This window comes from Micromonospora sp. CNZ296, from assembly GCF_007827635.1.
The window spans coordinates 227,386-284,015 of record NZ_VISW01000007.1 but is presented as its reverse complement, the minus strand read 5'-3'; the positions used below and the strand labels follow the sequence as shown (position 1 = coordinate 284,015).

Here is a 56,630-nt window from a genome sequence, read left to right as displayed (position 1 = left end):
CACCTGCTGTGGAGCGGCATCGTCGACGAGGCCCGCGCCCCCGCCGTCGCCGCCCATCTGCTCGGCCCACGCCTGTTCTCCGGGTGGGGTGTGCGGACGCTCGCCGACGACCAGGGCCGGTACAACCCGGTCGGCTACCACGTGGGCACGGTGTGGCCGTTCGACAACTCGATCATCGCCTGGGGCCTGTGGCGGTACGGCTTCCGCCAGCAGGCCGGCCGGATCTGCGACGCTCTGCTCAGCGCGTCGCACTACTTCGACGGGCGGCTGCCCGAGGTGTTCGCCGGCTACGAGCGCGGCCTCACCGACTACCCGGTGGAGTACCCCACGGCGTGCAGCCCGCAGGCGTGGTCCGCCGGCACGCCGCTGCTGCTGCTACGGGTGATCCTGGGACTGGAACCGCAGGGCGATCACCTGATCATCGACCCGGCCGTGCCGCCCGGGATGGGCCGGGTGGAACTGCTCGACATCCCGGGCCGCTGGGGCCGGGTGGACGCGCTGGGCCGCAGCCGGGAGCCGCACGAGGAACAGCCGTCGCCACCGGCGCTGACCCTGCCCGGCGGCTGACGTCAGGCCCGGCAGGGCGTGGTGACCGCCACCCGGACCCGCTCACCGGCCCGCAGCGCCAGCACCGCCGGGTCGCCCGGGCGTGCGTACGCGTCGGCCGAGTCCACCACCGGCGCGGCGCCGACGCCGAACGCGGCGGCCAGCGACTGGTCGGCCGGCACTGCGGCCTCGGACCGGGCCGTGCGGGCGGTCCCGCCACCCGGGCAGGGCGCGGTCAGCACCTGGACCGGCCCGGTCGCGCCGCCCCACCGGCCCAGCGCCGACGCCAGCACGGCCGACTCGGCGGCGGCGTCGGCGGACGGAACCCGGTAGCCGGAGCCCGCCGGGCGGCAACCGGTGTCGGCGGTGAGCAGCACCCGGCCCGGGCCACCGGCCCGGCCCTCGACCGCGACGAACTCGCCCGCGTCGGCGCGCAGCAGCGGTTCGCCGTCGAGCGTCGACACGCCGGCCCGCCAGCCCGACGGCAGCCGGTCGGCGATGCCGCGCAGCACCTCGCGTACGTCGTCGCCGCCGATCGCCACCTCGACGCCGCGCTCCAGCGTCGCGCCGTCGTCCATCGGCGTGATCCGGCAGCCGCGCTCCAGCCGGTCCGGCAGGAGCGCCGGTACGCCCGCGGCGCCGACCGCGGCGGTCAGCTCGCCGATCGCCCGGTCCACCACCGGGCCGGCCTGGTCCAGCGACCGCTGCTCCTTCACCGTCGGCGCGTCCGTGCGCACCGACCACCAGGTCAGACTCGCGAGCAGCACGGCCCACACCACGGTGGCGACCGTCAGCCAGCGCAGCCGGCGTCGGCCGCCGGGGCCGGGCCGGCCGGGCGGGGTGGGCGGGGCGTAGCCCGTCTCGACGGCAGTCACCCGGCCATGGTGTCACGGACGGGCGAGACGCCCGGCCGCGCCTCGGCACCTCGCTCAGACCGGCTCCGACCGGCGGGACAGCAGCCACAGCAGGTAGAAGGGGCGCTGTCGCAGCTCGCCGCGACGGTCGGCGTACTGGTCGGCGGCGAGCACGGCGGAGAAGAACCCGCCCGCGCCCAGCATGCCGAGCACCGGCGCCAGATGGGTGCCCTCGACCGCCACCAGCGTCGCCGCGACAGTCGCCACCGCCGCCCCTGCGGCCTGCACGGCCGAGCGCCGGGCCACCCGGGCCACCTCGGCCCGGGCCGCCCGCACCCCCTCCTGGATCTCCGCGTCGAGCTTCACGAGTTGTACCAGCGCGCGGTCCGGGTCGGTGTCGACCTCCAGCATCCGGCCTCGCAGGTACGCCTGGGTCGCGGCGAGCGCGTCGCCCTCCTGGGTCAGGATGGCGCAGTAGTCCCGCAGCGACGTGCCCTCCAGCATCGGCAGTTCGAGCTGGAGCAGCGGGGTGACCAGCCGCGCCTTCACCGGATCCCCGCTCGGCACGTCGACGACCCGATGCCCCTTGACGATCAGGTCGAGCGTGCGGTCCGGGTTGTCGCCCAGCTCGATCCGGCCTGATGTGTCGAACAGCGACGAGGTGGACTGTGCGTCCGGCGCGCGCGACTCCAGGTGGCTGCGGCGGAAGGTCTGCGGGAAGTAGACGAGCTGGCCCAGCTCGAGCAGCGGCGCGCAGTCCCGCAGGTACGCGCCGAGGCGGCCCAGGTCGTCGCACTCGGCGAAGAGCTGGTCGATCCGGATGTCCTCGTACCGGCAGCGCGGCCCGCAGTGGTCCGGGTCCTCGCCGCACCTCTTGCAGATCTCCCGGTTGACCAGATAGCGGTGCTCGCCGCCCGGCTGGGACAGGACCAGCTTGGCCGTGACGAGCGTGGCCCGCTTGGTGAGGAACGACAGATCGGTGTCGAGGCTGGCCACCGAGACGTCGAACGGGCGCCGCCGGCCGGACGCGTCGGTGCGCTGGAGTTCGCGGACGACCTCCTCGCCCCGGTTGCCGTCGATGAAGTCGATCAGATAGCGGCGGGCGTGGGCAGCGGCGTCGTCGAGCACCTGATCCCCCTCCGGCGCGTCCGGGGCGCACCGCCGTCCAGCCTGCCAGCCACGGGCGAGCCGCACAGTCGCCGGAACGGCTCGTGGCCCGCCACCCGGGTGGGCGGCGGGCCACGATCAGAGCGTGGGTCAGGCGGCGACCGAGACGGTCACCTCGTTGATCCCGCGGGCCGCGGACACGGCGGTGTCGCCGTTGCCGTGGCGGGACAGCGCGCGCAGCGTCCAGGAGCCCGGCGCGGCGAAGAACCGGAACTGCCCGGCCGCCGACGTCACCACCTCGGCGGTGAACTCGCCCGTCGAGTCGAGCAGGCGCACGTACGCGCCCGGCACGACCTCACCGGACTCGGCCAGCACGCGGCCGGTGATGACGGTCTCCTTCTCCAGGTCCAGGCTCGCCGGGAGGGGGGCGGACTGGTCCGGCGCGGCGCAGCCGGCGGCAGCCGTCGAGGCGGCGGAGGCGGCGGTCATCAGGCCTCCCCGGGCTCGTCGCCGAGCGCCACCGGCACGCCGACGAGCGAGCCGTACTCGGTCCAGGAACCGTCGTAGTTCTTCACGTTGCGGTGCCCGAGCAGCTCCTGGAGCACGAACCAGCTGTGCGAGGAGCGCTCGCCGATCCGGCAGTACGCGATCGTCTCCTTGCCGTCGTCCAGCCCGGCGTCGGCGTAGATCTTGCGCAGCTCGTCGTCGGACTTGAACGTGCCGTCCTCGTTGGCCGCCTTGGACCACGGGACGCTGATCGCGGTCGGGATGTGGCCGGCCCGCTGCGCCTGCTCCTGCGGCAGGTGGGCGGGGGCGAGCAGCCGGCCGGCGAACTCGTCGGGGCTGCGCACGTCGACCAGGTTCTTGGTGCCGATCGCGGCGACCACCTCGTCGCGGAACGCGCGGATCGAGGTGTCCGGCTCCTGCGCGACGTACTGCGTCTTCGGCCGCTCCACCACGTCGGTGACGAGCGGACGGGCGTCCAGCTCCCACTTCTTGCGGCCGCCGTCGAGCAGCTTCACGTCGCCGTGGCCGTAGAGCTTGAAGTACCAGTACGCGTACGCGGCGAACCAGTTGTTGTTGCCGCCGTACAGGATCACGGTGTCGTCGTTGGCGATGCCCCGGTCGGACAGCAGCGCCTCGAACTGACTCTTGTTGACGAAGTCCCGGCGGACCTGGTCCTGCAGGTCGGTGCGCCAGTCGAGCTTGACGGCGCCGGCGATGTGCCCGGTGTCGTAGGCCGAGGTGTCCTCGTCGACCTCGACGAAGACGACGCCCGGGGCGCCGAGGTTCTTCTCGGCCCACTCGGCCGAGACGAGTGCGGTGTCGCGACTCATCAGATCACTCCCTGGTGAGGATGGTTTGGTGAGCCTGCGCGTGGAGATCGATGTCGATGGTTGTCGCACCACACGCGGACCCTGAGCTAGGAACGGATCACGGGTACGTGCGACGGCGCCGCTGCCGGGCGTTGAGGAGGGGGAACCGGGAAAGGTTCGTGGACCCTGGGTGGCCGCCGTTCAGGCGGCCGGAGACAGCCCCGCCGTCAGATGACGGGGCGACACAGGCAGGTGGCCACGCGGCACAGGTCGACCGCGCGCCGTTTGGTGAGGAGGGTCCCCATGGGCAGGGAGATTACCAGCCGAGGCGACAGCTGCCACCAGGCCGACCAGCATCCGGGACGGCAGGCCCGTTCCCCGGACCGGCCGTGTGCGGCTTTCAGCCGGCTGAATTGATGGGCACGTTCGCCGCGTCCGCCGTGACCACCAGGCCCTCCGGCTTCGGCTCCACCTTGCGCAGGTTGAGCTGGAACGGCAGCTCCGGCAGCGGCACGTCGATCGAGATGCCCTGCGCGTACCGGGTCAGCGCGGCCCGCGCCAGCGGCACGTTCGGCAGGCCCTCGGCGGTGAGGTCGTTGAAGCGCAGCGCCACCTTGTTGCCGGCCACCGTGACGTCGGCGGTGCCGTTGACGGTGAGCTTGATGCCGAGGACGTCCACCGGGGCGGTGACGGCGAGCTTGCCGTTGCGCTCGCCCAGCGTCAGCCCGGGCCGGTCCAGCAGCTTGGCCAGGCTCTCGTAGGTGACGGTGCCCCGCCCGTCGACGCTCTCGGCCACCACGTCGCCCCGGCCGGAGCGCAGCGTGTCCAGCGAGGCGGTCACGTTGCGCGCGTCCACGTCGAGCTTCGGCACCTCGACCGCGTCGCCCTGCACGTCGCCGCGCACGTCGGTGAGCTGGATCGAGATGCGCTCGTACCGGCCGTCGAGCACCTGGGTGAGGAACGGGAAGCCACCCACCTCGACCTGCGGCGCGGCGGACTGCGCGTCCTGCTTGGCGATCTCCTGCCGGACCTGGTCGGCGATGGCGCGCTCGGCCACGCCGGCGGCCACCCGGTCGGCGACCACGAGCAGCCCGGCCAGCACAAGCAGCAGGACGAGGAAGCCGATCAGCACCTTCCGGCCCCGTCGCCGGGGTCGGCCCTCCGCCGGATACGCCTCTGCCACGCCGCCTCCAGTCCTCGCCGCCGTCACCGCGCCTCGCGGCGCAACCGTACTTACCCGAGGCGAATCCTCCCCAACCGCGTCAGAGGAACAGCACGCACATGGCGTACGCGGCGGGCGCGGCCAGCGCGAACCCGCCCAGCGGTCCCTGCATGTGCCGGGCCACCCACATCGTCGGCGGTTCACCGGCCATCAGGCGGCCCGCCTCGGCGTACCCCACCGCTAGGTCGGCCAGGACGGCGGTGGCCGCGCTGACCACCCCGACCAGGGCGGCGCTGGTCGGGGTGAAACCGACCAGGTAGCTGCCGAGCACGGCACTGGTGAGGGTGCCGATCATGGCGCCGGCGACCACGCCCGTCGCGCCACGCGGCACCTGCGGGGCGAGCCGTGGCCACGGCGCGACCGCGTCGGTGAGCCGGGCGACGAGCAGCGCCACCCCGGCGGCGGTGAGGCAGACAGTGATCGCCTGGGTGCCCTTGGGGATCCGGCTGAGCACGATGAGCGTGGCGAAGGCGACCACGCCCACGACGATCAGCAGAGTGCCGCCGAGCGAGTCGGTCACCCGGACCCGGTCCACCCGCCGCACGAGCTGCCCCAGCACGGCCAGCAGGAGCCCGGCTGCGGCGGCGTAGCCGAGCGGGGCCAGGCCGGCGATGTCCGACTGCACGGCGGCGACGTCGGCGATCACCGCCGTCGCGGCGCTGACGAGCGCGACGACGAGCAGTGCGGGCGGTCGCATGGCCATCGTCCAGGCCAGCACGAACAGGAGCTGGACGCCGAAGATGATCGCCGCGAACGGAAGCCGGTGCCCGGGGCCCGAGGTCTGCGCGCCGAGCACCAGGCCGACGCCGAGCAGCGCGGCGAAGCCGGCGACGGTGAGCGCCAGGGGGCGGCGGACCGGGACCGGAGGCACCTCCTCCTCGGGCTCCTCGTCGGATTCGTCGTCGGGACGCCGGCCGGGACCGCCCTTGCGCAACCGGCGCGGGCCCTTGCGCTCCGGCCGCTCGCCCTCCTCGTCGGCGGGGCCGGTACGCGGGGCGGGCGGGTAGCCACGGGCGGGGCCGGACGGCCCGGCGGACGGGTCGTCGGCCCACGGTTCACGACCGGTGTCGCGCGAGGTGGAGGGAAACACGCCCCGATCGTGCCAGACCCGGGCGGCTCGGCGGAGGTCCCGGTTTCGACGACGTTAAAACCTGCGCCGCGATCGAGGGCAGAAAGGGCAAACGGTAAATCGCGCGAAGGTGACGGCCGGTCCATCGGTTACGCTCAGGCCGTTACCCGCCCGTCGACGACGCCGGGACCCACGCAAGTTCACAGTGCCGCCCGCACCCGGGCGTGTCGCTGGTCGCGCGCGGCCGGAAGGCCGCCGGGACGGAGGTGATCGTGGAGCTCCTGCTGCTCGTGACCGCGCGGGCCGGTGAGCCGTCGGCGGTGTTGCCGGCACTCGACCTGCTGCCGCACTCGGTTCGCACCGCACCCCGCGACGTCCGCACGCTGGTCTCCGGCCCGACCCCGGACGCCGTCCTGGTGGACGCCCGCTCCGAGCTGAGCGAGGCGCGTGCCACCTGCCGGATGCTGCACGCCACCGGGCTCGGCGTACCGCTCGTCGCGGTCGTCACCGACGCCGGACTGATCGCGCTCAACGCGGACTGGGGCGTCGACGACGTGATCCTGGCCGGCGCCGGGCCGGCCGAGGTGGAGGCCCGGCTGCGGCTCGCGGTCGGCCGGCTCAGCAACGCCACCGCCGGCGCCGGCGGCTCGATCCGGGCCGGCGAGCTGAACATCGACCCGGACACGTACGCCGCCAAGCTGAAGGGCCGGCCGCTCGACCTCACGTACAAGGAGTTCGAGCTGTTGAAGTTCCTGGCCCAGCACCCGGGGCGGGTGTTCACCCGGGACCAGTTGCTGCGCGAGGTCTGGGGCTACGACTACTTCGGCGGCACCCGGACGGTGGACGTGCACGTGCGGCGGCTACGCGCCAAGCTCGGCTCGGAGTACGAGTCGATGATCGGAACCGTCCGCCAGGTGGGCTACAAGTTCGTCGTCCCGCCGTCGCGCTCGCTGCCGGAGCCGGAGCCCGCCCCGCTGCCGGTCTGACCGCCCACGCCCCACCCCGCTAGAGGGCACTTTTCTTATATGCCCTTTTTGCCCGATCAGTCAGCCATATCCTGGCTGCCGGAATTGTCGGGCTAAGGGGGCGACGGTGCGTGCGGTGACCACGGGGGCGACGAACGGCCGGTGCCGCTGATGCGGGGCTCTACGCTGCGCGCCGCCGGGCTCGTGACAGTCGTACTGGCCGGCCTGCTCGGATCCGCGTTCGCGCTGGGCCGCAGCCTGGTGCCCGACCCGCATCCGTCGGCCGCCGGAGTCGCCACCACGCTCAACGGGCCGCGCTACGGCGAGCAGCCACCCAGCACCGACTTCCCGGGCGGCACGGCCAGCCCCCGGCCGAGCCCCGACGCCGCGCCGGACGCCGCACCGGTCGAGCCCGGCGGCGACGGCCCGTACGGCGCCCTGGTCGCCACCGGCTCCTCCCAGGTCGCGCTCACCTTCGACGACGGCCCCGACCCCCGCTGGACACCGCAGGTACTCGCACTGCTGGCCCAGTACGGCGTACGGGCGACCTTCTGCGTCGTCGGCGAGAACGTCGAGGCCCACCCGGACCTGGTCCGGTCGATCGTGGCCGAGGGCCACACGCTGTGCAACCACTCCTGGAACCACGACGTCAACCTGGGCAAGCGAGCCCCGGCGACGATCCGGGCCGACCTGCTGCGCACGAACGACGCGATCCTGGCCGCCGCGCCCGACGCGCGGATCGCGTACTACCGCCAGCCCGGCGGGGCCTGGACGCCGTCCGTCATGTCGGCCTGCGCCGACCTGAGTCTCACCCCGCTGCACTGGAGTGTGGACCCGTCGGACTGGAAGGCGCCGGGCGCCACCACCATCGAGGCGATGGTCCGCTCGCAGATGGGGCCCGGCGCGATCGTGCTCATGCACGACGCGGGCGGGGACCGGTCCGGCACCGTCAGCGCGTTGCAGCAACTCCTGCCCGAACTGCTGGCCCGGTTCGAGCTGGAGGCGCTGCCCGTCGGCAGCCCGTGACGAGCGCCACCGATCGCCGTCGTCGTCCGACGGGAACCGCGGCCCGCCTGCCGCTACCGTGACTTAGATGAGCAGCACCGAGCCGACGAGTGGTGCCGGGGCCGACGGGATCGACCGGGCGGACCGGCTGACGCCGGACGAGGTCGCCGAGGTGCTGGCGCTGGCCCGCGCCGCCGGTGACGCCGACGGCGCCGACCCGCTCGACGAGCACGTGCTGCTGCGGCTGCGCGACCCCGAGGCACCCGCCGTGCACCTCACCGCCCGGACCACCGAGGGCACCCTCACCGGGTACGCGCACCTCGACACCACCGCCCCGGCCGAGGGAGTCGGCGTGGAGATGGTCGTGCACCCGGCGTACCGGCGGCGTGGCTCCGGCCGGGCGCTGGCCCGTGGCGTGGTGGCCGCCGCGTCCGGACCGCTGCGCGCCTGGGCGCACGGCGACCACCCGTCGGCCGCCGCACTGGCCGTCGACCTGGGCTTCTCCCGGGCGCGGGTGCTCTGGCAGATGCGCCGTCCGCTCACCGCCGAGCTGCCGGCACCGGTCGTACCGGAGGGCGTGACGCTGCGCGCGTTCCGCCCCGGCGAGGACGACGAGGCCTGGCTGGCGGTGAACAACGCCGCCTTCGCCCAGCACCCGGAGCAGGGCAAGTGGACGCTCGACGACCTGCGCGTCCGCATCGCCGAGCCGTGGTTCGACAGGGCCGGATTCCTGCTCGCCGTCGACTCCGCCACCGGGCGGCTGCTCGGCTTCCACTGGACCAAGGTGCACGAGCAGCAGGGCTCGGCCCGCATCGGCGAGGTCTACGTGCTCGGCGTCGACCCGTCCGCGCACCGGGGCGGGCTGGGCCGGGTGCTCACCGCCGCGGGCCTGACCCACCTGCGCGACGAGCGCGGGCTGGACCGGGTGATGCTCTACGTGGACGAGAGCAACACCGCCGCTGTGGCGCTCTACGAGCGGCTGGGCTTCGCGCACTGGTCCGCGCACGTCAACTACCAGCTCGGCTGAGCGCTCGCCGGCCCCGGAAATTCGCCACAAAGGCGATAGCGGGCTGCTAGTTCACGAAATGGACAACCCCTCCTCAGCGTACGGCCACCTCGTCGGCTGAACGTGTTCACCGCGCGTTCACTTACGTCCGGCGAACCGTCCACCTGGCCCTCCTACCTTTCGTGTCAGCCGGTCAGCGCCGGCCCCCGGCACTCCGGGCGACCTGACCAAAGACGTGAAGGGAAACCCCTCAAGTGAAGCTCCAGCGGCACGGCGCCATCGCCTGTCTCGCTCTTACCGCGGTTCTCGGTCTCAGCGCCTGCGGCTCGGACAACAACGAGCCGGCCGGTGCCTCCGCCTCCGGTTCCGCCGCCGCGGTGGACTGCGCGACGGGCACGCTGAACGCGCAGGGCTCCTCCGCCCAGAAGAACGCCATGGCCGAGTGGATCAAGGCTTACCAGCAGAAGTGCGCCGGCACCACGATCAACTACGAGCCGAGCGGCTCGGGCGCCGGCATCCAGGCCTTCATCGCCGGCACCGCCGACTTCGCCGGCTCGGACTCCGCCCTCAAGCCGGAAGAGCAGCCGCAGGCCGACGCCAAGTGCACCGGCGGCCAGGCGCTCAACCTGCCGATGGTCATCGGCCCGGTCGCCGTCGTCTACAACGTCAGTGGCGCGGACAACCTCCAGTTCAGCCCGGCCACCCTGGCGAAGATCTTCGCCGGCAAGGTGACCAAGTGGGACGACGCGGCGATCAAGGCCGACAACCCGGACGCCAAGCTGCCGTCGACCGCGATCCAGGCGGTGCACCGCTCGGACGAGTCGGGCACCACCGACAACTTCACCAAGTACCTCTCCAAGACCGCCGAGGCGGACTGGACGCTCGGCAACTCCAAGGCGTGGAAGGCCCCGGGCGGCGTCGGCGCGGCCAAGTCCGACGGTGTGGCCAGCAAGGTCAAGAGCACCGACGGCACCATCAGCTACGTCGAGTGGTCGTACGCCGAGAACTCCGACCTGAAGATGGCGAAGATCAAGAACGGCAACGGCGAGTTCGTCGAGCTGACCGGCGACTCGGCCGGCAAGACCATCGCGGGCGCCAAGTTCGAGGGTCAGGGCAACGACCTGAAGATGTCGATCGACTACAACACCAAGGAGGCCGGGGCGTACCCGATCGTCCTGGCGACCTACGAGATCGTCTGCAGCAAGGGCCTCGCCGCCGACAAGCTGCCGCTGGTCAAGGGCCTGCTCGGCCACGCCGCCAGCGCCGAGGGGCAGAAGGAGCTCGTCGAGCTGGGCTACGCGCCGCTGCCCGAGACCGTCCGCACCAAGGTCGAGGCCGCGGTCAAGAGCCTCTCCTGACGCTCTGACCGACACCTCCTCAACACGAAGCGAGCGAGCAGATGGGTGACACCCCTCACCGCTCGGCCCACGCCGGCACCGGCGGGAACCCCGTGACCACGAGTCACGAGCGACCCGCCGGTGCCTCGGCGCGTGTGGCCGAGCGCCCCGGTAACCCGGGCCGCCCCGACGGTGGCCTCGGCGGCGGCGGCGCCCTCCCTCGGGCCCGCGCCTTCGGCGCGGAACGGGCGTTCCGCGGCCTGACCCTGGCCGCCGGCACCACGGTCCTGGTGGTCATCGCGGCCATCGCGATCTTCCTGATCGCCAAGGCCGTCCCGGCGCTGCGGGCCAACACCGAGTCGTTCTGGACGTTCGAGGGCTGGTTCCCGAACGACGACCCGCCGCAGTTCGGCATCGGCGCGCTCGCCTTCGGCACGGTCCTGAGCTCGCTGCTGGCGCTGCTCATGGCGGTGCCGGTCGCGCTGGGCATCGCCCTGTACCTGTCGCACTACGCGCCCCGGCGGCTCGGCAACGCCCTGGGCTTCCTGATCGACCTGCTGGCCGCCGTGCCGAGCGTCGTGTTCGGCCTCTGGGGCCGGGACTACTTCGCCCAGCCGGTCGCCGACCTGTCCGCGTGGCTGAACAGGTACTTCGGCTGGATCCCGATCTTCGGCGACGGCCCGTACGGCAACTCGATCCTGCTCGGCTCGGTGGTGCTCGCCATCATGGTGCTGCCGATCGTCACCTCGCTGTCCCGCGAGGTGTTCCGGCAGACCCCGACCGCCAACGAGGAGGCCGCGCTCGCGCTCGGCGCCACCCGCTGGGAGATGATCCGCACCGCGGTCCTCCCGTACGGGCGGCCCGGCGTCATCGCCGCGGTGATGCTCGGCCTGGGCCGGGCGCTCGGCGAGACCATCGCGCTGGCGCTCACGCTCGGCTCCACGTACGCCATCTCGTTCAACATCCTGCAGAGCGGCGGCAACTCGATCGCCGCGAACATCGCCAACCGGTTCGCCGAGGCGAACGACACCGGCCGGGGCGCACTCATCGCCTCCGGCCTGGTGCTGTTCGCGATCACGCTGATCGTCAACATCACCGCGCGGGCGATCATCCACCGGCGGCGCGAGTTCACGGAGTCGGCCGCATGACCACTACCCTCACCCCCCGCCGCCCGCGCCCGCCGGCCCAGCCGGCCACGCTGCGGGCGAGGCGGCTTCCCGCGTACGCCGCTCCGGCCATCGCCGTCGCGGCACTGCTGCTCGCGGCGGCCCTGGTGTACGGCGCCGGCATCGGCGGCCCGGTCCTGGTCGTGGTGGTCGGCGCGCTGTTCTACCTGGCCGGTCTGTTCGCCGCGGCCAACGCGGTGGAGGGCCGCCGGTCGGCCCGCAACCGCACCTGGAGCGCGCTGATCCACTCCGCGTTCGTGCTGGCGGTGCTGCCGCTGGCCTCGGTGGTCTGGACGCTTGTCAGCAAGGGCTCCGAGCGGCTGGACGCCAACTTCTTCGGCACCTCGATGAACAACATCGGCTCGCGGGACGCCAACGGCGGCGCGTACCACGCGATCGTCGGCACGTTGCAGCAGGTAGGCATCGCCACCCTGATCACGGTGCCGCTCGGCGTGCTCTGCGCGATCTACATCGTCGAGTACGGCCGGGGCCGGTTCGCGTTCACCATCCGCTTCTTCGTGGACGTGATGACCGGCATCCCGTCGATCGTCACCGGCCTGTTCGTGCTGGCCTTCTGGGTGCTGGTCGTCTCGCCGTGGTTCAACGACGGCCGGCCGGGCTTCTCCGGCTTCGCCGCCGCGCTGGCGCTGAGCGTGCTGATGCTGCCCACAGTGGTCCGCTCCACCGAGGAGATGCTCCGGCTGGTGCCGGCGCCGTTGCGCGAGGGCGCGTACGCCCTGGGCGTACCGAAGTGGAAGACCATCCTGCGGGTCGTGCTGCCGACCGCGCTGCCCGGCATCGTCACCGGCATCATGCTCGCCATCGCGCGGGCCGCCGGTGAGACCGCCCCGGTGCTGCTCGTCGCCGGCGGCGGCGCGGCGATCAACTTCAACCCGTTCGAGAACAACCAGTCGTCGCTGGCCCTCTTCGTCTACCAGCAGGCAGGCGAGGCGTCGAAGTACTCGCCGGCACGGGCGTGGACCGCGGCGCTGACCCTGGTCGCCCTCGTCCTCGTCCTCACCGTCGCGGCGAAGTTGCTGGCCCGTCGTAACCGGCTCGGCCGATGAACCCTGGAGGTACCGCCACCATGGCCAAGCGCATCGAAGCCACGAACGTGACCGCCTACTACGGCGGGTTCAAGGCGATCGAGAACATCAACCTGACCGTCGAGCCGAAGACCGTCACCGCCCTGATCGGGCCGTCCGGCTGCGGCAAGTCCACGTTCCTGCGGTCGATCAACCGGATGCACGAGGTGCTGCCCGGCGCCCGGGTCGAGGGCAGCCTCACCATCGACGACCAGGACATCTACGACCGCGACGTGGACGTCACGGCGGTCCGCCGGATGATCGGCATGGTCTTCCAGCGGCCGAACCCGTTCCCCACCATGAGCATCTTCGAGAACGTGGTGGCGGGCCTGCGGCTCAACGGCGTGCGGCGTAAGTCGATCCTGGAGGAGGCGGCCGAGCGGGCGCTCCGCTCGGCGAACCTGTGGGACGAGGTGAAGGACCGCCTCGCCAAGCCCGGCGCGGGCCTGTCCGGCGGTCAGCAGCAGCGGCTCTGCATCGCCCGCACCATCGCTGTCGAGCCGCAGGTGGTGCTGATGGACGAGCCCTGCTCGGCGCTGGACCCGATCTCCACGCTGGCCATCGAGGACCTGATGTTCCAGCTCAAGGACAAGTTCACCATCATCATCGTCACGCACAACATGCAGCAGGCCGCGCGGGTGTCGGACCGAACCGCCTTCTTCTCGATCGAGAAGACCGGCGACCCGGGGCGCCTGATCGAGTACGACAACACCCAGAAGATCTTCAGCAACCCGAGCCAGAAGAAGACCGAGGACTACATCACCGGCCGCTTCGGCTGAGGTGTAAGGAGGGGCCCCTGTTAACGCCTCCGGTAGAGGAAGGGGCCCCTCTTAACACCGCCGGCCGAGGTCAGCTCAGGCGGAAGCGGGGCTCGGCACCGTCCAGGCCGTCGATGTGGGGCAGGATCGGCGTACCCGGCTCTCGCTCTGCCGCAGCGCGGGCCACGCCGGCGAGGTCGCCCGCGGCGGCGACCTCGGCGAGCGTGACCATTGTGGGCGGCAGCATGGTCAGCTCGCCGGCCTCGGTCCGGGCCAGGGCGTCCGCCGGGCGCAGCCACAGCGTGTGGTCGGCCTCGCCGGAGACGTCCCGGGTCCGCTGCCCCTCGGGCAGCAGGGCCACGAAGAAGTACGTGTCGAAGCGGCGCGGCTCGAACTCCGGGGTGATCCACCGGCTCCACGGCAGCAGCAGGTCGGACCGGAGCGTCAGGCCCCGACCGGCCAGCAGGTCCGCGAAGCCGACCCGCCGTCCCTCCAGATCCTGCCGGGCCGTCTCCCAGTCGTCTCCGCTCACGTCGCCGACCACGGTGTCCGGGTCCGGCCCGGCGAGCAGCACGCCCGCCTCCTCGAAGACCTCGCGGGCGGCGGCGCACACCACTGCCTGCGCGGCGGCCGGGTCGAGCCGGAGGCGCTCACCCCACGCCGCCGGGTCCGGGCCGGCCCAGCCGAGGTGCGCCTCCGAGTCGGAGCGGTCCACCCCGCCGCCGGGGAAGGCGTACATGCCGCCGAACGTCATCGCCGCCACCCGGCGGATCATGTAGACCTCGAAGCCGTCGCCGGCCGGGCGGAGCAGCAGCACGGTGGCGGCGACCCGGGGTACGGCTGGTACGGCGCCCTCGGCCTGGAACCGGCGGGCGTGCTCCACCAGGGCGGGGGGTGCGGCGAAGCCGTCGATCGTCATGCGCCGAGCCTAGTTCGCGACGGGCGGCCCGGCCCGGCGGCGGCCGGGCGGAGACGCACGCCGCCTCACCCACACTCCCCGACCGCGCCGTCTGGTCACGATGCGTAGTTTTCGGCCCCGGAGCAACAGACACCCCTCTGCCGCCTTTGCTCTGCAGCCAGATCCGCATCGGCAACCGTCCGTGATCGGTGCGCATGAGGCTGCAGAGCAAAGTCGGCGAGAGGTAGTCAGTCCAGCTCGCGCCAGCGCCGACTTATGTCCGGTTGATCGCTTTTCGGTGCCTAGCTTCGACGAGGAGGAGGGCGGCAGCCGTCACTCTGCGCAGTCTTCACGCTACGTGTTCACCGCGAAGCGGCACGACGTCAAGCTGTTCAACGTCATGGTCCACGTGCTGACCGAGACCAGCCGACGCTGACGGTGCGTCGGGCGATGATCGAACGGGCCGCCCGGGCCGCCGCCGACACCCACGGCACCGCCTGACGTCCCGACGGGTGGATCACCCTGCCGGCCCCGGAGCGGGAAGGGATAGCGTGCCCGGCATGACGCGTTGGGGAATCCTGGCCACCGGAAACATCGCCGCCCGCTTCGCCGAGGATCTGCGGCTGGTGCCGGACGCCGAGCTGGTCGCGGTCGGCTCGCGTACCCGGGAGAGCGCCGAACTGTTCGCGCGCCGGCACGACGTGCCGCGGGCGTACGCCTCGTGGGCGGAACTGGCCGCGGACCCGGACCTGGACGCGATCTACGTGGCAACGCCGCACGCCGCGCACCACGAGGCGGCGCTCGCCTGCCTGGCCGGCGGCAAGGCCGTGCTGGTGGAGAAGCCGTGCACGCTGGACCTGCCGACCACCACCGAGCTGGTGGAGACGGCCCGCGCCCGAGGGCTGTTCCTCATGGAGGCCATGTGGATGCGGACGAACCCGCTGATCCTGCGGGTGCTGGAGCTGATCCGGGACGGCGCGATCGGTGAGGTGACGCACGTACGGGCGGACTTCGGCGTGGCCGGCCCGTTCCCGCCGGAGCACCGGATGCGGGCCCGCACGCTCGGCGGCGGCGCGCTGCTGGACCTCGGCGTCTACCCGCTGAGCCTGGCCCACCTGGTGCTCGGCGTGCCGCAGCACGTGCAGGCGTGGGCCAAGCTGACCCCGGAGGCGGTGGACGAGAACACCGGCATGGTGCTCGGCTGGGACTCCGGCGCGGTGGCGACGCTCAGCTGCGGCATGGTCGGCGCGACCGAGATCTCCGCGTCGATCACCGGTACGACCGGCCGGATCGACCTGCCCGAGCTGTTCTTCCGGCCCGCGCACGTGGTGCTGCACCGGGCCGGCGCCGAGCCGGAGACGATCCCGGCGGACCTGACCGGCGGCGGTTACCAGTACGAGGCGATCGAGGTGCAGCGCTGCCTGGCGGCCGGGCTGACCGAGAGCCCGCTGGTCCCGCACTCCGCCACGCTCGAGGTGATGGGCCTGATCGACGACATCAAGGCCCGGATCGGCGTCTCCTACGCGTGAGGGGTCCCCCGCCACGGCGGGGAACCCCTCGGCGTCAGGTCACTCAGAACAAGGGCCGGACCAGCAGGTACGCGAGGCAGGCGATCGCGGCGGCGGCCGGGAACGTGATAATCCAGGCGATCACGATGTTGCCGGCCACGTTCCAGCGCACCGCGGAGAGCCGTTTCGTCGCGCCCACACCCATGATCGCCGAGGTGATCGTGTGCGTGGTGGAGATCGGGGCCTTCAGCACCAGCGCGTTGAAGTAGAGCACCGCGCTGGCCACGGTCTCGGCTGCGAAGCCCTCGGCCGGGCCGAGGTCGATGATCTTCCGGCCGAGCGTCCGGATGATCCGCCAGCCGCCCGCGTACGTGCCGGCGGCCAGCATCGCGGCGGAGGTCCAGAAGACCCAGCCCGGGATGTGCGTCTTGCTCTCCTGGAAACCGCCGGTGTAGAGCGCGAGCACGATGATGCCCATGGTCTTGGCGGCGTCCTGCATGCCGTGGCCGACCGACATGGCGGCGGCGGACGCGGTCTGCGCCCACCGGAAGCCACGGCTGAGCTTGCCGGGCTGGCCCTTCCGGAACAGCCACATGATCGCCAGCATCATCAGGAAGCCGAGGATCAGGCCGACCACCGGCGAGAGCACCATCGGGATGAGGACCTTCTCGATGATGGTGCCCCACTGGACGATGCCGTCGGCGGCGAACAGGGTGGCGCCGACCAGGCCGCCGAAGAGGGCGTGCGAGGACGAGGACGGCAGGCCGAAGTACCAGGTGATCAGGTTCCAGATGATCGCGCCGAGTACGCCGGCGAAGACCACGCCGAGGCTCTCCACCCCGGTCGGCAACGTCACCAGCCCGTCGCCGACCGTCTTGGCCACCCCGGCGCCGAAGTGCGCGCCGACGAAGTTGCCGACGGCGGCCAGCGCGAGCGCGATCCGGGGGGTCAGCGCCCGGGTCGAGATACTGGTGGCGATCGCGTTGGCCGCGTCATGGAAGCCGTTCGTGTAGTCGAACGCCATGGCGACCGCGATCACCGCCAGCACGGCGATGAGTTCGGGTGTCACTGGATCAGGACTCCTTGACCGCGATGGTCTCGACGGTGTTGGCGACGTGCTCGAAGGCGTCGCAGGCGGCCTCCAGCTCGTCGGCCACCTCCTTCATCTTCAGCACCGTGAGCGCGTCGTACTCACCGGAGAAGAGGCGGACCAGCAGCATCCGGTACGCCTGGTCGCCGTCGTTCTCGAGCCGGTTGCACTCGATCCAGTAGTCCTCGAGATCCTTCATCGACTTCAGCCGGGGCATCGCCTCGGCGGTGAGCTTGGCCTGCAGGTCGAGCACGTTGACCAGCTCGTGCAGCTCGCGCGGGAGCGACGGGAGCTTGGTCAGGCCGTACAGGTAGAGCAGGTTGCCGACCGCCTCCAGGTGGTCCATCACGTCGTCGAGCAGCGAGCCCAGCCGGTAGATGTCCTCCCGGTCGAACGGCGTGATGAACGTGGAGTTGATCTTCTTGTACAGCTCGTGCGTGATCTGGTCGCTGTCGTGCTCGATGTCGGTCAGCCGCTCGCTGATCGACTGCACGTCGGCACCGGGCAGACCCAGCTCGTTGAGCAGTTCGGTCCCCTTCACCAGGTTCTGCGCGGCCCTGGTGAAGAGCTCGTAGAAGGCGCCCTCGGTGGGACGGAAGGAAAACTTCACAGCACGGACCTCGTCGTGTCGGTGGAAGGGTGGCCGTCGCCCCCCCGGGCGTCTGCTCTGCGCATGCTAGGGACCGCGCCGAACCCACTTTCGATCGGCCCACCCCTGGTCAGGCCCGATTCACCGCTCGTTCACCTTCCGTTCACCTGATCACGGACGGCGCTGGCTCCGTAACCGGTCACGCTCCCGTTCGACGTCGAAATCGGCAGGCGGATACCCCAGATCCAACCCGCCGAACGTCTCCCGCAGCAGGTGGGCGACCGCCCAGTCCCGATACCACTTGCGGTCCGCCGGCACCACGAACCAGGGCGCGGCGTCCGTGCCGCAACGCTCCAGAGCCTCGGCGTACGCGTCCTGGTAGTCGCCCCAGCGTGCCCGGGTGTCCAGGTCGCTGGGGTTGAACTTCCAGAACTTCGTCGGGTCGGTGAGCCGCTCCATCAGTCGCTCGCCCTGCTCGGCGTACGAGATGTGCAGCATGACCTTCACCACTGTGACCGCCTGCTCGGTCAGTTCCCGCTCGAAATCGTTGATGATCGCGTACCGGGACCGCCAGGTCGCCTCGTCGACCAGCCCTTCGACCCGGGCGATGAGCACGTCCTCGTAGTGGGAGCGGTTGAACACGCCCACGTACCCGGGTGGCGGCAGCGCCCGGCGTACCCGCCACAGGAAGTCGTGCCGCAACTCCTCCTCGGTCGGCGGCCCGAACGAGCGGATGTGCAACCCGAGCGGGTTCATCGCGCCCGCCACCCGCTTGACCGTGCCGTCCTTGCCACCGCAGTCCATCGCCTGGAGCACCAGCAGCACCCGGCGCGGCCGGTCGCCGTCCAGCCCGGCGTCCGCCTGCGCCGGCGCGCTGGTGGCGCTGCCCGGCCCGGCGGCGCCCTGCGCGGAGGCGTACAGCATCTCCTGCTGCCGCCCCAGTTCCGCGCCGATCAGCTCGACCTGGGCCCGCGCCCACTCCTTGCGCGCCGGCCCGTGCCCGGCCGCCACCGGAAGCCCCGGCGTCGACCGGGGATCGACAGCCGCCAGATCGACAGTGCCCGGCCCCACCCGAAGCAGTTCCCGCATAGGCCCGCCGTCGGGCCCCACCACCTCACTCATCCCCCGATCCTCACCCCCGGAGCCGTTCCCCGCCCGCCCCGCCCCGTCGATCTTGCAGTTGCGGCCCCTGGTACGCCCGGAAAGCACCGTTTGCCGGGGCGGCAAGTGCAAGATCGGCGAGGGTGGGCGGGGTGCCGGCGAGGGTGGGCGGGTGCCGTGACGGGCGGTGGGGCGGGAGAATGAGGGGGTGGACGAGCTTGCGGGGGAGTTCGAGGCGGAACGAGGGCGTCTCCTGGCGGTCGCGCAACGGATGCTGGGCAGCCGCAGCGAGGCCGAGGACGCGGTGCAGGAGACCTGGCTTCGCTTCTCCGGCGCGCTGAGCGACCCGGGGGAGCGCGCCCGCGTACGCGATCTGCGGGGCTGGCTCATCACCACCTGTTCCCGGATCTGCCTGGACGTGCTCCGCTCCGCCCGGGTGCGCCGGGAGGCGTACCCCGGTCAGTGGCTCCCCGAGCCGGTGGTGACAGCGGCGCCGGCGGCGGACGGGTTCGCGCCCGACCCGGCCGAGCGGGCGGTACGGGCCGACCAGCTCGGCACCGCGCTGCTGGTGGTGCTGGAACGGCTGACGCCGGAGCAGCGGGTGGCGTTCGTGCTGCACGACGTGTTCGCGGTGCCGTTCTCCGACGTGGCGGACGTGCTCGCGGTGACGCCGGAGGCGGCCCGTCAGCTGGCGTCGCGCGCCCGCCGGGCGGTGCACGGGCCGGACGCGCCCCGGCACAGCGCCGACCTCGCCGAGCAGCGGCGGGTGCTCGCCGCGTTCGCCGCCGCGGTGGAGTCCGGTGAGCTGGAGCAGCTGGTCCGCGTGCTCGCCCCGGACGTGGTGTCGATCGGCGACGCCGGCGGCCACTTCCCGGCCGGTCGCCGGCCGGTGGTCGGTGTGGAGTCGGTCGGCCGCCTGCTGCTCGGCCTCTACGGCCAGGCCCGGCAGCGGGGTGGCCTGCGCGGACGCCCGGTGCTGGTGGACGGCACGCTGGGATGGCAGACGGAGTTCTTCCACCGGGACGGGCGAACCATTCGGATGGTCACCTCGTTCGCGATCCACGAGGGGCGGGTCACCGGTGTGTTCAACCAGCTCAACCCGGCCAAGGTCGGCGAGCTGCCGCCGCTGGGCCCGGACGCCGCCTGGCCGCCGCGCTGGTGAGCCGGCTCAGACCACCAGTGCGAGCCATTTCCGGTACGACGTGGCGAACGGCTCGGTGCCGTCGCCGAGCGCGCCGAGCAGCCAGCGGGACGCGGCCTCGGCCTCGGTGACCACGTCCTCCGGGTAGCCCCAGCGGGCCCGGTGCACGGCGAACTCGTCCTCGTCGCGCAGCTCGACCAGGCCGGTCTCACGGCGGCGCACCACGTCCAGGTCGAGGTCGATCAGGTGGACCGTCTCCTCACCCTCCCAGCGGGCCGGGGTGGCGATGTCGCAGTAGACCTCGCTGGTGCGCGGCGGCGGGTTGAACATGCCGGTCCACCACCCGTGGTGCGGCACCAGCAGGACGAACGGGATCTGCTCGACCGACGGGCGGCCGTGGTAGACGGACTCGGTGCCGGCGGGCACGCCGAGCCAGACGCCGAGATCGTCCTCGGCGAGCCGGCGGGCCGGGTAGTCGCGGTGTGCGCTGCCGTCGTACTTGCGGTAGATCACGCGGACCACATCGCTCGGCATGCCTGGCACCCTAACCGATTCCGGCCACGCCACGCGATCGGGAGGTAACCGGACGCGACCCGCCGTCCCGCCACGCCGTCGGAGCGGCCGGACCGCCGTCGGTGCCGGCGGGTACGGTCGCACGGTGACCCCGTCCCGCACCGCCACCGGCCCGGCCGTCCCGAAGAAGCGCCGCAAGGGCCGCGCCGGTGCCGGGGAGTTGCTGACCGCCGCGGTGGGCGCGGTTCCGGGTGGCGCGGCCCGGCCGGGTCAGCAGCAGATGGCCGAGGCGATCGAGCGCAGCATCGCCTCCGGCGAGCATCTGCTGGTGCAGGCCGGGACCGGCACCGGCAAGTCCCTGGCGTACCTCGCTCCGGCGCTCACAGTGGACGGGCCGGTGGTGGTCTCCACCGCCACACTGGCGTTGCAGTCCCAGCTCGTCGAGCACGACCTGCCGAGGCTGGCCGACGCGGTCGAGCCGGTGCTGGGCCGCCGCCCGACCTTCGCCGTGCTGAAGGGGCGTCACCACTACCTGTGCCTGGCCCGGCTGGACAGCTCGGTCGAGGACGAGCCGGACGACGCGCTGTTCGACGCGCCGCACTCCGGCAACGGCGGCACCAAGTGGCTCGGTGAGGCGGGCCGGCTGGGCAAGCAGGTGCAGCGGCTGCGCGACTGGGCCGAGGAGACCGCCACCGGCGACCGCGACGAGCTGGATCCGGGCGTGGACGACCAGGTGTGGCGCAGCGTCTCCATGCCGGCCCGGGAGTGCGTGGGCGCCAGCCGCTGCCCGTTCGGGCAGGAGTGCTTCGCGGAGGCGTCCCGGGCGCGCGCCCGCGAGGCCGACATCGTGGTCACCAACCACAGCCTGCTCGCCGTCGACATGCTCGCCGGGCGGCACATCGTGCCGCCGCACAGGCTGCTCGTGGTGGACGAGGCGCACGAACTGGCCGACCGGGTCTCGTCGGCCGCCCAGGCGGAGCTGGTGCCGGAGCTGATCGACAGGTCCACCCGGCGGGCGCGGCCGCTGCTGCGCCCCGACGTGGCCGAACGGCTCACCGAGGCCGGTGACGCGCTCGCGGTGGGGCTGGCCGAGGCGCCGGCCGGGCGGCTCACCGCCGGTCTGCCGCCCGCGCTGCGCGAGGCGTGCACCTTGCTGGACTCGGCGACCCGGGCCGCGCTGGAGGGGATCGGCGACGTGAAGGCCGACGACCCCGATCCGGTACGCAAGCAGCAGGCCAAGGCCGTGCTGGACGAGCTGTCCACCACCGCCCAGCGGCTGCTGGAGGAGGCCGACCACGACGTCGCCTGGGTCGAGAAGCCGGACAACGGCAGCCGCCGGGCGCTCGTCGTGGCGCCGCTGTCGGTGGCGGGCACGCTCGCCACCCACCTGTACGACGAGCGCACTGTGGTCGCCACCTCGGCGACACTGGCGCTGGGCGGCCGCTTCGACACCGTGGCCCGGGCGCTGGGGCTGGACGCGCCTCCGCCCGCCCCGCCGTCACCGGCCGCCGCCGCGATCGCCACCGCCGCCGCCGCGGGCCGTTCCCCGGTCACGCCGGTGGCCGCCGCCGAGGGCAGCCGCGCGTCGGTCGGCACCGTCCCCGCGACCGAAGGGCCGGGCTGGAGTTCGCTCGACGTCGGCTCGCCGTTCGACTACGCCCGGCAGGGCATCCTGTACGTCGCCGCGCATCTGCCCCGCCCCAGCGTCTCCGGGTTGCCCGGACCGGCAGGTGAGGAGCTGCTGGCGCTGGTCGAGGCGCTCGGTGGTCGTACCCTCGGGCTCTTCTCGTCGCGACGGGCCGCGCAGCAGGCCGCGGAGCTGGTCCGCGCGCGGACCGACCTGCCGGTGCTGCTCCAGGGCGAGGAGGCGCTGCCGCTGCTGGTGCGCCGGTTCCGCGAGGTGCGGGAGAGCTGCCTGTTCGGGGTGATGTCGCTCTGGCAGGGGGTGGACGTGCCGGGCGACGCCTGCCAGCTCGTGGTGATCGACAGGTTGCCGTTCCCCCGTCCGGACGAGCCGCTCGCGGCGGCGCGGGCGGCGGCTGTGGACGCCGGTGGCGGGTCCGGTTTCGCGGCGGTGAGCGTGCCGATCGCGGCGGTCCGGCTGGCCCAGGGTGTCGGCCGGCTGATCCGGGCCACCGGCGACCGGGGCGTGGTGGCGGTGCTCGACTCGCGGCTGGAGACGGCACGCGGGTACGGCCCGTTCCTGCGCCGCTCGCTGCCGCCGTTCTGGTACACCACCCGGCCGGAGGTGGCCCGGGGCGCGTTGGAACGGCTCGCCAAGAGCTGACGCCCGCGCCTCCCCGGGCGGGGTGACGCGGGCGTCGGCGGGTCTTGCCGGGTCAGGGCGCCTGGGAGGCGACCACCACCGCGTCCGGCGGGGTGTCCGGCACGGTACGCGCGGCGAGCCGGCGCACCGCGGTGTTGAGGACGGCGATCAGCGGCACCGCGACCAGCGCACCGGCGATGCCGGCGAGCACCACACCGGCGGCGATGCCGATGATCACGGCGAGCGGGTGGATGGCCACCGCGCGGCCCATGATCAGCGGCTGGAGCACGTGGCCCTCGACCTGCTGCACGCCGATCACCGCGCCCAGGATGATCAGGGCGGTCACCGGGCCGCTGTCGACGAGCGCCACCAGCACGGCCACCACGCCGGACAGGAACGCGCCGACGATCGGGATGAACGCGCCCAGGAAGACCAGCGCGGCCAGCGGGAACGCGAACGGGATGTCGAACAGCACCAGGAAGATGCCGATGCCGACCGCGTCGATGAACGCCACGAGGACGGTGGCCCGCACGTACGCGCCGAGCGTCGCCCAGGACGCGCGACCGGCGTCGTCGACCTTCCAGCGGGCGGCCACCGGCAGCAGCCGGACCAGGAACCGCCAGATGTTGTTGCCGTCGCGCAGGAAGAAGAACGTGGCGAACAGGACCAGGACGGTGCCGGTGAGCACCTCGGCGAGCGTGGCGGCGGTGCTTATCGCACCGCTGGTGAACCGCTCGGTGTTGCCGTTGATCCAGTTCTGCGCCTCGTCGATGTAGCGGTTGAGCTGGCTGTCGGACAGGTGCAGCGGGCCGGTCTTGAACCAGTCCTGGATCTGGCGTACGCCCTCGGAGGACTTCTGGCTCAGCTCCGGTACGCCCTTGATGAACTCGTTGACCACGAGCGTGAGCGTGCCGACGACAGCGGCCAGGCCGCCGACCAGCACCACTGCTGTCGCCAGCGAGCGGGGCAGCCGGGCCCGGAGCAGCCAGCCGACCGCCGGGGCGAGCAGCGCGGAGAGCAGCAGCGCGACGGTCAACGGGATGATCACGATGCTGATGGTGCCGACGATCCTGAGCAGGGCCCAGGTCACGATGCCGATCACGATCAGGCGCCAGCACCACGCGGCGGCGATGCGCAGCGCGTGCGGCACCTCCGTGTCGTCCCGGCTCACAGTCGAGGAGTGCAACGCCGCCGGCGACGCCGCGCCCACGACCACCGCCTCCGGCGCGGCGGGTGGCCCCGGCGCGGCGGGCGAGGCCACTCCGGCGTCCCCGGTGTCCGCGGCGGCCCGCCGGGTCCGGGCCGCCTCCCGGCCCGACTCGTACGCGCGGCGGAGCCGTCCGCGCATCCGCTCGAAGCGGCTCAAGCGCACCTCCGGCAAAATCAGCCCCACCAGGTCGCAGGGGGCACAGGATACGTCCGTACGCCCCACCCTAGGGCGACTCGGCCACACATTGCCCGCCCGGCGCTCTCGCCAACCACGCCGGGATCGACCGACGGGCACGCGGTAGCGTCTTCGCGTGACCGCCGACCAGAGTCTCGACGCCGGGCTGCCGATCCGCCTGCTGCACGACCGCGTGCTGGTGCGTACCGAGGGTGCGGAGGGGGAACGCCGCTCCACCGCCGGCATCGTGATCCCCGCGACGGCAGCCGTGGGCAAGCGGCTGGCCTGGGCCACGGCGGTCGGCGTGGGGCCGAACGTCCGCGCGATAGTGGCCGGTGACCGGGTGCTGTTCGACCCGGACGACCGCTCCGAGGTCGAGTTGCACGGGCGGGCGTACGTGCTGCTGCGCGAGCGGGACGTGCACGCCGTGGCGGCCGAGCGGGTGGAGAGCACCGCCGCCGGCTCCACCGGTCTCTACCTGTAGGTCCTTACCTGTTGCGGCGCTCCGGTGCCGGTCGCTCTGCGGCGGTGCTGTTTGCGGCGCTGCCCGGCGGGAAGCCCAGGCACCTCAGCGCGCCCTGGGGAGGGACACCATGCCGGTAGTGATCAAAAAGATCCTCGCCTGGGGATTCCTCGCGTTCCTGATCTACTTCATGGCGTTCCGGCCGGACGGCGCGGCGCAGGTGTTCAAGGGCATCGGCGGCGCGCTGATGGCCATCGCCCAGGGGCTCGGCGACTTCCTGACCGGCCTGATGAGCTGACCGGCGCCCCCGACGAGCCGCCCGGCCTCAGCGCCCGGGATACCAGGGCGCGCCCGGGTCGTGCCAGCCGCCCGGTCCGTAGCCGCCCTGCGGGAAGGCGGGCGGCTGGGCCAGCACCACCGGGATCGGCACCACCGGGTCGTCCGGCGCCTCGACCGGGCGCTGCGAACCGTCCGGGAACCGCAGGTGGTAGCGCTGACCGTCCCAGACCCCGACCGGCGCCTGCGGGTCGCGACCGACGAAGAACGACCGGTACGCGGTGATCGCGTCCAGCAGCTCCCGTTCCTCCCGCGCCGTCCGCTCCCGCTCCTCCGGCTTGCGGTCCAGTCCCCGGCGCATCCCGTCGCGCAGCAGCGCCAGGCGGGTCGCGGCGAACTGGTAGCCGCGCATCGCGCGTACCCCGCCGTCACCGGCGACCCGCCGTGCCCAGGTGCGCGCCGCGTGCCGCCGGCCCAGGCTGCCCAGCGCCGCCACCTCGGGCGGGGTGAGCCAGCCTGCGCGGACGTAGTCGGGCAGCGTGCGCTCGGTCAGCCGGCCCTCCCAGGCGCGCAGCCAGACCGCCAGCCCGACCATCGCGAAGAAGATCGGCACCATCACGCCGATGTAGCCGTAGAGCACGATCACCACCTCCCCGGTGGCCTGGGCCAGCGAGGGCAGCAGGTTCCAGGTGCCGTGCAGGATCATCGCCAGCAGCAGCCCGGCGAGCGGCGCGAGCACCCGCACGCGCCGGTCGGCGGTACGCGCGGCGACGCCCAGCCCGACGCCGGTCATCGACGTGAACAGCGGGTGGGCGAAGCCGAACAGCAGGATCCGGACGATGAAGATCGCGATCACCTGCTGCGCGCCGGTGGCCGGGCCGTACTCGTCGGCGCCGGCGCGGTAGCCGTGCCCGCCCAGGTAGAGGATGTTCTCCACCATGGCGAAGCCGACCGCGGAGAGCCCGCAGTAGACCAGGCCGTCGGTGATCCCGGAGAACTCCCGCCGCCGGAAGATCAGCACCAGGAGCGGACCGGCCGCCTTGGTCAGCTCCTCGATGAACGGCGCGACCAGCACCGCGGTCAGCGCGACCGGCAGCCCTCGGTCCTCGAACAGCCCCGCGCTGGCCGTGTTCACCAGCAGCGAGATCGCGGTGGAGACGAAGGCGCCCCAGGCGAAGCAGAAGATCAGGTACTTCAGCGGCTCCGGCTCGTAACGGTCGAGCCAGAGGAAGCAGAAGACCAGCACCGGCACCGGCAGGATCGCCGCGATCACGCCGATCAGCAGCGCCTCGGCGCCCAGGCTCTCGCCGAGCGTGAACACCATGAACAGCGCACCGGCCGCGATCAGCAGCACCACGCCGGCCAGCACCAGGAAGCGCCGCCAGCCGAGCCGGCGCAGCGGCATCCGGGGCGTCGGCGCCCCCGGCGGGGCGGCGGGCGCATGCGGTGGCGGCGGGGCTGCGCCGGGCGGGGTGTCGGCCATGCGGTCAGCGTAGTCACCTGCGACCCACTGGTCCGGTCGCATCGTGAGGGCTATGCTCCCGGACAGGTCACGAGCGCCAGCGTCAAGCCCCGGCTTGCTGGCCGGCAACCCTCGTCGAGGTTCGCGGTGGGGTGCCCCGGGTGATGACCGGGCCCGGTGCCGCTCCGCGCGCCGGGCAAGCGCGGACCCCGTCCCGGCACCACCTGGGGTCCTGTGACCCGGGAGGCTCCGGCATGACCGTCACCCTCGTACCCTCGCTGCCCGTGCTGCCCGCGCCGGTCCGGCCCGACCCGCTCGGCGTGCTCGGCGTACCCGGGGAGATCAACCTGGACCACGCCGCCAGCGCGCCGTGCGCGCGGGCCGCGGCCGACGCGGTGGCCGGGCTTCTTCCCTGGTACGCGAGCGTGCACCGCGGCGCGGGCGCGCTGTCGCGACGCTGCACGCTGGCGTACGAGCGGGCCCGGCAGACGGTCGGCGACTTCCTCGGCGCCCGCCCCGACGACCACGTGATCTTCACCCGGAACACCACCGACGCGCTGAACCTGCTGGCCCGGGCGCTGCCCGCCGGCACCACCGTGATCACGTTCGGCGCCGAGCACCACGCCAACCTGCTGCCCTGGCCGCGCGGCTCGGTACGGCTGCCGGTCCCGGACAGCCCGGCCGGAGCGGTCCGGTCCCTCGCGGCGGCGCTCGGCGAACTCGCCCGCGACGCCCGGCCCGGCCTGCCCGTGCTGGTCGCGGTCACCGGCGCCGGCAACGTCACCGGCGAGTGCTGGCCGGTCGCCGAGCTGGCTCGGGTGGCGCACCGGCACGGCGCCCGCATCCTGGTCGACGCCGCGCAGCTCGCCCCGCACGCCCCGGTCGATCTGGCCGCGCTGGACGTGGACTATGTGGCCCTGTCCGGGCACAAGCTGTACGCCCCGTTCGGCGCGGGCGTGCTGGCCGGGCGCGCGGACTGGCTGGACGCGGCCCCGCCGTACCTGGCCGGAGGCGGCGCCACCAGCCACGTCGGCGCCGCGACGCACGAGGTGCGCTGGACGACCGGCCCGGCCCGGCACGAGGGCGGCACCCCGAACCTGCTGGGTGCGGTGGCGCTCGCCGCTGTCTGCGAGGCGCTCGGCGCGGCCGACCGGGACGCGCTGCACGCCCGGGAACAGGCGCTGCTGGCCCGTCTGCGTACCGGCCTGGCCGCGCTGCCGGACGTGGTGGAGCTGCGCATGTTCTCCCCCGAAGCGCCGCGGGTGGGCATCGTCAGCTTCGTGGTCGCCGGACGGGACTCCGCCGAGGTGGCCGCCCACCTGGCGAGCCGGCACCGGATCGGGGTACGCGACGGCCTGTTCTGCGCGCACCCGCTGACCCGGCGTCTGCTGGCCGAGGCCGCCGCCCGTACCGGCCGCACCGACCTGCCCCCGACCGCCCTGCGCGCCAGCCTCGGCCTGGGCACCACAGAGCCGGAGGTAGACACCCTCCTGACGGCCCTGACCCACCTCCCCTAGCCCTCTCCCCACCGCACCTCGAGCGGTGATCAAGGAGTTTGTGCACTAGTTGATCTCCTCGGAGTCCGGTAACTCCTTGATCAACGCGGCAGGGCGGGAGCGCGGGAGCCGGGGCGGGAGCGCGACCGGGCGGGGGTCAGCCGACGGGCGGGGGGTCAGCCGACGGGTGGGGCTGTGGGGGGATGAGCGGCGGGGTTCCGGGCTGCGGGTTCGCCCTGGCGGTTCTCGCCGAACGCCTGCCGGACCAGCCGGTTCGCCTCCTCCTGTTCGATCCCGGAGGCCACCATCAGGTCGCTCGCCGTGGTACGCACCTGGGCGATCACCACGCTGCCGGAGAAGCCGACCCCCTCGGCGTACGCCCGGCCGGCCTCGCTCACCGCGCGCAGCGACCGTTCGCGGGCCTCCTCGGGTTCCTGCCCGGAGGCGAACTCCTGCCGGAGCAGGCGTACCGACTCGGCCAGGTGACCGATCGCGTCCGGCATCGGCTCGGGGACCGGTTCGGCGTCCTCGATCATGGTGACCGCGCGGCGGATCAACGTGCCGCTGTTGCGCATGGCCCGGTCGATCGGTTCGGCCGCCTCGGCGTAGTGGGTCAGCTCGCTGCGCCGGTGCCAGCGGGCCGGCGAGAGCGTGCTCGTCTCCTTGGCGCCCTCGATCGCCTCGGAGAGCGCGGCCAGTTCCTCCTTGTTCTCCCGCAGCCGGAACAGCGCCTGCTGGGCGGCGTCCCGGTCCTGGCTGCGCACCGCGTCGGCGCAGGCGTCGAGCTGGTCGGCGAGCAGGTCCAGCGCCGGCCGGGCCGCCCGGTTGATCACCCGTAGCGGATTGAGCGGCAGCAGGATGGCGGTGACCAGCAACGCGATGCCGCCACCGAGGAACGCGTCGATGAAGCGGGGGAACTCCAGATTCTCCGTGGACGGGCTGAGCGTCACGATCAGTACGGCGGTGGCCGCGGCCTGGATGACGATGGCGACGCTCGCCCCGGCGAAGATGCTCAGCAGGATCGCCGAGGTCACCACGAGCGCGAGCTGCCACGCGCCGGTGCCGACGAAGTAGATGAGCGCGTCGCCGACGAGCACGCCGACCGCCACGCCGACGATCAGTTCGACGGTACGCCGGAACCGCTGCCCCACCGAGGCGGCGAGCGTGCCGACAGCCGAGATCGGGGCGAAGACCGGCTGGGGGTTCTTCAGCAGCCGGTGCGAGATCAGGTACGCCAGGCCGGCGGCGAGCCCGGCCTGCACCGCCAGGCCGAACGCGGTGCGGACCCGGTGCAGCCGGTCGTGCAGGGTGGCCTTGCCCCGGTGCCGCAGCTCGTCCATCGCGGAGGCGATCCGCTGGCCGTCACGGTCGCCCGGGCCTGCACGCTGATCGCGGCGACGAAGGAACGGCAGTCGTCGGTCCCGGGCCATGGCGGGTACTACCCGCGACGATCCCGCTGAATCCCCGGTCCGGTCGCGGAGTGGGGCAGACTGCACCCGGTGGACGATCTGACGGCACGGTGGCGGGAGACGGCACGGGCGGCGGGCGCGACCGATCCGGCGGGAGTCGACCGGGCCGGCGCCCGGCTGCTGGCGGGCTGGCGGGAGCCGCACCGGCGCTACCACGACGAGGCGCACCTGCGGGCGGTGCTCGACGTGGTCGACGCGTACGCCGGTCTGGCCCGCGACCCCGGCCTGGTCCGGCTGGCGGCGTGGTGCCACGACGCGGTCTACGACCCGCGCGCGGCGGGCGACGCCAACGAGCGGGCCAGCGCCGACCTGGCCGGTGAGCTGCTGGCCGCCGCCGGGCTCCCGGCCGCGACGGTGACCGGGGTACGCCGTCTGGTGCTGCTCACCGCCGGTCACGTGATCGGGCCGGACGACCCGGACGGCGCGCTGCTCTGCGACGCGGACCTGGCCGTGCTGGCGGCCCCGCCGGAACGCTACGACAGGTACGCCGCCGCGATCCGTGCCGAGTACGCGCACGTGCCCGAACCGGAGTTCCGTACCGGCCGGGCCGCGGTGCTGCGGCACCTGCTCGCCCTGCCGGCGCTGTACCGCCTACCCGAGCCGCACGCCCGCTGGGAGGCCCGGGCGCGGGCCAACCTGTCCCGGGAGCTGGCCGCGCTCGCCTGAGACGCGGTGCTTCGGGCGGCGCAGACCGGCGTCGCGCAGCAGCCGGACGATCTCCCGCGAGGGCACGACCGTGGCGCCGAGCCACACCGCCGCCCGGAACCGCTCGGCGGGCACGTCGTAGTGGTCCCGGTCGAAGCCGCGCCGGGGCGCGCCGAGCATCTCGGCGAACGCGTGCAGCTCGGCGTACGAGACGTCGCTGATCAGGTGCGACCAGAGCCGGCCGCGCCAGGGCACGGCGGGCGGGTCCAGGTAGAGCACGGCAACAGACGGTACGCCGGTAGCCTTCCCGGCATGGCCGCCCATCCCCTCCTCGACGACCTGCGGGCCGCGCTCGGCGACGCCGCCGTGCTGACCGACCCGGACCTGCTGGCCGGGCACGAGCGCGACGAGGCCGACCTGTGCGACTCGGGCACCCCGCTGGCGGTGGTCCGTCCCCGCGACACCGGCGAGGTGGTGGCGGTGGTCCGGGCGGCCGCGCGGCACGGCGTACCCGTGGTGCCGCAGGGTGCGCGGACCGGGCTGGCCGGCGCGGCGAACGCGGTCGCCGGCGCGGTGGTGGTGAGCACCGTGGCGATGGACGCGGTGCGGGAGATCGACCCGGTCGGCCGGATCGCGGTGGTGCAGCCCGGCGTGGTGAACGCGGCGCTGGCCCGCGCGGTACGGGAGCACGGCCTCTGGTATCCGCCGGACCCCGGCTCCTGGGAGTCGTCCACCATCGGCGGCAACGTGGCCACCAACGCCGGCGGCATGTGCTGCGTGAAGTACGGCGTCACCAGCGAGTACGTACTGGGCCTGGAGGTGGTGCTCGCCTCCGGCGAGGTGCTGCGCACCGGGCGGCGTACCGCCAAGGGGGTCGCCGGGTACGACCTGACCCGCCTGTTCGTGGGTTCGGAGGGCACGCTCGGCGTGATCACCGAGGTGACTGTGGCGTTGCGCCCGGCCCCGGAGGAGTCACTGACCCTGGTCGCGGTCTTCCCCACGGTGGCGACTGCCGGTGGCGCGGTCGCCGGGATCGCCGAGCGCGGGCTCACCCCGAGCCTGCTGGAACTGCTGGACCGGACGCATCTGCGGGCGATCGAGGCGTACCGGCCGATGGGTCTGCGCACGGACGCCGAGGCGCTGCTGCTCGCCGCGGTGGACACCGGCGTGCGGGCCGCCGACGACCTGGCCCGGCTGGCCGAGGTGTGCACGGCGGCGGGCGCCGACGAGGTCTACGCGGCCACCGACGCGACCGAGGCCGCGGCCCTGCTCCAGGCGCGGCGGCTGGCCCATCCGGCGATGGAGCGGTTCGCGGCCGAGACGTTCCCGGGCGGCAACGGCGGCCTGGTCATCGACGACGTGGCGGTGCCGCGCGGGCGGCTGGGGGAACTGCTGGACGGGGTGGCCCGGATCGCCGAGGCGTGCCGGGTGCCGATCGGGGTGGTCGGCCACGCGGGCGACGGCAACATGCACCCCAACATCGTGGTCGACCGGGCCGATCCGGCGAGCCTGGCCCGGGGACGGCGCGCCTTCGACGAGATCATGCGGCTGGGGCTGGAACTGGGCGGCACCTGCACCGGGGAGCACGGCGTCGGGCTGCTCAAGCGGGACTGGCTGGCCCGCGAGATCGGCCCGGTGGGCGTACGCGTGCACCAGGCGATCAAGGCGGCGCTGGACCCGGCCGGCCTGCTCAACCCCGGCAAGGTCTTCTAGCCCTTGTCCTCGGCCGGCGTGGCCTGGGTGACGAGCAGCAGCACGTCGTAGGCCACCTTCGGCTTCGGCTCGCCCGGGCAGTCCTGGATGGTGACTGTCAGGTCCGGCGGCACGAGCAGCGTCGACGTCAGCACGCCGATGCAGCCCTGCTTGTAGCTGCGGGCCTGGTCGGTCTCCTTCGCGATCGCCGGGTCCGCGAGCATCCGCTGGAGCCGCGTGGTCTGCTCCGGGCTCAGCGTGCCGGTGGCGTCCACGCCGTCACCGGCGCAGTCGCGGCACTGCCAGCGGCCGGACGGGTCCACGTCGAGGTTGCGGACCGGGCCGTCGCCGAGCCGCTGCACCAGGGAGACGCGTCTGCCGTCCGGTGTCGGGCCGGCCGTGCCCGCCGCCCCGGGTGCGGTGGCGCCCTCGGCCCGTCCGAAGGAGCAGCCGGTCAGAGCGGCCGCCAGCAGGACGACGGCGGACAGAGCGGGGACGCGCGACCAGGATGGGCGAACCACGCGGGGAAACCTACACTTCCGTAGGTAGCGCGCACTACCGGCCGAGCGGCCCGGGTCGGGGATCCCCTACCTGGGGGAGGCCGGAAGTTCAACGCCCGGACCGTCGGTCCCCCGGTCGGCCGCGAATCCGCGGACGTCGGGCGCGCCGAGGCGGGCCGCGTCGGCAGCGATGTCGTCCGGCATGAGCTGCGACTCCCGCTCGGCCAGCACCCGCGCCCGGTAGTGGGCGACCTCCCGGTCCCGGGTCGCCGCGTCCCAGCCGAGCACCGCACCCATCAGCTCCGCGGCGTGCTCCGCCGACTCCAGGCCGCGGTGGCTGGTCTCGATCGAGATCCGGGTACGCCGGGTGAGCACGTCCTCCAGGTGCAGCGCGCCCTCGGCACGGGCGGCGTACGTCACCTCGGCGGCCAGGTATTCCGGCGCGCCCGCGAGCGGCGAGCCGAGCAGCGGATCGGCGTCGACCAGGGCGAGCAGTTCCAGCGTGAGGCTGCCGTAGCGCTCCAGCAGGTGCTCGACCACGCCGACCGCCACCCCGTGCCGGCGGGCCAGGTCGGCCCGGTCCCGCCACATGGCGGCGTACCCGTCGGCGCCGAGCAGCGGCAGGTCGGCGGTACGCGAGGAGCGGGTCCGGCCGAGCCGGTGCATCGCGCGGTCGACCACGTCGGAGGCCATCACCCGGTAGGTGGTGTATTTCCCGCCCGCGACCAGCAGCAGGCCGAGCATCGGCTCCACCACGGCGTGCTCGCGGGACAGCTTGGAGGTGGAGTCCGCCTCGCCGGCCAGCAGCGGGCGCAGCCCGGCGTAGACGCCCTCGATGTCGGCGGTGGTCAGCGGCCGGTCCAGCACCATGTTGACCTGCGACAGCAGGTAGTCGATGTCGCTGGCGGTCGCGGCCGGGTGGGACCTGTCGAGTTGCCAGTCCGTGTCGGTGGTGCCGATGATCCAGTGCCCGCCCCAGGGGATGACGAACAGCACGCTCGTCGCGGTACGCAGGATCAGGCCGGTCTCGCCGACGATCGCCGAGCGGGGCACCACGAGGTGCACCCCCTTGGAGGCGCGGACCCGCAGCTTCGGGCGCAGCCCGACGTCGTTGAGCATCCGCGACATGTCGTCGCTCCACACGCCGGTGGCGGCGATCACGGTGCGGGCGCGTACCTCGAACTCGGCGTCCGGCGAACCGGCGGGCGCCTCCAGGTCGCGGACCCGCACGCCGGTGACCTCCCGGGCCTGCCGGGTCAGGCCGACCGCGCGGGCACTCGTCACCACAGTCGCGCCGAGGCTCGCCGCGGTACGCGCCAGCGTCACCACCAGGCGGGCGTCGTCGACCTGGCCGTCGTAGTAGCGGATCGCGCCGGCCAGCTTGTCCGGCCGGAGGCTGGGGAAGATCCGGCGGGTGCCCTCGCGGGTGAGGTGCCGGTGCAGCGGCATGCCGCGACCGCCGCCGAAGATCCCGGCGAACGCGTCGTACGCGGCCACGCCGAGGCCGTAGTAGGAGCGGCGGAAGAACCGCCGGGGCAGGTCGCCCGCGCCGCCCTCGGCGGGCAGCGGCACCAGGATCGGCACCGGCCGGACCAGGTGCGGCGCGAGCCGGGTGGCGAGCAGACCGCGCTCGGTCAGCGCCTCGTGGACCAGGTGGAACTCCAGCTGCTCCAGGTAGCGCAGGCCGCCGTGGATCAGCTTGCTGGACCGGCTGGACGTGCCGGCGGCGTAGTCGCGCGCCTCCACCAGGGCGACCTTCAGCCCTCGGGAGGCGGCGTCGAGCGCGGCGCCCGCTCCGGTGACGCCACCGCCGATGACCAGCACGTCGAACCGCTCGGCCCGGAGGCGGCGCAGGTCGTCGGCGCGGCGCTCGGCGGACAGCCGGCCGGCCGTGGATCGGGACACACTCGGGTCACGCACCAGTCAACGGTAACCGTCCCGGGCGCGCGGCGACACGGCCCGGCCGTACCGTGATGACCATGCTGACCGGTCCGCCGCTCGCCCCCGTACCGCCGCCACCGCGCGAGACCGGTCCGTGGCCGGTCGTGGCGGCGGTGGCGACCGGGGTGTGGATCGTGCTGGTCACCGTGCCGGGCCAGATCACCGGCTGGCTGGTCGACCAGGTGGCGCTGGTCATCGGCGCGGACCGGCCGGTGGCGGCCTGGCCGGTGGTCGCGGTGGCCACGGTGCTGCTGGCCGGCGCCCCGGCGCTGGCGCTCGCGCTCGCGCCCCGCTCCCCCGCGCTGCGGGCGACCGGCCGGGCCTGGACCGCCGCCGTGGTCGCGCTCGGCGCGACCACGCTGCTGCGGACGGTGCCGCCGGTGCACCACGAGGCGTACCTGGCCGCGCTCGCGGTGACCGCCGCGGCGCTCGCGCTCGTCGCCGTCCGTCTCGGCCGCGTCCGGCCACCGGTCGTCGTGGACGCGGCCCCGGAGGGCCGGTTCGGGTCGGTGTCGCTGCTGGCGATCGCGGGCGGCCTGGCCGTACTCCTGCCGTGGGCCTGGGTGGGCGCGCTCGGCGGAGCGCTGGAGACGTTGCTCGCCGGCCTGGCCGCCGCCGCGCTGGGCGCGCTCGCCGGGGCACTGCTCGGCGCCGGTTTCTGGGCCGCGTTCGGGCCGGGTCCGGCCCGGCTGGTGCTCGTCGGCGGCCTGGTCGCGGGGGTCGCGCTGACGCCGCTCGCGGCCGGCGCCGGGCAGTCGGGCGTGCAGCTGCCGGCGCTGGTGCTGCTGCCGCCGCTCGGTTTCGTGCTGGCCGCGCTGGAGGCGGCGGCCCGCCACGCGGGCCGTCCGGCCGGGCCCGCGCCGGTGCGCCGGCTGGTCGGGCTCGCCCTGCTGGGGCCGCTCGCGTTCACCGACCCGGAGGAGATCAGCCTCCTGCTGTCCGCCACCCGCGACGCGCCGTTCTGGGTCGCGGTGGGCACCGGCGTGGCGCTCGCCGTCGCGGTCCTGCTCGCAGTCGGGTACGGCGTGCTGCTCGCCCGGTCCCGCACCCGCGCGCCCCGGCGCGGTCCGGCCGCGCTGGTCGCCGCCGCGCTGCTCGCCGCCGTCGCCGTGGTGTACGTGGTCCCCGGCCGGCCCGGACTCTACGGCGAGCGGCTGCTGGTGGTGTTGCGCGAGCAGGCCGATCTGACCGGTCTGCCGGCCGGGACGCCGGGCCGGGCCGGACGGGACGTCCGGGCGACCGAGGTCTACCGGCGGCTGGTGGCGACAGCCGACCGCACGCAGGGCGACCTGCGCCGCACGCTGGCCGGGATGCGGCTGAACCCGACGCCGTACTACCTGGTGAACGCGATCGAGACGGACGGCGGGCCGGCGGTGCGGGCCTGGCTGTCGAGTCGTCCCGAGGTGGCCCGGGTGCTGGTGAGCCAGCGCCTGCGCCCGCTGCCCGCGCTCGCCCCGCAGGCGCGCGGCGACGCCCCGGCGCCGGCCGGCCCGGCCTGGAACATCTCGCTGATCGGCGCGGACCGGGTCTGGTCGGACCTGGGCGTCACCGGGTCCGGCGTGGTGGTCGGCAGCTCCGACTCCGGGGTGGACGGCCGGCACCCGGCGCTCGCGGGCGGCTTCCGGGGCGGCAACGACTCGTGGTACGACCCGTGGGAGGGCCGCCGCGCCCCGGCCGACCGGGGTGGCCACGGGACGCACACGCTCGGCAGCGCGGTGGGCCGGGACGGGATCGGCGTGGCGCCGGGTGCGAGCTGGGTCGGCTGCGTCAACCTGGAGCGCAACATGGGCAGCCCGGCCCGCTACCTCGACTGCCTCCAGTTCATGCTGGCGCCGTTCCCCGAGGGCGGGAACCCGCTCACCGACGGCCGTCCCTCACGCGCCCCGGACGTGCTCACCAACTCGTGGGGCTGCCCGCCGGTGGAGGGGTGCGACCCGGGAGCGCTGCGACCGGCGACCGCCGCGCTGACCGCGGCCGGCATCCTGGTGGTGGCCGCGGCCGGGAACACCGGCCCGTCGTGCGGCTCGATCAACGATGCGCCCGCGCCGTACCCGGACGTGCTGACCGTCGGGGCGGTGGACCGGCAGCGGCGCGTCACCGAGTTCTCCAGCCGCGGCCCGGCGCCGGACGGTCGGGCCAAGCCGGACCTGGTCGCCCCGGGCGCCGCGGTGCTGTCCGCGATGCCGGGCGGCGGGTACGCCACCCTGGACGGCACCTCGATGGCCACGCCACAGGTCGCGGGCGTGGTGGCACTGATGTGGTCGGCGAACCCGGCGCTGGTCGGAGACCTGGAGCGGACCCGGGCGATCCTGCGCGACACCGCCCAGCCGGTCACCCAGCCCGCCGGGGCGGACACCTGCGGTGGACCGCAGGACGTCTCCGGCGCCGGGCTCGTGGACGCGTACGCGGCGGTCCGCGCGGCCCGGTCGGTGGCGACCGGTTAACAACCCTGTCCATTGGTCTGCCGATGCCCTAGGGTCGGCGTCCATGGACGTGGAGATCATCGAGCTGGGCCGGGACCGGCTGCCCGAGGTGGTCGAGCTGTGCCGGCTGTCGTTCGATCTGCCGGAGGACGCGGCCGAGGCGTCAGCCGTGGTGGTCACCGTGGCGGAGCGGGCCGCAGCCGACCGTCCGGTGCTGCGCCTCGGTGCGGTACGCGACGGCGCGCTGGTCGGCGTACTCGTCGGGTCGCTGTCGGCGGCCGATCCGCGCCTCGGCCACGTCGACCTGGTCGCTGTCGCGCCCACTGAGCGCCGCCAGGGCGTGGGCGGGGCGCTGCTGACCGAGGCGGAGAGCCGGCTCGGCGCGCTCGGCGCGGCCGAGGTGCTGCTCGCCGGCAACCCGCCGCACTACGCCTGGCCGGGCGTCGACGTGCGCTACACCCCGGCGGTCTGCGCCGCGCAGCGGCTCGGCTACCGGCAGGACCGTACCGCCTGGAACATGACCGCCGAGCTGTCCGAAGGGTCGGCGGCGCTGCGCCCCACCGAGGCCGCCGAGCAGCGGCTGGCCGGGCGGGGCGTGACGGTACGCCGTGCCGCCTCCGACGACCTGCCGGCGCTCGCCGCGTTCGCCAGGTCCACGTTCGGCGGCGCCTGGGACGGTGAGCTGGCCGGTTCGGTGGGGCGGCCGGACGCGGGTGTGCACCTGGCCGAGCGGGACGGCGAGATCCTCGGGTTCGCCGCGTACGGTTCGGCGCGGCCGAGCTGGTTCGGGCCGATGGGCACCGCACCGGCGGCGGAGGGCTCCGGGATCGGCGGCGTGCTGCTGCGCCGATGCCTGCGCGACCAGGCGGCGGCCGGGATCACCGCGGCGCAGATCGGCTGGGTGGGGCCGGTGCCGTTCTACTCGAACGCGGCGGGCGCCCGGATCGAGCGGGTGTTCTTCCTCTACCGGAAAGCCATCAAAGGGGCATAGACGTCAATAGTGCCATTCAGCCTCCTTCGCCATCGACCGGGCTCTACGGTCGGAGCAGAGGAGGCGGTGCATGACCACGAATGACGAACGGGCCGAGGATCCGGCGGCGGCCCGGCGCCCGGCCGACGAGCTTCCCGGCCAGCTCCCGTTCGACCGGCTCGACGTCGGCGACGCTGAGCAGCTCGCCGAGCTGACCGGCGCAGACGCACCACCGGTGGAGGAGCCACGGCAGCCGGTGGACGAGCCGAGGCGGCCGCCACCGCCGTACGACAGGGCGCACAAGCGGCGCAACCAGCGCCCGCTGCCCACCTGAGCCGGATACGCGGAAAGGGGGCGGACCGCTGACGCGGCCCGCCCCCTTTCGGCGTACTGGGTGGAGCTGGACTCAGAAGTCCATCTCCCCGCCACCCGGGCCCGCCGGGGCGGCCGGGGTCTTCTCCGGCTTGTCCGCCACGACGGCCTCGGTGGTGAGGAACAGCGCGGCGATCGAGGCGGCGTTCTGCAGCGCGGAACGCGTCACCTTGGCCGGGTCGATGATGCCCGCGGCCAGCAGGTCCACGTACTCGCCGGTCGCGGCGTTGAGGCCGTGACCCGGGTCGAGGTTGCGGACCCGCTCGACGACGACGCCACCCTCCATGCCGGCGTTGACGGCGATCTGCCGCAGCGGGGCGTCCAGCGCGATCTTGACGATCTGCGCGCCGGTCGCCTCGTCGCCGGCCAGGTCCAGCTTGTCGAAGGCGGTCTTGCCGGCCTGCACCAGCGCGACGCCACCACCCGGGACGATGCCCTCCTCGACGGCGGCCTTCGCGTTGCGGACGGCGTCCTCGATGCGGTGCTTGCGCTCCTTCAGCTCGACCTCGGTGGCCGCGCCGACCTTGATCACCGCAACACCGCCGGCCAGCTTGGCCAGACGCTCCTGCAGCTTCTCCCGGTCGTAGTCGGAGTCGCTCTTGTCGATCTCGGCCCGGATCTGGTTCACCCGGCCCTGGATCTGCTCGGCGTCGCCGGCACCGTCGACGATGGTGGTCTCGTCCTTGGTCACCACGACCTTGCGGGCGCGGCCCAGCATCTCGAGGCCGGTCGCGTCCAGCTTGAGGCCGACCTCCTCGCTGATGACCTGGCCACCGGTGAGGATGGCGATGTCGGTCAGCATGGCCTTGCGGCGGTCACCGAAGCCCGGCGCCTTGACGGCGACCGACTTGAAGGTGCCACGGACCTTGTTGACCACCAGGGTGGCGAGGGCCTCGCCCTCCAGGTCCTCGGCGATGATCAGCAGCGGCTTGCCCGACTGCATGACCTTCTCCAGGATCGGGAGCAGGTCCTTCACCGACGAGATCTTGCTGTTGACGATCAGGATGTACGGGTCGTCGAAGACGGCCTCCATACGCTCCGGGTCGGTCATGAAGTAGGCGGAGATGTAGCCCTTGTCGAAGCGCATGCCCTCGGTGAGCTCGAGCTCCAGGCCGAAGGTGTTGCTCTCCTCGACGGTGATGACACCTTCCTTGCCCACCTTGTCCATCGCCTCGGCGATGATCTCGCCGACGCTGGGGTCGGCGGCGGAGATGGAGGCGGTGGAGGCGATCTGCTCCTTGGTCTCCACGTCCTTGGCGAGCTTGAGCAGCTCCTCCGAGACGCTGGCCACGGCGGCCTCGATGCCCCGCTTCAGGGCCATCGGGTTGGCGCCGGCGGCCACGTTGCGCAGACCCTCACGGACCAGGGCCTGGGCCAGGACGGTCGCCGTCGTCGTGCCGTCACCGGCGACGTCGTCGGTCTTCTTCGCGACCTCCTTGACCAGCTCGGCGCCGATCTTCTCGTACGGGTCCTCGAGCTCGATCTCCTTGGCGATGCTCACACCATCGTTGGTGATGGTGGGGGCACCCCACTTCTTCTCGAGCACGACGTTGCGGCCCTTGGGGCCGAGGGTCACCTTCACGGCGTCGGCGAGCTGGTTCATGCCCCGCTCGAGGCCGCGGCGCGCCTCTTCGTCGAACGCGATCATCTTGGCCATACGGCGTTGTCCTCCTGGACACTCACGGGCCACCCGGATGCCCGGATGGGCCGTCTGGTGTACGCACCTTGGGGACGTCGCCACCTGGCGACGACGACGTCTCCTCGGTCGGGCCGGACAGCCCGCGACGACCGGCCTCGTACCGCTCCGGCGTCCCTTCGGACACCGGCGCGGCCGTGGCCCTACCGCCCCGACCTTCTGGCACTCACCGTACGCGAGTGCCAATGACTTGTTTAGCACTCTCCCTAGCCGAGTGCAAGCACGACAGCCCCGCTCAGCCGAGTTCCGCCGCCAGCCGGGCCGCGTTCACCGGGCCTTCCTGAGCCCGCTGTTCGGCGTACGTGACGACCAGCCCGACCTGCTGCGCCAGGTAGGCCGGGGCAGCCAGCAGGGCGCCGAACACGGCGAGCGCCACGGCGCCGATCGCGGTGCCGACGGCCTTCATCGGCTCGACGCCGAACACCGCCCCGCTGATCCCGCCCACGACCGCGTCCAGCACCGTCGCCGCGAGGAGGACAGCCATCACCAGCGCGACCCGGCCCAGCACCATGCCGAACCGGCTGTGGAACATCCGCCACGCCCGCCCGATCGGCTCCCGCCGCTCGAACAGGTAGACCGGACCGAACAGGGCCAGCGCGAACGCGGCGTAGAGGCCGGGCAGCAGGCAGAAGCAACTGCCGATCATGACCAGCAGCGAGACCAGGAGCGTCCAGCCCCACAGGCCGAGGGCACGGCGCAGCCCGTACCGGAAGGCGGCGCCGAGTCCGGTCGGTTCGCCGGCCGCCTGGCGGGCGACCACCCAGGTGCCGGCGGCCCAGCCCGCCGCCTGGAGCAGGCCGAACACCAGCCCGGCGGACAGGAGCACGCCGTAGAAGGCGAACATCTGCCCCCAGAAGCCGGCCGGCAGCACCGGCGCACCGTCCGGGGCGGTCGCCATCTCGCCCTCGGGGCTGAAGACGAGCGTGAGGACGCCGATCACCGCCGCCGGGACGACCTGGGTGAGCAGCACGATGGGCAGCAGTTGGCGCCAGCCGCGCCGCAGCGCGGCGGTACAGCGGGCGAACCAGGGACCGATGCCCGCGTGCGGCGGGTTGACGAGCGGATCCTGCGGGTCGATGCCCGGGAACCAGCCGGCGTACGCCCCGGGACCGGCCGGCACCGGGTACGCCGCACCGGGGACCGGGTAGGCCGCACCGGGCATCGGATAGCCCGGGTACGCCGGACCACCCAAGCCCGGCGGCGGGGTGCCCGGCGGCGCGTTCCAACCGTGCGGAGGAGTGCCCGGCGCGTTCCAACCGTGCGGAGGAGTGCCCGGCGGCGCGGTCCAGCCCTGCGAGGTGTGGCCGGGTGAGGTGTCATCCGGCGCGGTCCATCCGGGCGGGTTGGCCGGGACCGGGCCGCCGGGCTGCGGGGTGTCGTACCCCGGCTCGGCCGGGACGATCGGCACGGGGCCGGTGTGACCGGCCCACGGGTCGGCGCCGGACGCGCCGGAGGCGGGCGTGGCCCCTCCGGTGGTCCCCGGCGGTCCCGGTGCCGGCTCGGCGGCGGGCGGCGGGGGCGCGGTCGGGTCGGCCGGAGGGCCGGACGCCGCCGGCTCGGTGGAACCCGACGGGGGCAGATCGGACATGGGCCCTCCTCAGCGACTACGGCTGGAACGGCTCATGATCTTCCATGGTGGTCGGCCGCAACGCAGCCCCCGGGCCGGGGTCCGGTCGCGGGAGCACCGCCCGCCGCAGGTCAGGCGATGACGCGGACCCGCTCGGCCTGCGGACCCTTCTGCCCCTGCGCGATCTCGAACTCGACGCGCTGGCCGTCGTCGAGCGCCTTGTAGCCGTCCATCTCGATCGCGGAGAAGTGGACGAAGACGTCCTGCCCGCCGTCGACGGCGATGAAGCCGTAGCCCTTTTCGGCGTTGAACCACTTCACGGTGCCCTGTGCCACGGTGCACTTCCTCACTCTGCGCGGCGTTCCAACACCCGGAAACCGGCGGACCGGCACCGGTGGCGCACCGGTCCAGCGATCGGCGACGCTGAATTCGGTGACCGAAATCGCACGCTACACGAGGCGTGACGACGGCGCACGACCACAAATCGGGCATATTCCGGGGCGTACCCGGGCCTGTCGCACACCCGCCGCGGACCGTCCGGTATGCATGCGGCATGACCAGCGTGAGCACCACGACCACCGTCCGCCGGGTCCGGCCGGAGGACGCCGGCCGGATGCGGGCGCTCCGGCTGGAGATGCTGGCCGACTCCCCGCTGGCCTTCCTGGAGACGGTGGCCGAGGCCGCCGCCCGGCCGCACGCGGAGTTCGCGGCCCGGGTCGCGGCCGTCTCCCGGGGCGACCACACCGCGCAGTTCGTGGCCGACCCGGGCGGCCGTCTGGTCGGCCACGCCGGCGGCATCGCCGCGCCGGACGAGCCGGGCCTGACGCTCGTCTACGCGGTCTACGTGACGCCGGCCCGGCGGGGCAGCGGCCTGCTGGCGGCGCTCGTCGACGAGGTGGCGGCCTGGTCGCGCGCCTGCGGACGGCCCGAGCTGATGATGGAGGTGGTGGTCGGCAACGACCGCGCCTACCGGGCCTATCAGAAGCTGGGCTTCGTGGACACCGGCGTACGCGTGCCGCACCCCCGGATCGCCGGTCTGCACGAGCTGCAGATGCGCCGCCCGGCCTGAGCCGGCGCGGCGTTAATAAGGGGCCCCTCCTCTACCGGAGGCGTTAAGAAGGGGCCCCTCCTTTCAGACGTGCCGGCGGCTCTGCACGATGCGGAACCGGTTTGCCACGTACGCGCCGTCGGTCAGCGCCGAGTTGGCCGCCGCGTTCGCGCCGGAGCCGTGGAAGTCGGAGAACGCCGCCGACTGGTTGACGAACACCCCGCCGGTCAGGTTGCAGGACAGGTGCACCCCGGCGTCGATCGCCGCCGCCTCGGCCGCGTCCAGCACCGCCTCGTTCGTGGAGTAGACGCCCGCGGTCAGCGCGCCCTTCTCCCCCACCGTCTCGCGCAGGATGCGCAGGCTGTGCTCGGTGGAGTCGGTGGCGATGGCGAACGAGATCGGCCCGAACCACTCCCGCGAGTAGGTGGCGGTGTCGGACGCGTCGAGCTTCACCACAGTCGGCGTACGCACCACCGCGCCGGGGAAGGACGGGTGCTCGACGCTGCGCGACTCCAGCACCGGCTCGCCGACCTTGGTGACCTCCTCCAGCCGCTCCAGCACGCCGTCGTTGACGATCGCGCCGGTCAGCTCGACGCCCCGGGCCGGGTCGGCGGTCAGCTTGGCGACCGCGCCGGCGATCCCCGCCGCCACCTCGTCGAAGCTCTTGTGACCCTGGTCGGTCTCGATGCCGTCCCGCGGGATCAGCAGGTTCTGCGAGGTGGTGCACATCTGGCCGCTGTACAGCGTCAGCGTGAAACCGAGGTTGCGGCAGAGCCCGGCGAAGTCGTCGGTGGAGTCGATCACCACCGTGTTCAGGCCGGCCTTCTCGGTGTAGACGGCGGCCTGCCGGGCGTTCGCCTCCAGCCAGTCGCCGTACTCGGTGGAGCCGGTGAAGTCGACGATCTTCACGGCCGGGTGCAGGGCCAGCGTGGTGGCGAGCTTCTCGCCGTCGGTCTCGGGGGCGAGCTGCACCAGGTTCGGGTCGAAGCCGGCCTCGGCGAGCACCTGCCGGGCGTACCTGACGGTGATCGCCAGCGGCAGCACCGCGCGCGGGTGCGGCTTCACCACGACCGGGTTGCCGGTGGCGAGCGAGGCGAACAGACCGGGGTACGAGTTCCAGGTCGGGAACGTGTTGCAGCCGATGACCAGCGCGACACCGCGCGGCACCACGTGGAACGTCTTGGTCATCCGCAGCGGGTCGCCCTTGCCCGCGGCCTTCTCCCACCCGGCGGTCCCCGGGTGGCGGGTCATCTCGGCGTACGCGTAGGCGACCGCCTCCAGCGCGCGGTCCAGCGCGTGCGCGCCACCGGCCTGGAACGCCATCACGAACGCCTGGCCGCTGGTGAACTGCACCGCGTTGGCCAGCTCGAACACGTTGCGGTGCAGCCGGTCCAGGATCTCCAGGCAGACACCGGCCCGGGCCTGCGGGCCCGCGTCGCGCCAGGCGGGCAGCGCGGCGCTCGCGGCGGACACCAGCTGGTCGGCGCCCGCGTGCGGGTAGCGCACGTCCAGCGCCACCCCGAACGGGCTGGCCTCGGTGGCCACCGTGGTGCCGTCACCGGCCTGGTCGAGCGGGAAGTCCCCGCCCAGGTACGCCTCGAAGGCGGCCTTGCCGTCGGCGGCGGCGGTCTCGCCGTACACCCGGGGGCTGGGCGACTCGGGATAGGCCGACCAGTACCCGCGCTCCGCGATGGCGGTCAGCGCCCGGTCGAGGGTCTCGCGGTGCCTGTCGTACAGGGGGTGCGGGGTCTCCGTCATGCCCGCCATCATGCAACAGAAAGGCACCAGATCAGTAGGGGCGTGTCACAACTCAGATCGTCAACTGCCAGTCGACCGAACCGGCGGCGGGGCGGAACCCGAGTTGCTCGTTGATCGCGATCATGTGGCGGTTCACGGCCGCGTTCCAGGTGTCGACGGCCCGCAACGCCGGTTCGTGCGCCAGCGCGTACGCCAGGTTCCCGGCCTTGCAGAGCAGGCCCAGCCGGTGGCCGCGGTGGCCGGGGTCGACGAGGGTGATCTGCTGCCAGGCGTGGTCGGTGCTGCTCGCGTCCAGGCTGAGCTGGGTCCACCCGACCAGGCGGCCGGTCGCCTCGTGCACCGCGCCGGTGTTGTACCGGCGTACGCCCCGGGCGTCCAGCGCCCGCTCCGCGTCCCGCACCCGCGCGGCGTCCACCTGCTCCGGCTCCCAGTCCAGCTCGCCCATCGGCGCGTCGAGCAGCAGCCGGCCCTCCAGGTAGGCGACGTCCGCGACGTACTCCTCGGGCGTGTGGTCGCGCCACCACACCGGCCGGTAGCCGGTCGCCGCGGCGCGCGCGTCGGCCAGCAGCGCGGCGAGCCGGTCACGGTCGAGCCCGGCCACGTCGAGGCGGCGGCGGACGTCGGCCAGCGCCGGCTTGGCGCCCACGGCGGCGGCGAACGCGGCACCGGGGAAGACCCGCCCCTCCTCGCCGGGCAGCGCGGCGACGGTAGCGCCGACCAGTCGTTTGCCGCCGTGCTCCCGCAGCAGCCGGACGCCGTGGTCGTGCAGCGTGCGCCCGATGCCCTGCCGCCGGTACGCCGGGTCCACGGTCAGCTCGACGCTCGCGTTCTCGGTGTTGTCGATCGTGTGCAGGTAGAGCCGGAGCCAGCCGACGGGCTGCCCGTCCAACCGGGCCACCAGCCAGCGCGTGTCGATGCCGGGCATCGGGTGCCGCAGCGGCGCCTCGAACCGCCGCCGGCAGAGGTCGGGCAGGTCCGGCTCGTCGACGGCCTGCGCGCCGCAGGCGATCCGGTAGACCGCGTCGAGCGTCTGCCGGTCGGTCGGATCCAGCGGCGTCACCGTGAGCGTCATGCCACCGAGGGTGCGCCGGACACAGCGAAGAGGCCAGCGGTTTTCCGCTGGCCTCTTCGGACGTTGGTCGGGAGGGACGTCCGCACAACGCCTCCGGCGTTGGGTCGCAAGAACTTGAAAAGTCTCCGGCGGATGCCCTCCCGCACGAAGCATCTTGCGCCGTCCGGTTCCTGCCGTCAAGTCCTTGAGGGCGGTTTTCTGGCACTCACCGCACATCACCGGTTACCCACCGGTCTCACCCGATCCCCCACCCGGGCGAGCCCCACCTCCCCCACCCGGCCACCCCCGCCGACGGCGGTGACCAAGGAGTTCGTGTCACGAAACGGCCCGGCCGGCGACACATACTCCTTGATCACCGCGCAGGTGGCGGAGGACCGGAAGGTCAGGCCAGGAGGCCGGCGTCGCGGGCGGCGCGGAGGCTGGGCTTGATGCGGTGGGTGGGGCCGACCTGGGTGGCCACCGCGTCGAGCGTCTTCAGGCCCTCGCCGGTGTTGAACACCACCGTCTCGGCGGCCGGGTCGAGCCGGCCCGACTCGACCAGCTTGCGCAGCACCGCGACCGTCACGCCGCCGGCCGTCTCGGCGAACACCCCTGTGGTACGGGCGAGCAGCCGGATGCCCGCGCGGATCTCGTCGTCGTCGGCGTAGTCCATCCAGCCGCCGGTACGCCGCACCGCCTCCAGCGCGTACAGCCCGGCCGCCGGGTCGCCGATGTTCAGCGACTTGGCGATGCCGGCCGGCTTGACCGGCACGATCGTGTCGGTGTCGCCGTGCAGCGCGGTGGCGATCGGGTTGCAGCCGGCCGACTGCGCGCCGAACACCTTCCAGCCGCCGGCCGGCGCCTCGACCAGCCCGATCTCGACCAGCTCGGCGAACGCCTTGTCGATCTTGGTGAGAAGTTCGCCGCTGGCCATCGGGATGACCACCTGGGCCGGGATCCGCCAGCCGAGCTGCTCGGCCACCTCGTAGCCGAGCGTCTTGGAGCCCTCCGCGTAGTAGGGCCGGACGTTCACGTTGACGAACGCGGTGTCCTCGAACTCGTCGGTCTCCACCAGCTCGCCGCAGAGCCGGTTCACGTCGTCGTACGAGCCGTCGATGGCGACCAGGTCGCCGCCGTACACAGCGGTGGTGACGACCTTGCCCTGCTCCAGGTCGCCGGGGATGAAGACGATCGACGGCACGCCGGCCCGGGCCGCGTGCGCGGCGACGGAGTTGGCGAGGTTGCCGGTGGAGGCGCAGGCGTAGCGGGCGAAGCCGAGCGCGCGGGCCGCGGTGAGCGCCACCGAGACGACCCGGTCCTTGAACGAGTGGGTGGGGTTCGCGCTGTCGTCCTTGACCCAGAGCGGCGCGGTGAGCCCCAGTTCGGCCGCGAGGTGCGGGGCGGCGACGAGCGGGGTCAGCCCCGGGTCGAGCGTGACCCGGGTGGCCGGGTCCTGACCGGCCGGCAGCAGCGCCGCGTACCGCCAGATGTTGTCCGGACCGGCCTCGATCTGCTCACGGGTGACGGTGGCGAGCGCGGCGGTGTCGTAGTCGACCTCCAGCGGCCCGAAACACTCGTAGCAGGCGTGCTGCGCGGCGAGCGGGTACCGCGCCGAACAGGCACGGCAGACCAGGGCGCGGGCCGGGCTGAGGGTGGTGTCGATACCGGTGGCGACGGGAAGCGTCGACGTCATGTCGAGGAGTTCCTCTCATCTTTCCCCGCATCGCCGGGTGCGGCGGGGACGGAATTGGCACCTGCCCGCCGTCGCTCGTCGTCGAGCGTGCGGGTGGTTGCCGGGGCGTCGTCGGGCCGTATCCCTCAGCCCCTCTGGATGAGGTATTCAGTTGTGCCGCCGAGTCTAGGCGCTGCTCACGGCCGCGCCACCCCGGGATCCCACGCTGTGGGCCGGCTCAGCGTCCGACCACCGCGACCGGGTCCACCACCGCGGGCCGGTCCACCACCGCGACCGGCTCCGGCACCGTCGTGGCCGGCGCTGCCGAGCGGGTACGGGTGACGAGGTTCGCGGCCACCAGGGCGGCGATGGTCAGCCCGGCGCCCACCAGCTCCACCGCGACCGGGCGGTAGCCGCGCAGGATCTGCACCGCGAACGTGGCCACCGGCACCAGGTTCATGAACAGCGCGGCGTCGGCCGGGCCGAGCCGCCGTACGCCGGTGTTCCACGCCAGCACCGCGAGGACGGCGGCGACCAGCACCGCGTACGCGAGCTGGGGAGCGATCGCGACGAGGTCGGCGGCGGCCGGGGCGTGCTGGAGCCCGGTGAGGTCGGCGACGGCGCTGGCGGCGAGCATGGCGAGCATGCCCGCGACGGCGGTCAGCGTGGTGTAGCGCAGCGCGGACCACTCCGGGAACCGGCTCGCGCCGTGGGTGTAGAAAGCCCAGCCGAGCACGGCGCCGATCATGAGCAGCCCGCCCCAGCCGAACTGGCCCAGTCCGTCGAGCCGGCCGCGGGTGATCACCAGACCGACGCCGGCCAGTGCGACGAGCGAGATGCCGAGCAGTGCCGGACGCGGGCGGACGCCGTCGCGCGCCCAGCGGACGAACTGGGTGACCAGCGGCACGGTGGCCGCGAACAGCGCGATCTGCTGCGGTGCGGCGTGGCCGAGGGCGAGGTTCATCAGCGTGTTGAACCCGGCGAAACCGAGCGCGCCGAGGAGCACCACCTCGACGCCGCGCCGCTGGGTGGCCAGGGCGGCGACCCCCTCGCGGGCCAGCAGCAGGGCGAGCAGCACGGCGGTGGCGAGCACGTAGCGGGCGGTGGTCAGGTTGAGCGCGTCCACGCGGGTGAGCGCGCTGGCGAGCACGGGGAACATGACGCCCCAGCTGACCGCGGCGAAGATCGGGAGGGTGGCGTGACGGGAACGCATCGCAGCTCCTATGTTCGAATACCGTCGAACCAACGGCACGACTATAGGAGCTTGTTCGACGGTTGTCGAACATGGGTTATCGTAGTCACATGGAGCTGCACGAACCCGAGCTGCGCGAGGTACCGGTCACAGCCGTGCTCGCGGCGCTGGCCGACGACGTCCGGCTTCAGATCGTGCGGGCGCTCGCGCCGGGCGGGGAACACGCCTGCGGCTCGTTCGAGTTCGGCGTCTCCAAGGCCACCCGCAGCCACCACCTCAAGGTGCTGCGGGAGGCCGGCCTGACCCGCACCCGGGTCGCCGGCACCACCCGCTACGTGCGGCTGCGCCGCGAGGAACTGGACCGCCTCTACCCGGGCCTGCTCGACGCGGTCCTCGCCGAGCGCGGCGGAGTGGCATGATCGCCGGATGCGGAGACCGGCGCGCCTGATCGGCGTCCTCACCGGCGTGACGCTGATGGCCGCCTGCACCCCGGCGCGAGGGCCCGCGGACGGACTGTCCGACCCGCCGCCGCGGCCGGGCGCTCCCACCGCCGACCACACGCCCGCCGCCACCTGCTCCCCGGAGGGCATCGCGATCACCGGGCTCGGGGTGAGCGCCGCGATGGGCCTGCGGGCGATGGGCCTGGAACTGCTCAACTGCGGCGACCGGCCGTACGAGCTGCGCGGCTATCCGGCGGTCACGCTCCGGGACGCCGACGGCGACCCGATCGAGGTGCGGATCATCCCGGGCGCCAAGCCGATCACCTCCGGCTTCGACCACCCGCCCACCCGGATCGTGCTGGCCCCCGGCGAGCGGGCCGGTGCGGCGCTGATCTGGCGGAACCTGGTCACCGACCCGACAGTGGTGGCGACCGACGGCAGGGAACTCGACGTCGCGCCGGTGGCCGGCCGGCGGGCGTACCCGGTCGCCCTGGACGGGCCGATCGACCTCGGCAACACCGGCCGGCTTGGCGTCAGCGCGTGGGAGCGCCGGAAGCCCGACCCGGCCGGCACACCCACGCCGGCCGCCCCGCCGCCGCCCACGACTCCGCCGGTCAATCCGCTGTAGAACCAGAGCCCGGCAGGGGTCGCCCCGACCGGGATCTGGTTCGCCGCCGCAGACTCAGGCCGGGACCGAGGCCGGGGCCGCGGTGGGCTCGGTCGCGATGGACCGGCGGCGGGCCAGCAGCGTGTCGACCGCCCAGTTTCCCGGGCCGAGCACCGCGACCAGCAGGAACGACCAGCAGAAGAGCGCGGCCAGCTCGCCGCCGTTCTGCATCGGCATCAGGTGGTCCGGCTGGTGCACCACGAAGTACGCGTACGCCATCGAGCCGGAGGCGAGCAGCGCGGCCGGCCGGGTGAACAGGCCGACGAGCACCAGCGCGCCGCACACGAGTTGGATCAGTGCCGCCCACCAGCCGGGCCAGGTGCCGAACGGGACGGCCCCGCCGGTGGCCGGGTTGCCGCCGAAGACGCCGAAGATCGAGGCGGCGCCGTGGCAGAGGAAGAGCGCGCCGGTGACGATGCGGAACAGGGACAGCACGGGGGCTTTCAGCTGCGCCGGGATCATGGGAAACCTCCTGGTACGGGTGCCGGACGCCGTCCAGGATGGCGGGACTATTGATTGATGTTAATCGATTTCTTTGCAGGCGGGACAATCCTGTGGGAACGCTCCCATGATATGGGCCGGACCACACCCGTGGCGACCCCCTCCGGTCACCTCAGCTCGTGACGTCCTTGCGGGTGAAGCGCCAGAAGGCCAGACCCCAGAACAGCGCGGCGTAGACGACCGCCGAGAACGCGCCCTTGACCACGTCGTCGGTCTGCATCGGCGTGGACAGCAACCCCAGCCAGGCGCTGCTGTAGTGGGTCGGCAGCAGGTTCCGCAGCCCGCCCAGCGCGGTGATCTGGTCCAGGATGCTGGACAGGATCCACAGCAGCACCGCACCGCCGACCGCACCCAGCGCGGCGTCGGTGGTCACCGACAGCAGGAACGCCAGCCCGGCCACCACCAGCAGCACGACCGCGAGATAGCCGAGCACGCCGAGCAGCCGCAGCAACCCGTCGGCCGGGGCCAGCTCGGCCGAGACCTGGCTGCTCAGCGGCTTCCAGCCGTACCGGAGCGTGCCGGCGAGCAGCGCGGTGCCGGCCAGCAACAGCAACGCCAGCCCGGAGTACGCGAGCGCGACGACCAGCTTCACCGCCAGCAGCCGGGCCCGGGGCACCGGCACCGCCAGCAGGTAACGCAGGCTGCCCCAGCTCGCCTCGCTCGCCACCGTGTCCCCGCAGAACAGCGCCACCACCACGACCAGCAGGAACGACGCGGACACCAGGATCGAGAACAGGGTGAAGTTGAGCCCGCCCGAGGTGGCCAGGTCGGCCAGGCTGGAGAACTCGCCCCGCCCGCCGCCGTCGTCGTCCCCGGCGTCGAACTGGAACGCCACCAGGATGATCAGCGGCAGCAGCACCATGAACCCCAGCGCGAGCTGGGTACGCCGGCGCGACGCCTGCCGCCGGAACTCCGCCGCGAACGGGAGCGTGGCCGAGGGCCGGTAACCGGCCGCCGCCCCGCCCGCGCCCGGCGCCGCCGTACCGGACGTGCCGCCACCAGGCGACGATGCCACAGACGAACCCGCCATCACCGGTCCCCGCTTCCCCGAGAGTTCTCGCCCACCAGGGCGAGGAACGCGTCCTCCAGGCGGCGCCGGGGCACCACCCGGTCCACCCCGATGCCGGCGCGGACCAGTTCCGCCACCACCTCGCTGCGGGCGGTGCCGTTGGTGTCGACCACCAGCCCGCCGTCGGCGTCGGGCAGCACCCGTACGCCGCCGAGCCGGTCGAGCACCGTACGCGCCGCGTCCGGGTCGCTCACCTCGAACAGCACGCTCGGCGACTCGCCGACGATCTCCTCCACCGGGCCGGACGCCACGATCCGGCCCTTGTTCACCACCACCGCGTGCGTGCAGGTCTGCTCCACCTCGGCCAGCAGGTGGCTGGAGACCAGCACCGCCCGGCCGTCGGTGGCGTAGCGCTGGAGCACCCGGCGCATCTCGGCGATCTGCGGCGGGTCCAGCCCGTCCGTCGGCTCGTCCAGCACCAGCAGCTCGGGCAGGCCGAGCATGGCCTGGGCGATGGCCAGCCGCTGGCGCATGCCGTGGCTGTACTTCTTCGTCCGCCGGTGCACCGAGTCGCCCAGGCCGGCGATCTCCAGCGCCTCGTCGAAGTGCGCGTCCTCCCACGGCCGGCCGGTCGCCCGCCAGTACGCCTTGAGGTTGTCCAGGCCGGACAGGTGCGGCAGGAAGCCCGGCCCCTCGACCAGCGCGCCGATCCGGGACAGCACCGGCGAGCCCGGCACCAGCCGGTGACCGAAGACGTAGATCTCACCGGCGGTGGGCTGGGTCAGCCCCATCAGCACCCGCAGCGTGGTGGTCTTGCCCGCGCCGTTCGGCCCGAGCAGGCCGACCACCTGGCCGGGGTGCACCTCGAAGTCCACGTCGGACACCGCGACGAAGCCGTCCGCGTACTCCTTGCGCAGGTTGCGCACGGCGAGCGGGACGCCCGCGTACTCCGGGTGCACGGAGTCGTCCTGGCGACGGTGCCGGCGACGGGTGAGCAGCACGACCACGACGAGCCCGGCCACGATCGCGGCGAGCAGTCCGGCCAGCGCCCAGCGCCAGATCGTGGCGGTGGTGGGGATCGGCGTGGCGTCGACGGTGGGCAGCGTCAGCGGCCCGTCCGCGAGCGCCACCGTGTGCACGGCCGGTTCGGCCGGCGAGGCGTACGCCTGGTCCGACGTCGCCACGACGAGCCGCAGCCGGTGCCCGGCCTCGAGCCGCCGGACGATCCCCGGCAGCCTCACGGTGACCGGCGTGGCCGCGTCGACGGTGGCCGGCAGGCCGGTCAGGCGCACCGGCGCGACCAGGCCGGACGGCAGCGTGGCCGCGCCCTGCGGGTCGACGTCGTAGAGCTTCACGAACAGCACCGCCTCGCCGGTCGGTGAGGCGGCCCTGATCCGCACCGTGGGCGCGCCCACCACGTCGACCGGCTCGTCCAGCGGCGCCGACTCGAAGCGGGCGTGCTGGCCGGGGATGTCACCGGCGACGCCGTCCAGCAGCGAGCCGAGCGCGCCCGCGAACGGCACCGAGGAGATCGCCGCCGGGTTGCCGTTGGGCGGTACGGCGACCGGCTGCGGCGGACCGGCGAGGGTCACCTCGCGGCGGCCCTCACCGGTCAGGCCCGGATAGTCGGCGGTGCGGAAGCCGGTCGCCACCAGGCCCCGGTCGAGCGCGTCGAACCCGGCGATCCGGGAGAACGTGAACGTGTCGCCGGGGGCCGCCCCGTCGCCCTTGACGTAGTGGTCGAGCCACTGCGCGGTCAGGAACTTCACCCGGTCGGAGTCGGAGGTGGGCCCGGAGCCGCCGTCGTGGCCGCCGGTGAACCAGGCGACCCGCACCGGCGTGCCGGCCGCGGCGATGCCCCGGGCGTTGGCGTCCGCCTCGGCCAGCGGGAAGAGCGTGTCCGCCTCGCCCTGCACCAGCAGCGTCGGCGACTTGATCCGGTCCAGCACGCCGGCCGGCGACGACCGGCGCAGCAGCTCGACCGCCGCCGCGTCGGCCCGGCCGGTGGTGGCGATGCGCAGGTACGCGGCGCAGACGTCGGCCGCGAAGCGCCCGCAGGACGGGTCGGCGGCGCCGGCCGGCGCGCGACCGGGACCGCTGCCCGGCCCGGCGCCCGGCTGCGGGCTCGGCGGGCCGGCGGACTCGGGTGCGCCCTCCGGTGCGGCGGCGGTGGCCCCGGAGAGACCGGCCGGGCCGGATCCGGCGTTCCCGCCGCCGCCGAAGAAGATGCCCGCCCAGCCCTTCTTGAACACGCCGTCGGTGGGCTGCCGGCCGCTGCTCTCCGGCAGGAAGGCCCGGGACAGGTCGTTCCAGGTGATCATCGGGACGATCGCGTCGATCCGCTGGTCCTGCGCGGCCAGCAGCAGGGCCAGGCCGCCGCCGTACGAGCCGCCGACCACACCGACCCGGGGGTCGCCGGCCGCGTCGAGGCGGATGTCCGGCCGCTGGGCGAGCCGGTCGAGCAGCCGCTGCGCGTCCCGCACCTCGTAGTCGGGGTCGTCCAGGTGGATCTGGCCGCCGCTGCGCCCGAACCCGCGGGCGGTCCAGGTGAGCACCGCGTACCCGCGGGCGACCAGGTCCTCGGCGTCGGAGCGGACCGAGTCCTTGGTCCCGCCGAAGCCGTGCGCCAGCAGCACCGCCGGTACCCGGTTGGACGAGGAGGCGTCCTCCGGCAGGTAGAGCGTGGTGTCCAGGTCGACCGGCTCGTCGCCGGAGGGCCCGGAGCGTACCGTCACCGTCTCCGGCTCGGTCCGGAAGTCCGTGCCGCCCGGCCGGGCCACCCAGACCAGCGCGGCGGCGACGAGGACGACCACCACCACTGCGGCGACGGTGCGGCGCGGACGGCCGGCCAGGGCGCGCCGGAGCCGCGCGGCGGTTGATCTCATGCGCCACACGGTACGGGCCGACGGCTGAGCATTCGCTGAGATCCGCCGTACGTCTGTCCGGTTGCACCGATCGTCGCGTAGCGTCCGTCATCCGCCAAAGGTCCAGAGCGTCCCAGCGGGACGTATTCGGATCATGTGAATTCACATCTACAGGCGCAAACCATCGTCGATGTCATTTCTTGGCAACACGATCACACGCTACGTACCTTTCGCCCTGACGCAGGGTCACCCAAAATGGACTGACGCGAAGCCGACTCATCGGCCGAGGTCTCACGCGCGTCCGGTTCGGCTACTTTTCCGGTCCGGTGCACGGGACTGCGTACGGCGACCTCCCGGGGCACCGATCGCCCCGCCGTCGCCGGAGGAGACACACCATGACAGTCCCCGCGTCGCGGGTTCGCCGGCGGCCCGCCGTACCGGGCCGCACGCTCGCCCTGGTGCTGGTGCTGGCGCTGCTGGCCCCGCTCGGGCTGATCTTCGTCCAGGCCGAACGCGACTTCGCCGACGACCACGACCTGGTGAGCCGGGAGCGGCTCGGCGTCCGCTACCTGCGCGCCCTCGGGCCGGTCACCGACACGCTGGTGGAGGCCCAGGCCATCGCCGTCGCCGAAGGGGCCGTCTCCCGGGCCTCGCTCGCCGCCGCCATCGAGGGCGTCGCGGAGGTGGACAACGCCGTCGGCGACGAGCTGCGCACCCACGAACGCTGGGCCGGGCTGCGGGCCAAGCTGGAGGCGCTGCCGGACCGCGGGATCGGTGACCCCGAGGCCGCGTACCGGGCCTACGGCGAGGCGTCCGACCTGCTCCTGGCCCTCTACCGGAAGGTACGGGAGAGCTCCGGCCTGATCCGCGACCCGCGCTCCGACTCGTTCTTCCTCCAGGACGGCATCGGCGGGGACCTGCCCACCGCGACGGTGCTGGCCGGGCGGCTCGTCGACCTGGCCCGGCTGTCCGCCAAGCGCCCCGCCGCCGAACGCGCGCGGGTCGGCGCGGAGCTGGCCGAGCTGCGCGTCTCCGCGCTCGGTCCCGCCACCGACCTGGTCGCCGACCTGCGCTCGGCGGTCGACAGCTCGGAGAGCACCGACCTGGGCGCCAACGTGCTCACGCCGCTGGACACCTACCAGCGCTCACTGGAGACGTTCGCTGTCTACTCGGCGCCCGGCGCCGGCCGCTCCGCGCCGAGCACCGACCAGCTCACCCGCGCCGGGATCAGCGCGCAGAACGCCGCCAAGCAGCTCCGCACGGTCATCCTCGACCAGCTCGACGCGCTGCTGCGGGAACGACTCGACGCCCTGGAGCGGGACCGGCTGCTGGGCCGGATCGCCGCCGGGGCGGCGGTGGTGCTGATCGCCGGGATCGTCGCGCTGCACGTGGCCGCGCTGCGCCGGGACCGGTCCCGGGCCACCCCGGCACGCCGGGAACCGGCCGAGGCCGGGCCGGCGCCGACTGTCCACCCGGAGCCACCGCTCTCCGCGCCCGGGGCCGACCGCCAGCCGGTCGCGGTGGGGCACGGTGGCGACGCCGACCGGTGGAGGCCGTTCGATGCTGCTCGGTAGGTTACGCATCCGGGGCAAGCTCGCCCTGCTGGTCATCATTCCGCTGCTCAGCATGGTCGGACTCGCCGTACCGGTCGTCATCGACCGGGTCACCGCCGCCCGGGATGCAGCCGACACCGCCGAGACCGTCCGCGTCGCCAGCCGGGTCGGCAGCCTGGTCCAGGACCTCCAGCAGGAACGCCTGCTGTCGGTCGGGCTGCTGCTCGGGCGGGTGAGCCGGACCGAGCTGATCCAGAAGTCGGCCACTGTCGACGACCGGGTCGCGGACCTGCGCGCCGAGACGCTGCCGACGGCGGTCCGCAAGAGCCTCGACGGGGTACGCCGGCTGGAGGACGTCCGCAACGCCACGCTCGGCGGCCGGGCCACGCCGCAGCAGATCCTGACCGTGTTCGGCGAGGTCGACACCGCCCTGATCGACGCGCTGCGGCTGCCCTTCCAGGTGGACACCGACACCGCGGCCGGACGGCAGGTGCTCGCCCTGGACGCGCTGCTGCGCGTCGACGAGGCACTGAGCTCGTGCACCACGCAGATCGTGCTGGTGAAGGCGACGGGCGATCCGCAGGTGGCCCGGTCGTTCGTGGCCTGCATGGCGGGGCTCAACGTCGACAACCGGCGGTTCCGCAAGCTGATCACGCCGGAGCAGCTGAAGGTGGCCGAGCTGGACGACGCGGCGGTGGCCGCCCGGACCAGCCCGACGTTCCTGGTGGACAGCCTCCGGGATCCGGACAAGGCGATCGCGCCGGTGCCGCTGGACGTGCTGTTCCCGTCGGCCCGGTCGATGATCACGCTGGGCCAGTTCGTGGAGAAGAAGGTCGTCGCGGACGTCATCGCGGAGACCCGCGCCCGGGAACGGGAGGCCCTGACCGCGGCCTGGCTGGTCAGCCTGGCGGCGGCGGCGATCCTGCTCGTCGTGGTGCTGCTGAGCATGACGGTGGCGCGTACGGTGGCCCGGCCGCTGAGCCGGCTCACCCGCTCCGCCGAGCGGGTCGCCCGGGTCACCGAGGCCGAGCTGACCCGGGTCGCCGACGACGAGTCCGAGACGGTCCCCCCGGTACGCCTCGACCCGGTGGAAATCAGCGCCCGGGACGAGATCGGCGACCTGGCCCGCGCGTTCGACCGGGTGCAGCACACCGCCGCCCGGCTGGTCGAGCGGCAGGTCGCCGGGCGGCGCAACGTGGCGCAGATGTTCGGCCACGTCGGCCGGCGTACGCAGAACCTCGTCGGCCGCCAGATCGCGCTCATCGACCGGCTGGAACGGCAGGAGACCGACCCGGGCCGCCTGGAGCACCTCTATCGGCTGGACCACATCTCCAGCCGGCTGCGCCGCAACGCGGGCAGCCTGGTGGTGCTCTCCGGCGCCACCGGCTCGGACGGTCACGTGGCGCCGGTCCCGCTGGCCGACGTGGTCCGGCTCGCGCTCGGCGAGATCGAGGACTACACCCGCGTCGACGTGGAGGTACCGCCCGGCGTGGCGGCGGCCCCCGCCATCGCGGGCGACCTGGTGCTGACGCTCGCCGAGCTGATGGAGAACGCCACCTCGTTCTCGCCGCCGCACACCCGTGTGGTGGTGACCGGTGAGCTGACCGACGGCGGCGCACGACTTGTCGTGGTCGACCACGGCATCGGCCTGACCGAGGACCGGATGACCGAGGAGAACGCCCGGTTCACCCGGCGGGAACGCCTCGACCTCGCCCCGACCGAGGTGCTCGGCCTGTTCGTGGTCGGCCGGCTGGCCCGCCGGCACGGCTGGAGCGTCCGGCTGAGCCACACCCCCGGTAGCGGCGTCACCGCCGCCCTGGAGATCCCGGGCGCCTCGCTCGTGATCCGCCGCCCCGAGCCGGTCGGCGCCGGCGCCGGCCGGGCCGCCGTGCCCGGCACCCGCGAGCCGGAGCCACCGGCCGTCGAGGCGCCGTCCGGCTTCGACGCCGAGCTGCTGACCCGGGCCACGCGCAGCAT

At 73.5% G+C, this 56,630-nt stretch carries 53 protein-coding genes and 2 riboswitches (2 of these 55 only partly in view); of the genes, 25 read left to right on the top strand and 28 right to left on the bottom strand.

Annotated features, from left to right (window positions below):
- Positions 1–567 carry the end of a glycogen debranching N-terminal domain-containing protein gene (locus tag FB455_RS14745; RefSeq protein WP_145753717.1) on the top strand. Its footprint begins 1,512 nt before the window's first position, so only the last 567 of its 2,079 coding nucleotides appear in the window; its start codon lies off the left edge, out of view; its stop codon occupies positions 565–567.
- A 2-nt stretch (positions 568–569) separates the two neighbouring features.
- On the opposite strand, the gene FB455_RS14740 is transcribed toward FB455_RS14745, so the two are convergent.
- The 7 genes from FB455_RS14740 to FB455_RS14715 all read right to left on the bottom strand — a co-directional run bounded on the left by FB455_RS14740 (position 570) and on the right by FB455_RS14715 (position 6,135).
- On the bottom strand, positions 570–1,421 hold the full coding sequence (locus FB455_RS14740; RefSeq protein ID WP_013288817.1) for a hypothetical protein: 852 nt from the start codon (positions 1,419–1,421) through the stop codon (positions 570–572).
- 54 nt (positions 1,422–1,475) lie between these two features.
- Positions 1,476–2,528, bottom strand: a complete 1,053-nt coding sequence (locus tag FB455_RS14735) for a hypothetical protein (RefSeq protein ID WP_013288818.1) — start codon at positions 2,526–2,528, stop codon at positions 1,476–1,478.
- Between the two features lie 129 nt (positions 2,529–2,657).
- On the bottom strand, positions 2,658–2,996 hold the full coding sequence (locus FB455_RS14730) for a DUF1416 domain-containing protein (RefSeq protein ID WP_013288819.1): 339 nt from the start codon (positions 2,994–2,996) through the stop codon (positions 2,658–2,660).
- Positions 2,996–3,844: a sulfurtransferase gene (locus tag FB455_RS14725; protein ID WP_013288820.1), complete on the bottom strand. Its 849-nt coding sequence runs from the start codon at positions 3,842–3,844 to the stop codon at positions 2,996–2,998. Before FB455_RS14725 ends, FB455_RS14730 begins: the two co-directional genes overlap by 1 nt.
- A 206-nt stretch (positions 3,845–4,050) precedes the next feature.
- A complete protein-coding gene (locus FB455_RS34775) occupies positions 4,051–4,128 on the bottom strand; it encodes an Ms5788A family Cys-rich leader peptide (protein ID WP_311202345.1) in 78 nt (25 codons plus the stop codon).
- 95 nt (positions 4,129–4,223) lie between these two features.
- Positions 4,224–5,006, bottom strand: coding sequence for an LmeA family phospholipid-binding protein (locus FB455_RS14720; protein ID WP_013288821.1), 783 nt, complete (start codon positions 5,004–5,006; stop codon positions 4,224–4,226).
- Positions 5,007–5,085: 79 nt separating this feature from the next.
- On the bottom strand, positions 5,086–6,135 hold the full coding sequence (locus FB455_RS14715; protein WP_013288822.1) for a hypothetical protein: 1,050 nt from the start codon (positions 6,133–6,135) through the stop codon (positions 5,086–5,088).
- A 245-nt stretch (positions 6,136–6,380) separates the two neighbouring features.
- On the opposite strand from FB455_RS14715, the gene FB455_RS14710 reads away from it, so the two are divergent.
- The 7 genes from FB455_RS14710 (at position 6,381) to pstB (ending at position 13,457) form a co-directional block, all read left to right on the top strand.
- A complete protein-coding gene (locus FB455_RS14710) occupies positions 6,381–7,100 on the top strand; it encodes a winged helix-turn-helix transcriptional regulator (protein WP_186461596.1) in 720 nt (239 codons plus the stop codon).
- Between the two features lie 150 nt (positions 7,101–7,250).
- Positions 7,251–8,105, top strand: coding sequence for a polysaccharide deacetylase family protein (locus FB455_RS14705; protein WP_013288824.1), 855 nt, complete (start codon positions 7,251–7,253; stop codon positions 8,103–8,105).
- A gap of 67 nt (positions 8,106–8,172) precedes the next feature.
- Positions 8,173–9,111, top strand: coding sequence for a mycothiol synthase (gene mshD, locus FB455_RS14700; protein WP_030272143.1), 939 nt, complete (start codon positions 8,173–8,175; stop codon positions 9,109–9,111).
- Positions 9,112–9,344: 233 nt separating this feature from the next.
- Positions 9,345–10,448, top strand: a complete 1,104-nt coding sequence (gene pstS, locus FB455_RS14695) for a phosphate ABC transporter substrate-binding protein PstS (protein WP_013288826.1) — start codon at positions 9,345–9,347, stop codon at positions 10,446–10,448.
- Positions 10,449–10,489: 41 nt separating this feature from the next.
- Complete coding sequence (gene pstC / locus FB455_RS14690; RefSeq protein ID WP_013288827.1) at positions 10,490–11,575, top strand: phosphate ABC transporter permease subunit PstC; 1,086 nt, start codon at positions 10,490–10,492, stop codon at positions 11,573–11,575.
- Positions 11,572–12,660 carry a phosphate ABC transporter permease PstA gene (gene pstA / locus FB455_RS14685; protein ID WP_013288828.1) on the top strand — a complete coding sequence of 363 codons (1,089 nt, stop codon included), beginning with the start codon at positions 11,572–11,574 and terminating at the stop codon, positions 12,658–12,660. Before pstC ends, pstA begins: the two co-directional genes overlap by 4 nt.
- A gap of 20 nt (positions 12,661–12,680) precedes the next feature.
- Positions 12,681–13,457 (top strand): phosphate ABC transporter ATP-binding protein PstB, encoded by a 777-nt coding sequence (gene pstB / locus FB455_RS14680; RefSeq protein WP_013288829.1) that lies wholly within the window; start codon positions 12,681–12,683, stop codon positions 13,455–13,457.
- Between the two features lie 70 nt (positions 13,458–13,527).
- Here the strand turns inward: pstB and FB455_RS14675 are convergent, their stop codons facing one another.
- Positions 13,528–14,355 (bottom strand): NUDIX hydrolase, encoded by an 828-nt coding sequence (locus FB455_RS14675; protein WP_013288830.1) that lies wholly within the window; start codon positions 14,353–14,355, stop codon positions 13,528–13,530.
- A gap of 277 nt (positions 14,356–14,632) precedes the next feature.
- On the opposite strand from FB455_RS14675, the gene FB455_RS34770 reads away from it, so the two are divergent.
- Together FB455_RS34770 and FB455_RS14665 are read left to right on the top strand one after the other, a co-directional pair.
- The gene (locus FB455_RS34770; RefSeq protein WP_232236700.1) at positions 14,633–14,770 is read left to right on the top strand and encodes a hypothetical protein; all 138 of its coding nucleotides are present in this window, start codon (positions 14,633–14,635) and stop codon (positions 14,768–14,770) included.
- Between the two features lie 124 nt (positions 14,771–14,894).
- Positions 14,895–15,863, top strand: coding sequence for a Gfo/Idh/MocA family protein (locus tag FB455_RS14665; RefSeq protein WP_013475100.1), 969 nt, complete (start codon positions 14,895–14,897; stop codon positions 15,861–15,863).
- Positions 15,864–15,906: 43 nt separating this feature from the next.
- On the opposite strand, the gene FB455_RS14660 is transcribed toward FB455_RS14665, so the two are convergent.
- The 3 genes from FB455_RS14660 to FB455_RS14650 form a co-directional block, all read right to left on the bottom strand.
- On the bottom strand, positions 15,907–16,911 hold the full coding sequence (locus FB455_RS14660; protein WP_013288833.1) for an inorganic phosphate transporter: 1,005 nt from the start codon (positions 16,909–16,911) through the stop codon (positions 15,907–15,909).
- Between the two features lie 4 nt (positions 16,912–16,915).
- Positions 16,916–17,542: a DUF47 domain-containing protein gene (locus FB455_RS14655; RefSeq protein ID WP_013288834.1), complete on the bottom strand. Its 627-nt coding sequence runs from the start codon at positions 17,540–17,542 to the stop codon at positions 16,916–16,918.
- A gap of 150 nt (positions 17,543–17,692) precedes the next feature.
- Complete coding sequence (locus FB455_RS14650) at positions 17,693–18,643, bottom strand: PPK2 family polyphosphate kinase (RefSeq protein ID WP_013288835.1); 951 nt, start codon at positions 18,641–18,643, stop codon at positions 17,693–17,695.
- 187 nt (positions 18,644–18,830) lie between these two features.
- Between FB455_RS14650 and sigJ the strand changes: the two genes are divergently transcribed.
- The gene (sigJ, locus tag FB455_RS14645; protein ID WP_145753712.1) at positions 18,831–19,784 is read left to right on the top strand and encodes an RNA polymerase sigma factor SigJ; all 954 of its coding nucleotides are present in this window, start codon (positions 18,831–18,833) and stop codon (positions 19,782–19,784) included.
- Positions 19,785–19,790: 6 nt separating this feature from the next.
- Here sigJ and FB455_RS14640 read toward each other — a convergent pair whose 3' ends face one another.
- Positions 19,791–20,297 carry a DUF402 domain-containing protein gene (locus FB455_RS14640; protein ID WP_071097610.1) on the bottom strand — a complete coding sequence of 169 codons (507 nt, stop codon included), beginning with the start codon at positions 20,295–20,297 and terminating at the stop codon, positions 19,791–19,793.
- Positions 20,298–20,421: 124 nt separating this feature from the next.
- Here FB455_RS14640 and FB455_RS14635 point away from each other — a divergent pair, with 124 nt between their 5' ends.
- On the top strand, positions 20,422–22,563 hold the full coding sequence (locus tag FB455_RS14635) for an ATP-dependent DNA helicase (protein WP_013288838.1): 2,142 nt from the start codon (positions 20,422–20,424) through the stop codon (positions 22,561–22,563).
- Positions 22,564–22,615: 52 nt separating this feature from the next.
- Here FB455_RS14635 and FB455_RS14630 read toward each other — a convergent pair whose 3' ends face one another.
- Entirely contained in the window at positions 22,616–23,890 is a 1,275-nt protein-coding gene (locus tag FB455_RS14630; protein ID WP_030272135.1) for an AI-2E family transporter, read from the bottom strand.
- A 172-nt stretch (positions 23,891–24,062) separates the two neighbouring features.
- On the opposite strand from FB455_RS14630, the gene FB455_RS14625 reads away from it, so the two are divergent.
- Both FB455_RS14625 and FB455_RS34280 read left to right on the top strand, forming a co-directional pair.
- Positions 24,063–24,410 carry a GroES family chaperonin gene (locus FB455_RS14625; protein WP_013288840.1) on the top strand — a complete coding sequence of 116 codons (348 nt, stop codon included), beginning with the start codon at positions 24,063–24,065 and terminating at the stop codon, positions 24,408–24,410.
- Positions 24,411–24,528: 118 nt separating this feature from the next.
- Positions 24,529–24,687 carry a hypothetical protein gene (locus tag FB455_RS34280; RefSeq protein ID WP_162881441.1) on the top strand — a complete coding sequence of 53 codons (159 nt, stop codon included), beginning with the start codon at positions 24,529–24,531 and terminating at the stop codon, positions 24,685–24,687.
- Between the two features lie 27 nt (positions 24,688–24,714).
- Here FB455_RS34280 and FB455_RS14620 read toward each other — a convergent pair whose 3' ends face one another.
- Positions 24,715–26,190, bottom strand: a complete 1,476-nt coding sequence (locus tag FB455_RS14620; RefSeq protein ID WP_186466402.1) for a PrsW family intramembrane metalloprotease — start codon at positions 26,188–26,190, stop codon at positions 24,715–24,717.
- 23 nt (positions 26,191–26,213) lie between these two features.
- Positions 26,214–26,336: riboswitch (SAM riboswitch) on the top strand.
- A gap of 45 nt (positions 26,337–26,381) precedes the next feature.
- Here FB455_RS14620 and FB455_RS14615 point away from each other — a divergent pair.
- Entirely contained in the window at positions 26,382–27,644 is a 1,263-nt protein-coding gene (locus FB455_RS14615) for an aminotransferase class V-fold PLP-dependent enzyme (protein ID WP_145753710.1), read from the top strand.
- Between the two features lie 155 nt (positions 27,645–27,799).
- Here FB455_RS14615 and FB455_RS14610 read toward each other — a convergent pair whose 3' ends face one another.
- A complete protein-coding gene (locus tag FB455_RS14610) occupies positions 27,800–29,053 on the bottom strand; it encodes an FUSC family protein (RefSeq protein WP_145753708.1) in 1,254 nt (417 codons plus the stop codon).
- A 69-nt stretch (positions 29,054–29,122) separates the two neighbouring features.
- Here FB455_RS14610 and FB455_RS14605 point away from each other — a divergent pair, with 69 nt between their 5' ends.
- On the top strand, positions 29,123–29,758 hold the full coding sequence (locus FB455_RS14605) for an HD domain-containing protein (protein WP_145753706.1): 636 nt from the start codon (positions 29,123–29,125) through the stop codon (positions 29,756–29,758).
- On the opposite strand, the gene FB455_RS14600 is transcribed toward FB455_RS14605, so the two are convergent.
- Positions 29,684–30,016 (bottom strand): DUF4031 domain-containing protein, encoded by a 333-nt coding sequence (locus FB455_RS14600; RefSeq protein ID WP_145753703.1) that lies wholly within the window; start codon positions 30,014–30,016, stop codon positions 29,684–29,686. The two genes, FB455_RS14605 and FB455_RS14600, sit on opposite strands and share 75 nt — an antisense overlap.
- A 33-nt stretch (positions 30,017–30,049) precedes the next feature.
- Here FB455_RS14600 and FB455_RS14595 point away from each other — a divergent pair, with 33 nt between their 5' ends.
- Positions 30,050–31,450 carry an FAD-linked oxidase C-terminal domain-containing protein gene (locus tag FB455_RS14595; protein ID WP_145753701.1) on the top strand — a complete coding sequence of 467 codons (1,401 nt, stop codon included), beginning with the start codon at positions 30,050–30,052 and terminating at the stop codon, positions 31,448–31,450.
- Here the strand turns inward: FB455_RS14595 and FB455_RS14590 are convergent.
- Both FB455_RS14590 and FB455_RS14585 read right to left on the bottom strand, forming a co-directional pair.
- On the bottom strand, positions 31,447–31,950 hold the full coding sequence (locus FB455_RS14590) for a hypothetical protein (RefSeq protein WP_114919019.1): 504 nt from the start codon (positions 31,948–31,950) through the stop codon (positions 31,447–31,449). The genes FB455_RS14595 and FB455_RS14590 overlap by 4 nt on opposite strands.
- Positions 31,951–32,016: 66 nt before the next feature.
- The gene (locus FB455_RS14585) at positions 32,017–33,834 is read right to left on the bottom strand and encodes a glycerol-3-phosphate dehydrogenase/oxidase (protein WP_186461601.1); all 1,818 of its coding nucleotides are present in this window, start codon (positions 33,832–33,834) and stop codon (positions 32,017–32,019) included.
- 68 nt (positions 33,835–33,902) lie between these two features.
- Between FB455_RS14585 and FB455_RS14580 the strand changes: the two genes are divergently transcribed.
- The 3 genes from FB455_RS14580 (at position 33,903) to FB455_RS14570 (ending at position 37,597) form a co-directional block, all read left to right on the top strand.
- A complete protein-coding gene (locus tag FB455_RS14580) occupies positions 33,903–36,314 on the top strand; it encodes a S8 family serine peptidase (protein WP_145753699.1) in 2,412 nt (803 codons plus the stop codon).
- A 43-nt stretch (positions 36,315–36,357) separates the two neighbouring features.
- Positions 36,358–37,284 (top strand): GNAT family N-acetyltransferase, encoded by a 927-nt coding sequence (locus FB455_RS14575; RefSeq protein WP_013288851.1) that lies wholly within the window; start codon positions 36,358–36,360, stop codon positions 37,282–37,284.
- Between the two features lie 70 nt (positions 37,285–37,354).
- Complete coding sequence (locus tag FB455_RS14570; protein ID WP_013475087.1) at positions 37,355–37,597, top strand: hypothetical protein; 243 nt, start codon at positions 37,355–37,357, stop codon at positions 37,595–37,597.
- A gap of 72 nt (positions 37,598–37,669) precedes the next feature.
- On the opposite strand, the gene groL is transcribed toward FB455_RS14570, so the two are convergent.
- From groL to FB455_RS14555, 3 genes are all read right to left on the bottom strand, one after another.
- Positions 37,670–39,292 (bottom strand): chaperonin GroEL, encoded by a 1,623-nt coding sequence (gene groL / locus FB455_RS14565; protein ID WP_013288853.1) that lies wholly within the window; start codon positions 39,290–39,292, stop codon positions 37,670–37,672.
- 274 nt (positions 39,293–39,566) lie between these two features.
- Positions 39,567–40,919, bottom strand: a complete 1,353-nt coding sequence (locus FB455_RS14560) for a hypothetical protein (protein ID WP_145753697.1) — start codon at positions 40,917–40,919, stop codon at positions 39,567–39,569.
- Positions 40,920–41,029: 110 nt separating this feature from the next.
- Entirely contained in the window at positions 41,030–41,233 is a 204-nt protein-coding gene (locus FB455_RS14555; protein WP_013288855.1) for a cold-shock protein, read from the bottom strand.
- A gap of 218 nt (positions 41,234–41,451) precedes the next feature.
- Between FB455_RS14555 and FB455_RS14550 the strand changes: the two genes are divergently transcribed.
- Positions 41,452–41,967 carry a GNAT family N-acetyltransferase gene (locus FB455_RS14550; RefSeq protein ID WP_013288856.1) on the top strand — a complete coding sequence of 172 codons (516 nt, stop codon included), beginning with the start codon at positions 41,452–41,454 and terminating at the stop codon, positions 41,965–41,967.
- A 63-nt stretch (positions 41,968–42,030) separates the two neighbouring features.
- Here the strand turns inward: FB455_RS14550 and paaN are convergent, their stop codons facing one another.
- From paaN to FB455_RS14530, 4 genes are all read right to left on the bottom strand, one after another.
- Positions 42,031–43,704, bottom strand: coding sequence for a phenylacetic acid degradation protein PaaN (gene paaN / locus FB455_RS14545; RefSeq protein ID WP_186466401.1), 1,674 nt, complete (start codon positions 43,702–43,704; stop codon positions 42,031–42,033).
- 52 nt (positions 43,705–43,756) lie between these two features.
- Positions 43,757–44,776, bottom strand: coding sequence for a GNAT family N-acetyltransferase (locus FB455_RS14540; RefSeq protein WP_030272112.1), 1,020 nt, complete (start codon positions 44,774–44,776; stop codon positions 43,757–43,759).
- 382 nt (positions 44,777–45,158) lie between these two features.
- The gene (gene thrC / locus FB455_RS14535) at positions 45,159–46,448 is read right to left on the bottom strand and encodes a threonine synthase (protein ID WP_013288859.1); all 1,290 of its coding nucleotides are present in this window, start codon (positions 46,446–46,448) and stop codon (positions 45,159–45,161) included.
- Between the two features lie 12 nt (positions 46,449–46,460).
- Positions 46,461–46,593, bottom strand: a riboswitch (SAM riboswitch).
- Positions 46,594–46,665: 72 nt separating this feature from the next.
- The gene (locus FB455_RS14530; RefSeq protein WP_145753691.1) at positions 46,666–47,640 is read right to left on the bottom strand and encodes a DMT family transporter; all 975 of its coding nucleotides are present in this window, start codon (positions 47,638–47,640) and stop codon (positions 46,666–46,668) included.
- An 89-nt stretch (positions 47,641–47,729) separates the two neighbouring features.
- Between FB455_RS14530 and FB455_RS14525 the strand changes: the two genes are divergently transcribed.
- Positions 47,730–48,038, top strand: coding sequence for an ArsR/SmtB family transcription factor (locus tag FB455_RS14525; protein WP_091425503.1), 309 nt, complete (start codon positions 47,730–47,732; stop codon positions 48,036–48,038).
- Positions 48,039–48,045: 7 nt separating this feature from the next.
- Entirely contained in the window at positions 48,046–48,687 is a 642-nt protein-coding gene (locus tag FB455_RS14520) for a DUF4232 domain-containing protein (RefSeq protein ID WP_145753689.1), read from the top strand.
- A 54-nt stretch (positions 48,688–48,741) separates the two neighbouring features.
- On the opposite strand, the gene FB455_RS14515 is transcribed toward FB455_RS14520, so the two are convergent.
- The 3 genes from FB455_RS14515 to FB455_RS14505 form a co-directional block, all read right to left on the bottom strand.
- Positions 48,742–49,188, bottom strand: a complete 447-nt coding sequence (locus FB455_RS14515; protein ID WP_145753687.1) for a DoxX family protein — start codon at positions 49,186–49,188, stop codon at positions 48,742–48,744.
- 151 nt (positions 49,189–49,339) lie between these two features.
- Positions 49,340–50,257 carry an ABC transporter permease subunit gene (locus tag FB455_RS14510; protein WP_145753685.1) on the bottom strand — a complete coding sequence of 306 codons (918 nt, stop codon included), beginning with the start codon at positions 50,255–50,257 and terminating at the stop codon, positions 49,340–49,342.
- Positions 50,257–53,121: an alpha/beta fold hydrolase gene (locus FB455_RS14505; RefSeq protein ID WP_145753683.1), complete on the bottom strand. Its 2,865-nt coding sequence runs from the start codon at positions 53,119–53,121 to the stop codon at positions 50,257–50,259. The genes FB455_RS14510 and FB455_RS14505 overlap by 1 nt, the downstream gene beginning before the upstream one ends.
- Positions 53,122–53,495: 374 nt before the next feature.
- Here FB455_RS14505 and FB455_RS14500 point away from each other — a divergent pair, with 374 nt between their 5' ends.
- Entirely contained in the window at positions 53,496–54,674 is a 1,179-nt protein-coding gene (locus FB455_RS14500) for a hypothetical protein (RefSeq protein WP_013288864.1), read from the top strand.
- Positions 54,661–56,630, top strand: partial view of a sensor histidine kinase gene (locus FB455_RS14495; RefSeq protein WP_030272106.1) — the 5' portion only. The gene runs 727 nt beyond the window's last position; the window shows 1,970 of its 2,697 coding nt (coding positions 1–1,970); its start codon is at positions 54,661–54,663; its stop codon lies beyond the right edge, outside the window. The genes FB455_RS14500 and FB455_RS14495 overlap by 14 nt, the downstream gene beginning before the upstream one ends.

Excerpts from the sequence above, each read along its gene's own strand:
- FB455_RS14730 (WP_013288819.1), bottom strand. The coding sequence starts at position 2,996 with ATGACCGCCGCCTCCGCCGCCTCGACGGCTGCCGCCGGCTGCGCCGCG.
- FB455_RS14725 (WP_013288820.1), bottom strand. The coding sequence starts at position 3,844 with ATGAGTCGCGACACCGCACTCGTCTCGGCCGAGTGGGCCGAGAAGAAC.
- FB455_RS34775 (WP_311202345.1), bottom strand. The coding sequence starts at position 4,128 with ATGGGGACCCTCCTCACCAAACGGCGCGCGGTCGACCTGTGCCGCGTG.
- FB455_RS14705 (WP_013288824.1), top strand. The coding sequence starts at position 7,251 with ATGCGGGGCTCTACGCTGCGCGCCGCCGGGCTCGTGACAGTCGTACTG.
- mshD (WP_030272143.1), top strand. The coding sequence starts at position 8,173 with ATGAGCAGCACCGAGCCGACGAGTGGTGCCGGGGCCGACGGGATCGAC.
- pstC (WP_013288827.1), top strand. The coding sequence starts at position 10,490 with ATGGGTGACACCCCTCACCGCTCGGCCCACGCCGGCACCGGCGGGAAC.
- pstA (WP_013288828.1), top strand. The coding sequence starts at position 11,572 with ATGACCACTACCCTCACCCCCCGCCGCCCGCGCCCGCCGGCCCAGCCG.
- pstB (WP_013288829.1), top strand. The coding sequence starts at position 12,681 with ATGGCCAAGCGCATCGAAGCCACGAACGTGACCGCCTACTACGGCGGG.
- FB455_RS14675 (WP_013288830.1), bottom strand. The coding sequence starts at position 14,355 with ATGACGATCGACGGCTTCGCCGCACCCCCCGCCCTGGTGGAGCACGCC.
- FB455_RS14665 (WP_013475100.1), top strand. The coding sequence starts at position 14,895 with ATGACGCGTTGGGGAATCCTGGCCACCGGAAACATCGCCGCCCGCTTC.
- FB455_RS14650 (WP_013288835.1), bottom strand. The coding sequence starts at position 18,643 with ATGAGTGAGGTGGTGGGGCCCGACGGCGGGCCTATGCGGGAACTGCTT.
- FB455_RS14640 (WP_071097610.1), bottom strand. The coding sequence starts at position 20,297 with ATGCCGAGCGATGTGGTCCGCGTGATCTACCGCAAGTACGACGGCAGC.
- FB455_RS14630 (WP_030272135.1), bottom strand. The coding sequence starts at position 23,890 with ATGCGCGGACGGCTCCGCCGCGCGTACGAGTCGGGCCGGGAGGCGGCC.
- FB455_RS14620 (WP_186466402.1), bottom strand. The coding sequence starts at position 26,190 with ATGCGACCGGACCAGTGGGTCGCAGGTGACTACGCTGACCGCATGGCC.
- FB455_RS14615 (WP_145753710.1), top strand. The coding sequence starts at position 26,382 with ATGACCGTCACCCTCGTACCCTCGCTGCCCGTGCTGCCCGCGCCGGTC.
- FB455_RS14610 (WP_145753708.1), bottom strand. The coding sequence starts at position 29,053 with ATGGCCCGGGACCGACGACTGCCGTTCCTTCGTCGCCGCGATCAGCGT.
- FB455_RS14595 (WP_145753701.1), top strand. The coding sequence starts at position 30,050 with ATGGCCGCCCATCCCCTCCTCGACGACCTGCGGGCCGCGCTCGGCGAC.
- FB455_RS14580 (WP_145753699.1), top strand. The coding sequence starts at position 33,903 with ATGACCATGCTGACCGGTCCGCCGCTCGCCCCCGTACCGCCGCCACCG.
- FB455_RS14575 (WP_013288851.1), top strand. The coding sequence starts at position 36,358 with ATGGACGTGGAGATCATCGAGCTGGGCCGGGACCGGCTGCCCGAGGTG.
- FB455_RS14570 (WP_013475087.1), top strand. The coding sequence starts at position 37,355 with ATGACCACGAATGACGAACGGGCCGAGGATCCGGCGGCGGCCCGGCGC.
- groL (WP_013288853.1), bottom strand. The coding sequence starts at position 39,292 with ATGGCCAAGATGATCGCGTTCGACGAAGAGGCGCGCCGCGGCCTCGAG.
- FB455_RS14560 (WP_145753697.1), bottom strand. The coding sequence starts at position 40,919 with ATGTCCGATCTGCCCCCGTCGGGTTCCACCGAGCCGGCGGCGTCCGGC.
- FB455_RS14550 (WP_013288856.1), top strand. The coding sequence starts at position 41,452 with ATGACCAGCGTGAGCACCACGACCACCGTCCGCCGGGTCCGGCCGGAG.
- paaN (WP_186466401.1), bottom strand. The coding sequence starts at position 43,704 with ATGACGGAGACCCCGCACCCCCTGTACGACAGGCACCGCGAGACCCTC.
- FB455_RS14540 (WP_030272112.1), bottom strand. The coding sequence starts at position 44,776 with ATGACGCTCACGGTGACGCCGCTGGATCCGACCGACCGGCAGACGCTC.
- thrC (WP_013288859.1), bottom strand. The coding sequence starts at position 46,448 with ATGACGTCGACGCTTCCCGTCGCCACCGGTATCGACACCACCCTCAGC.
- FB455_RS14530 (WP_145753691.1), bottom strand. The coding sequence starts at position 47,640 with ATGCGTTCCCGTCACGCCACCCTCCCGATCTTCGCCGCGGTCAGCTGG.
- FB455_RS14525 (WP_091425503.1), top strand. The coding sequence starts at position 47,730 with ATGGAGCTGCACGAACCCGAGCTGCGCGAGGTACCGGTCACAGCCGTG.
- FB455_RS14520 (WP_145753689.1), top strand. The coding sequence starts at position 48,046 with ATGCGGAGACCGGCGCGCCTGATCGGCGTCCTCACCGGCGTGACGCTG.
- FB455_RS14515 (WP_145753687.1), bottom strand. The coding sequence starts at position 49,188 with ATGATCCCGGCGCAGCTGAAAGCCCCCGTGCTGTCCCTGTTCCGCATC.
- FB455_RS14510 (WP_145753685.1), bottom strand. The coding sequence starts at position 50,257 with ATGGCGGGTTCGTCTGTGGCATCGTCGCCTGGTGGCGGCACGTCCGGT.
- FB455_RS14505 (WP_145753683.1), bottom strand. The coding sequence starts at position 53,121 with ATGAGATCAACCGCCGCGCGGCTCCGGCGCGCCCTGGCCGGCCGTCCG.
- FB455_RS14500 (WP_013288864.1), top strand. The coding sequence starts at position 53,496 with ATGACAGTCCCCGCGTCGCGGGTTCGCCGGCGGCCCGCCGTACCGGGC.